The organism is Alicyclobacillus fructus, assembly GCF_017329605.1.
Lineage (GTDB): Bacteria > Bacillota > Bacilli > Alicyclobacillales > Alicyclobacillaceae > Alicyclobacillus > Alicyclobacillus fructus.
Window position 1 is genome coordinate 1 of record NZ_JAFMTY010000004.1, and the last position, 57,300, is coordinate 57,300.

56 protein-coding genes and 2 riboswitches (1 of these 58 only partly in view) are annotated in these 57,300 nt (G+C 64.8%); of the genes, 44 read left to right on the plus strand and 12 right to left on the minus strand.

The window, feature by feature from the left end:
• Positions 1–330: 330 nt before the first annotated feature.
• Together J3481_RS02605 and J3481_RS02610 are read left to right on the plus strand one after the other, a co-directional pair.
• Complete coding sequence (locus J3481_RS02605; RefSeq protein WP_206831351.1) at positions 331–1,758, plus strand: amidase family protein; 1,428 nt, start codon at positions 331–333, stop codon at positions 1,756–1,758.
• A gap of 12 nt (positions 1,759–1,770) precedes the next feature.
• Positions 1,771–2,133, plus strand: a complete 363-nt coding sequence (locus J3481_RS02610) for a DUF423 domain-containing protein (RefSeq protein WP_206831352.1) — start codon at positions 1,771–1,773, stop codon at positions 2,131–2,133.
• Here the strand turns inward: J3481_RS02610 and J3481_RS14915 are convergent.
• Entirely contained in the window at positions 2,032–2,979 is a 948-nt protein-coding gene (locus J3481_RS14915; protein ID WP_206831353.1) for a DMT family transporter, read from the minus strand. The two genes, J3481_RS02610 and J3481_RS14915, sit on opposite strands and share 102 nt — an antisense overlap.
• Complete coding sequence (locus J3481_RS02620; protein WP_206831446.1) at positions 2,976–4,778, minus strand: S9 family peptidase; 1,803 nt, start codon at positions 4,776–4,778, stop codon at positions 2,976–2,978. The genes J3481_RS14915 and J3481_RS02620 overlap by 4 nt, the downstream gene beginning before the upstream one ends.
• Positions 4,779–4,972: 194 nt before the next feature.
• On the opposite strand from J3481_RS02620, the gene J3481_RS02625 reads away from it, so the two are divergent.
• From J3481_RS02625 to J3481_RS02665, 9 genes are all read left to right on the plus strand, one after another.
• Positions 4,973–5,656: a YdeI/OmpD-associated family protein gene (locus J3481_RS02625; RefSeq protein WP_206831354.1), complete on the plus strand. Its 684-nt coding sequence runs from the start codon at positions 4,973–4,975 to the stop codon at positions 5,654–5,656.
• Positions 5,657–5,765: 109 nt separating this feature from the next.
• Complete coding sequence (locus J3481_RS02630) at positions 5,766–6,242, plus strand: SdpI family protein (protein WP_206831356.1); 477 nt, start codon at positions 5,766–5,768, stop codon at positions 6,240–6,242.
• 54 nt (positions 6,243–6,296) lie between these two features.
• Positions 6,297–8,108: an SWIM zinc finger family protein gene (locus tag J3481_RS02635; RefSeq protein WP_206831357.1), complete on the plus strand. Its 1,812-nt coding sequence runs from the start codon at positions 6,297–6,299 to the stop codon at positions 8,106–8,108.
• Between the two features lie 92 nt (positions 8,109–8,200).
• Complete coding sequence (locus J3481_RS02640) at positions 8,201–9,367, plus strand: trans-sulfuration enzyme family protein (RefSeq protein ID WP_206831358.1); 1,167 nt, start codon at positions 8,201–8,203, stop codon at positions 9,365–9,367.
• Positions 9,368–9,539: 172 nt separating this feature from the next.
• On the plus strand, positions 9,540–10,616 hold the full coding sequence (locus tag J3481_RS02645) for a class I SAM-dependent methyltransferase (protein ID WP_407929312.1): 1,077 nt from the start codon (positions 9,540–9,542) through the stop codon (positions 10,614–10,616).
• A 32-nt stretch (positions 10,617–10,648) separates the two neighbouring features.
• On the plus strand, positions 10,649–11,716 hold the full coding sequence (gene pdhA / locus J3481_RS02650) for a pyruvate dehydrogenase (acetyl-transferring) E1 component subunit alpha (RefSeq protein WP_206831359.1): 1,068 nt from the start codon (positions 10,649–10,651) through the stop codon (positions 11,714–11,716).
• 1 nt (position 11,717) lies between these two features.
• Positions 11,718–12,695: an alpha-ketoacid dehydrogenase subunit beta gene (locus J3481_RS02655; protein WP_206831360.1), complete on the plus strand. Its 978-nt coding sequence runs from the start codon at positions 11,718–11,720 to the stop codon at positions 12,693–12,695.
• A 30-nt stretch (positions 12,696–12,725) separates the two neighbouring features.
• A complete protein-coding gene (locus J3481_RS02660) occupies positions 12,726–14,405 on the plus strand; it encodes a long-chain fatty acid--CoA ligase (RefSeq protein ID WP_206831361.1) in 1,680 nt (559 codons plus the stop codon).
• A gap of 11 nt (positions 14,406–14,416) precedes the next feature.
• On the plus strand, positions 14,417–15,583 hold the full coding sequence (locus tag J3481_RS02665) for an alpha-hydroxy-acid oxidizing protein (RefSeq protein WP_206831362.1): 1,167 nt from the start codon (positions 14,417–14,419) through the stop codon (positions 15,581–15,583).
• A 6-nt stretch (positions 15,584–15,589) separates the two neighbouring features.
• Here the strand turns inward: J3481_RS02665 and J3481_RS02670 are convergent, their stop codons facing one another.
• Positions 15,590–16,189: a Maf family protein gene (locus J3481_RS02670; protein WP_206831448.1), complete on the minus strand. Its 600-nt coding sequence runs from the start codon at positions 16,187–16,189 to the stop codon at positions 15,590–15,592.
• A 94-nt stretch (positions 16,190–16,283) separates the two neighbouring features.
• On the opposite strand from J3481_RS02670, the gene J3481_RS02675 reads away from it, so the two are divergent.
• A complete protein-coding gene (locus J3481_RS02675; RefSeq protein WP_206831363.1) occupies positions 16,284–16,478 on the plus strand; it encodes a hypothetical protein in 195 nt (64 codons plus the stop codon).
• A 64-nt stretch (positions 16,479–16,542) separates the two neighbouring features.
• Here J3481_RS02675 and J3481_RS02680 read toward each other — a convergent pair whose 3' ends face one another.
• Both J3481_RS02680 and J3481_RS02685 read right to left on the minus strand, forming a co-directional pair.
• Entirely contained in the window at positions 16,543–17,820 is a 1,278-nt protein-coding gene (locus J3481_RS02680; RefSeq protein WP_206831364.1) for a BaiN/RdsA family NAD(P)/FAD-dependent oxidoreductase, read from the minus strand.
• A 56-nt stretch (positions 17,821–17,876) separates the two neighbouring features.
• Positions 17,877–18,785 (minus strand): DMT family transporter, encoded by a 909-nt coding sequence (locus J3481_RS02685; protein WP_206831365.1) that lies wholly within the window; start codon positions 18,783–18,785, stop codon positions 17,877–17,879.
• Between the two features lie 138 nt (positions 18,786–18,923).
• Between J3481_RS02685 and J3481_RS02690 the strand changes: the two genes are divergently transcribed.
• The 3 genes from J3481_RS02690 to J3481_RS02700 all read left to right on the plus strand — a co-directional run bounded on the left by J3481_RS02690 (position 18,924) and on the right by J3481_RS02700 (position 21,864).
• Positions 18,924–20,090, plus strand: coding sequence for an iron-containing alcohol dehydrogenase (locus J3481_RS02690; RefSeq protein WP_206831366.1), 1,167 nt, complete (start codon positions 18,924–18,926; stop codon positions 20,088–20,090).
• A gap of 236 nt (positions 20,091–20,326) precedes the next feature.
• A complete protein-coding gene (locus J3481_RS02695; RefSeq protein WP_206831367.1) occupies positions 20,327–21,325 on the plus strand; it encodes a LacI family DNA-binding transcriptional regulator in 999 nt (332 codons plus the stop codon).
• A 26-nt stretch (positions 21,326–21,351) separates the two neighbouring features.
• Positions 21,352–21,864 (plus strand): glycogen debranching N-terminal domain-containing protein, encoded by a 513-nt coding sequence (locus J3481_RS02700; RefSeq protein ID WP_236011050.1) that lies wholly within the window; start codon positions 21,352–21,354, stop codon positions 21,862–21,864.
• Here the strand turns inward: J3481_RS02700 and acnA are convergent.
• Positions 21,842–24,556 carry an aconitate hydratase AcnA gene (gene acnA / locus J3481_RS02705; protein WP_206831368.1) on the minus strand — a complete coding sequence of 905 codons (2,715 nt, stop codon included), beginning with the start codon at positions 24,554–24,556 and terminating at the stop codon, positions 21,842–21,844. The two genes, J3481_RS02700 and acnA, sit on opposite strands and share 23 nt — an antisense overlap.
• Positions 24,557–24,799: 243 nt before the next feature.
• The gene (locus tag J3481_RS02710) at positions 24,800–25,765 is read right to left on the minus strand and encodes an MraY family glycosyltransferase (protein ID WP_206831369.1); all 966 of its coding nucleotides are present in this window, start codon (positions 25,763–25,765) and stop codon (positions 24,800–24,802) included.
• A 224-nt stretch (positions 25,766–25,989) separates the two neighbouring features.
• Here J3481_RS02710 and cyoE point away from each other — a divergent pair, with 224 nt between their 5' ends.
• The 4 genes from cyoE to ispG all read left to right on the plus strand — a co-directional run bounded on the left by cyoE (position 25,990) and on the right by ispG (position 30,474).
• Positions 25,990–26,916: a heme o synthase gene (cyoE, locus tag J3481_RS02715; protein ID WP_206831370.1), complete on the plus strand. Its 927-nt coding sequence runs from the start codon at positions 25,990–25,992 to the stop codon at positions 26,914–26,916.
• A gap of 161 nt (positions 26,917–27,077) precedes the next feature.
• The gene (locus tag J3481_RS02720; protein ID WP_206831371.1) at positions 27,078–28,133 is read left to right on the plus strand and encodes a zinc-dependent alcohol dehydrogenase family protein; all 1,056 of its coding nucleotides are present in this window, start codon (positions 27,078–27,080) and stop codon (positions 28,131–28,133) included.
• Between the two features lie 41 nt (positions 28,134–28,174).
• Entirely contained in the window at positions 28,175–29,308 is a 1,134-nt protein-coding gene (locus J3481_RS02725; RefSeq protein WP_206831372.1) for a zinc-dependent alcohol dehydrogenase family protein, read from the plus strand.
• 80 nt (positions 29,309–29,388) lie between these two features.
• Positions 29,389–30,474 (plus strand): flavodoxin-dependent (E)-4-hydroxy-3-methylbut-2-enyl-diphosphate synthase, encoded by a 1,086-nt coding sequence (gene ispG / locus J3481_RS02730; RefSeq protein WP_206831374.1) that lies wholly within the window; start codon positions 29,389–29,391, stop codon positions 30,472–30,474.
• Between the two features lie 72 nt (positions 30,475–30,546).
• Here ispG and J3481_RS02735 read toward each other — a convergent pair whose 3' ends face one another.
• Positions 30,547–30,804: a LysM peptidoglycan-binding domain-containing protein gene (locus J3481_RS02735; protein WP_236011051.1), complete on the minus strand. Its 258-nt coding sequence runs from the start codon at positions 30,802–30,804 to the stop codon at positions 30,547–30,549.
• Between the two features lie 182 nt (positions 30,805–30,986).
• Between J3481_RS02735 and J3481_RS02740 the strand changes: the two genes are divergently transcribed.
• The 11 genes from J3481_RS02740 (at position 30,987) to J3481_RS02790 (ending at position 39,017) form a co-directional block, all read left to right on the plus strand.
• A complete protein-coding gene (locus J3481_RS02740; RefSeq protein ID WP_206831376.1) occupies positions 30,987–32,105 on the plus strand; it encodes an ATP phosphoribosyltransferase regulatory subunit in 1,119 nt (372 codons plus the stop codon).
• Positions 32,099–32,740, plus strand: coding sequence for an ATP phosphoribosyltransferase (hisG, locus tag J3481_RS02745; protein WP_206831378.1), 642 nt, complete (start codon positions 32,099–32,101; stop codon positions 32,738–32,740). Before J3481_RS02740 ends, hisG begins: the two co-directional genes overlap by 7 nt.
• Positions 32,730–34,010 (plus strand): histidinol dehydrogenase, encoded by a 1,281-nt coding sequence (gene hisD, locus J3481_RS02750; RefSeq protein WP_206831379.1) that lies wholly within the window; start codon positions 32,730–32,732, stop codon positions 34,008–34,010. The genes hisG and hisD overlap by 11 nt, the downstream gene beginning before the upstream one ends.
• Positions 34,007–34,612, plus strand: coding sequence for an imidazoleglycerol-phosphate dehydratase HisB (hisB, locus tag J3481_RS02755; protein ID WP_206831380.1), 606 nt, complete (start codon positions 34,007–34,009; stop codon positions 34,610–34,612). Before hisD ends, hisB begins: the two co-directional genes overlap by 4 nt.
• Positions 34,609–35,271 (plus strand): imidazole glycerol phosphate synthase subunit HisH, encoded by a 663-nt coding sequence (hisH, locus tag J3481_RS02760; protein ID WP_206831381.1) that lies wholly within the window; start codon positions 34,609–34,611, stop codon positions 35,269–35,271. The genes hisB and hisH overlap by 4 nt, the downstream gene beginning before the upstream one ends.
• The gene (locus J3481_RS02765; RefSeq protein WP_206831382.1) at positions 35,268–36,026 is read left to right on the plus strand and encodes a 1-(5-phosphoribosyl)-5-[(5-phosphoribosylamino)methylideneamino]imidazole-4-carboxamide isomerase; all 759 of its coding nucleotides are present in this window, start codon (positions 35,268–35,270) and stop codon (positions 36,024–36,026) included. The genes hisH and J3481_RS02765 overlap by 4 nt, the downstream gene beginning before the upstream one ends.
• Entirely contained in the window at positions 36,020–36,790 is a 771-nt protein-coding gene (hisF, locus tag J3481_RS02770; RefSeq protein ID WP_206831383.1) for an imidazole glycerol phosphate synthase subunit HisF, read from the plus strand. Before J3481_RS02765 ends, hisF begins: the two co-directional genes overlap by 7 nt.
• Positions 36,778–37,569 (plus strand): bifunctional phosphoribosyl-AMP cyclohydrolase/phosphoribosyl-ATP diphosphatase HisIE, encoded by a 792-nt coding sequence (hisIE, locus tag J3481_RS02775; protein WP_206831385.1) that lies wholly within the window; start codon positions 36,778–36,780, stop codon positions 37,567–37,569. The genes hisF and hisIE overlap by 13 nt, the downstream gene beginning before the upstream one ends.
• A 4-nt stretch (positions 37,570–37,573) precedes the next feature.
• Complete coding sequence (locus tag J3481_RS02780) at positions 37,574–37,714, plus strand: hypothetical protein (RefSeq protein ID WP_206831387.1); 141 nt, start codon at positions 37,574–37,576, stop codon at positions 37,712–37,714.
• Positions 37,715–37,780: 66 nt separating this feature from the next.
• Entirely contained in the window at positions 37,781–38,020 is a 240-nt protein-coding gene (locus J3481_RS02785; protein ID WP_206831389.1) for a hypothetical protein, read from the plus strand.
• A gap of 79 nt (positions 38,021–38,099) precedes the next feature.
• Positions 38,100–39,017, plus strand: coding sequence for a DMT family transporter (locus tag J3481_RS02790; RefSeq protein WP_206831449.1), 918 nt, complete (start codon positions 38,100–38,102; stop codon positions 39,015–39,017).
• Positions 39,018–39,250: 233 nt separating this feature from the next.
• Here the strand turns inward: J3481_RS02790 and J3481_RS02795 are convergent, their stop codons facing one another.
• A complete protein-coding gene (locus J3481_RS02795; RefSeq protein WP_206831450.1) occupies positions 39,251–40,282 on the minus strand; it encodes a zinc-binding alcohol dehydrogenase family protein in 1,032 nt (343 codons plus the stop codon).
• A 168-nt stretch (positions 40,283–40,450) separates the two neighbouring features.
• Here J3481_RS02795 and J3481_RS02800 point away from each other — a divergent pair, with 168 nt between their 5' ends.
• From J3481_RS02800 to tkt, 8 genes are all read left to right on the plus strand, one after another.
• Positions 40,451–41,833 carry an APC family permease gene (locus J3481_RS02800; RefSeq protein ID WP_206831390.1) on the plus strand — a complete coding sequence of 461 codons (1,383 nt, stop codon included), beginning with the start codon at positions 40,451–40,453 and terminating at the stop codon, positions 41,831–41,833.
• Positions 41,834–41,846: 13 nt separating this feature from the next.
• Positions 41,847–41,993: riboswitch (FMN riboswitch) on the plus strand.
• Between the two features lie 101 nt (positions 41,994–42,094).
• Complete coding sequence (gene ribD, locus J3481_RS02805; RefSeq protein WP_206831391.1) at positions 42,095–43,210, plus strand: bifunctional diaminohydroxyphosphoribosylaminopyrimidine deaminase/5-amino-6-(5-phosphoribosylamino)uracil reductase RibD; 1,116 nt, start codon at positions 42,095–42,097, stop codon at positions 43,208–43,210.
• A 2-nt stretch (positions 43,211–43,212) separates the two neighbouring features.
• Positions 43,213–43,866: a riboflavin synthase gene (locus J3481_RS02810; RefSeq protein ID WP_206831392.1), complete on the plus strand. Its 654-nt coding sequence runs from the start codon at positions 43,213–43,215 to the stop codon at positions 43,864–43,866.
• Between the two features lie 16 nt (positions 43,867–43,882).
• The gene (locus J3481_RS02815) at positions 43,883–45,073 is read left to right on the plus strand and encodes a bifunctional 3,4-dihydroxy-2-butanone-4-phosphate synthase/GTP cyclohydrolase II (RefSeq protein WP_206831393.1); all 1,191 of its coding nucleotides are present in this window, start codon (positions 43,883–43,885) and stop codon (positions 45,071–45,073) included.
• A 38-nt stretch (positions 45,074–45,111) separates the two neighbouring features.
• Entirely contained in the window at positions 45,112–45,579 is a 468-nt protein-coding gene (ribH, locus tag J3481_RS02820; protein ID WP_206831394.1) for a 6,7-dimethyl-8-ribityllumazine synthase, read from the plus strand.
• Between the two features lie 161 nt (positions 45,580–45,740).
• A riboswitch (TPP riboswitch) is annotated at positions 45,741–45,841 on the plus strand.
• A 93-nt stretch (positions 45,842–45,934) separates the two neighbouring features.
• Positions 45,935–46,504: an ECF transporter S component gene (locus J3481_RS02825; RefSeq protein ID WP_206831395.1), complete on the plus strand. Its 570-nt coding sequence runs from the start codon at positions 45,935–45,937 to the stop codon at positions 46,502–46,504.
• Positions 46,501–48,759, plus strand: a complete 2,259-nt coding sequence (locus tag J3481_RS02830; protein ID WP_206831396.1) for an ATP-binding cassette domain-containing protein — start codon at positions 46,501–46,503, stop codon at positions 48,757–48,759. Before J3481_RS02825 ends, J3481_RS02830 begins: the two co-directional genes overlap by 4 nt.
• Before the next feature lie 137 nt (positions 48,760–48,896).
• Positions 48,897–50,894 carry a transketolase gene (tkt, locus tag J3481_RS02835; RefSeq protein WP_407929313.1) on the plus strand — a complete coding sequence of 666 codons (1,998 nt, stop codon included), beginning with the start codon at positions 48,897–48,899 and terminating at the stop codon, positions 50,892–50,894.
• 148 nt (positions 50,895–51,042) lie between these two features.
• On the opposite strand, the gene J3481_RS02840 is transcribed toward tkt, so the two are convergent.
• A complete protein-coding gene (locus J3481_RS02840; RefSeq protein WP_407929314.1) occupies positions 51,043–51,924 on the minus strand; it encodes a LysR family transcriptional regulator in 882 nt (293 codons plus the stop codon).
• A gap of 3 nt (positions 51,925–51,927) precedes the next feature.
• Positions 51,928–53,025, minus strand: coding sequence for a tRNA 2-thiouridine(34) synthase MnmA (gene mnmA / locus J3481_RS02845; RefSeq protein WP_206831401.1), 1,098 nt, complete (start codon positions 53,023–53,025; stop codon positions 51,928–51,930).
• 95 nt (positions 53,026–53,120) lie between these two features.
• Between mnmA and J3481_RS02850 the strand changes: the two genes are divergently transcribed.
• A complete protein-coding gene (locus J3481_RS02850; protein WP_206831403.1) occupies positions 53,121–54,038 on the plus strand; it encodes a hypothetical protein in 918 nt (305 codons plus the stop codon).
• Between the two features lie 6 nt (positions 54,039–54,044).
• On the opposite strand, the gene J3481_RS02855 is transcribed toward J3481_RS02850, so the two are convergent.
• Positions 54,045–54,371, minus strand: coding sequence for a hypothetical protein (locus tag J3481_RS02855; protein WP_206831405.1), 327 nt, complete (start codon positions 54,369–54,371; stop codon positions 54,045–54,047).
• A gap of 107 nt (positions 54,372–54,478) precedes the next feature.
• On the opposite strand from J3481_RS02855, the gene J3481_RS02860 reads away from it, so the two are divergent.
• The 5 genes in view from J3481_RS02860 to J3481_RS02880 are tightly spaced (at most 17 nt apart) and all read left to right on the plus strand, a layout consistent with a single transcriptional unit that may run on beyond the window.
• Positions 54,479–55,264 carry an SDR family NAD(P)-dependent oxidoreductase gene (locus tag J3481_RS02860; RefSeq protein ID WP_206831407.1) on the plus strand — a complete coding sequence of 262 codons (786 nt, stop codon included), beginning with the start codon at positions 54,479–54,481 and terminating at the stop codon, positions 55,262–55,264.
• Entirely contained in the window at positions 55,261–56,115 is an 855-nt protein-coding gene (locus J3481_RS02865; protein WP_206831409.1) for a sulfurtransferase, read from the plus strand. Before J3481_RS02860 ends, J3481_RS02865 begins: the two co-directional genes overlap by 4 nt.
• Positions 56,112–56,435, plus strand: a complete 324-nt coding sequence (locus J3481_RS02870) for a DUF1806 family protein (protein WP_206831410.1) — start codon at positions 56,112–56,114, stop codon at positions 56,433–56,435. The genes J3481_RS02865 and J3481_RS02870 overlap by 4 nt, the downstream gene beginning before the upstream one ends.
• 4 nt (positions 56,436–56,439) lie before the next feature.
• Positions 56,440–57,135, plus strand: coding sequence for a PIG-L family deacetylase (locus J3481_RS02875; protein WP_206831411.1), 696 nt, complete (start codon positions 56,440–56,442; stop codon positions 57,133–57,135).
• A gap of 17 nt (positions 57,136–57,152) precedes the next feature.
• On the plus strand, positions 57,153–57,300 hold the beginning of the coding sequence (locus tag J3481_RS02880) for an acyl-CoA dehydrogenase family protein (RefSeq protein ID WP_206831412.1). Its footprint extends 1,064 nt past the window's final position; the window shows 148 of its 1,212 coding nt (coding positions 1–148); it begins with the start codon at positions 57,153–57,155; the stop codon falls past the right edge of the window.

Here is a 57,300-nt window from a genome sequence, read left to right on the forward strand (position 1 = left end):
GTATGGAAGGACGAGTCCTTGAGCACCCATGCGGAGCCGGGCGGATGCTCAGCCCCACGCCTGACACATGAGTCAAGGTGTAGTTCGGTTGACGTTTACGGTCATTCGCGCAAAGAGCGCGCGGAAGGGCAACCCGGAATGGCGATCGCGGCCAAATCGACGAGCCCGCCCGCGAGAAAGGTCCACGGGCCGTCGAACAGATCCCATTCGGGCCTTTTTCCTCTGCACGGAGGGCATCCCCCCGGCGCGCCTGCTTTCGAGACAAGCGGACAGGTGCTGTGGCACAATAGCCCTGAGACCGCGCGGCGCGTGGAAATGGGGGATGGACGCATGGAGACGATGACGCGTTCGCTTTCGGAATGGGCCGAGGGCATTAGGCGAGGGGAGTTCTCGTCGCAGGAGGCGGTGACGCTGCACCTCGAGCGCGTTGCCGAGCACAACGTCGATGGCATGGGGATTCGCGCCGTGATCGAGCTGAATCCCGAGGCGCTCCTGGAGGCAGAGGCGCGTGACCGCGAACGAAGAAGCGGGTTTTTCCGCGGGCCCCTGCACGGCGTGCCGATCCTCGTCAAGGATAACTTGGACACGGCGGATGTCATGCAGACGACAGCGGGATCGCTCGCGCTCGAGGGTCACCGCGCCAAGGAGGATGCCGAAGTCGTGCGCAGGTTGCGATCGGCGGGCGCCATCCTCATCGGCAAGGCCAATCTGACCGAATGGGCGAACTTCGTGAGCGATCATATGCCAAACGGGTATTCCTCCCGCGGCGGGCAGACGTTGAATCCGTACGGGCCCGGCAGGTTTGACGTCGGCGGCTCGAGCTCGGGCTCAGGCGCTGGGGTTGCGGCGGGCTTTGCCCCTGCGGCCATCGGCACGGAGACGAGTGGCTCCATTTTAAGTCCGGCGAGCGCCAACAGCCTTGTGGGACTCAAGCCGACGCTGGGGATGGTCAGCCGCCGGGGGATCATCCCCATCGCCATGAGTCAGGACACGGCCGGGCCGATGACGCGTACCGTCGCGGATGCGGCGCTTTTGATGTCCATCATCGCAGGGCCGGATCCGCGGGATGTGGCCACGCAAGGCGTGCGTTGGCCGTCGCCGCAAGATTGGACGAACCTCGAGCGCGGTGCGCTTCGTGGCGCGCGCATCGGTGTGCCGCACGGGTATCTCGAAGGCGCGGATGAGGACGAGCGCCGCGTGTTTGACCGCGCGCTGTCCGAACTTCGAGCGTTGGGCGCTGACGTCGTGGAGTGCCACCTCCCGAAGGACGAGATGGACTACGAGGTGCTCCTCGCCGAGTTTCCGGTGGCGCTGAACGCGTATTTGGCCAATGTGGAGCCCTGGCTTCCCGTTCACTCGCTCGCGGACGTGATGGCGTTCAACGCACAGCATGCCGATCGCGCCCTGCGCTACGGGCAGGCCATCTTCGAGCGGGCGCACAAGCAGAGCCACCTGCGACTGGCGGACGGATCGTACATACGCGCCAGGCTTCGGGACGTGCGCCGATCGCGGGAGGAGGGGATCGACCGCGCCCTCCGGGAACACCGGCTCGACGCCATCGCGTTTCTCAACCACTTCGGCTGCTCCATCGCGGCCAAGGCCGGCTATCCGTCCATCACGGTGCCGGCGGGATACACCGAGCAAGGCAAGCCGGTGGGATTGACGCTGACGGGGACCGCCTACAGCGACGTGACGCTGTGCCAGTTGGCGTACGACTACGAACAGGCGACGCGGCATCGGCGTCCGCCGAACATGTGAGGAGGAGACGGTATGGCATTTGCGGTTTGGGGCGGCGTGTTCGCCTTCCTCGCCGTGGCACTCGGCGCGTTCGGCGCCCATGTGCTTGGGGACAAACTCTCGCCCGAGATGATGTCCGTCTACCACACGGGCGACCAGTATCAGATGTATCATGCGCTCGCGCTCATCGCCGTAGGGATTTTGCTTCGGCTGCAGCCGGATTCCCGGCTGCTGTCAGCGGCGGGCTGGCTGTTTGTCGTTGGGATTTTGCTCTTCTCGGGCAGCCTCTACGCGCTAAGCATCTCCGGCATCAAGGTGCTCGGGGCCATCACGCCCATCGGGGGCCTGTGCTTTCTGGCCGGATGGATTTGTTTCATCGTCGCCCTTGCGCGTTGATCGCCAGAGGTAAAAGCCGACGCCCACGAGGCACACCGCGCCGCCCAGCGCCTCGAGCGGCGTGATGGACTGGTGCAAAAGCAAGGCGGCGAGAAGCGATCCGACCACGGGCTCGCCCACGACCGTCATGGCAATGGCCGTGGGCGGGACGCGGTGGAGAAGGGCGTTGAAGATGCCGTGCCCGAGGATGGTCGAGACGACGGCGAGGGCGAGAAACAGGAGCCAGTCGCGCAGGCTGTACCCTGTGAGCGGCACGCCCAAAAGGACGTTGGCGGCGGCGAGTACGGCGCCGCCGATGACGAAGGCACAGAGGTTGTAGGTCCAAGCCGGAACCTCGGCGCGTGCGCGCGCACCCACCAGCACGTAGCCGGACACGGCGAGTGTGCCCAAAAACGACATGAGGTCGCCCAAGGCGCCCGTGCGCACCTGTCCCGCGCTCGCGAGGGCGGCGATGGCGGCCCCGAAGATGGCGGCCGCCATGTTGGCGAGATCGCCCGGAGAAGCCGGGACGCGCCGCCAAACGCGCTCGCCCAGCCACACAAACACCGGCTCGAGCGCCAGGATGATGAGTGACGACGCGACGCTCGTCAACTTCAGCGATTCAATCCAGAAGAGAAAGTGCAGGCCGAGCAGCACGCCGCTCGCCGCCAAAAAGCCGCCCATCCGCCGGATGGAGGACAGGCGGGGCCGCTCCCGCCACACCCACGGCGAGAGCAGGAGGGCTGCCAGCCACAACCTGTACATGCCGATCACGCCCGCGGGCGCGCTCGACCAAGCGATGAAGATGGCCGAGAACGAGATGGAGATGAGCCCGAGCGCGAGAAGCGCGAGGGTTCCGAGCCTCACGGCTTCTCATCCTGGCGGTGCCGATCGAGGAACTCCACCGTCCGCCGATACGCCTCAATCTCATTTTCCAGCTTCATAAAACCATGTCCCTCGTCATCGAACACGATGTACTCCACGTCCCGGCCCTTGTCGCGCAGCGCCTGGACAATTTGGTCCGACTCGGCCTTCACGACGCGCGGATCGTTTGCCCCCTGAATGACGAGCATGGGCTTCGTCATGCCGTCCAGATAGGTGATGGGCGAGTCCTGGATGAGCCGCTCGCGGTCGGCGGGATCGTCCGGGTCGCCGAGCCAGCGCTTCATGATGGGCTTCCAGAAGTCCGGGACGGACTTCGCAAACGTGAGCAGGTTGCTTGGGCCGAAGATATCGACGCAGGCGCGGAAGTATTCGGCGTGCCGGCCGTGCAAGAGCAGCGTCATATAGCCTCCGTAGCTGCCGCCGACGAGAAACAGTTTCCCGCGCTCCGCCAACCCCTGCGAGAGGAGCCACTCGATGCTCGCGATCATGTCCTTGCGCGGCCCCTCGCCCCAGTCGCGCTCCACCATTTTCTCGAACCGGCTGCCATATCCGGTGCTGCCCCGGAAGTTCGGGGCGAAGACATGATAGCCGTGGAGCAACCAATACTGGAACAGCTTGCGAAACCCCTTGCGCTCGGCCGCCTGGGGTCCCCCGTGCGGCCAGACGATGGTGTAGCCGTTCGCCACCTCGGGTTTCGCCCGGAACGGGAGCGCCTCAAGTTCCAGACCGTCGAAGGATGGAAGATGAACCACTTCCGCCCGGACAAAGTCTTCGGGTGAGAATCCCATCGGCCGCACGTTCGTGAGCGCGCGCCACGTGCCGTCGAGATCGCGAAGCCATACGTTTCCCGGATGGACGTCGCTCGCGCCCAGCAGGTAGACGCGGCCGCTGTCTCCGACCTCAAGCTGGCCGATCACGTCGCAGGGCGCATCCAGCTTTTCGGCTCGGCCCGTCCTCAAGTCGACGCGGTACAATTCATCGATCACGCCGCGCATGACGACGGCGTACGCCGTCTCGCTGTCTCGGTGCACAGCCAGGTGCGCGACGCTGCCGTTCTCGGGCGCCCACACCCGTTCAAACGATCCCGTCTTCGGATGGAACGAGGCGACATAGAGTTCGTCTGCCAGGTAGTCGGTCGCGAAGACGACGTCGTCTCCCACAAAGGAGGCCGACGCGACGACATGCGGCGTGGACGGATCGGGCGTGAGGCTTGTTCGCGCGCCGTCGCGGTGGAGGTGCGCGATCTGGTACGTGTTGGCGAAGGCCGTGTAGGTCACCCAGGATGATTCGTCGTCGCTGACGGCGGCGAGCACCGTGGGGCCCCCTTCGCCCCGGTAGAGCACGCGCTCTTCACCCGTCTCGAGGTCGAACACGTAGCCGCACAGAAACTGCGGCTCGTCCTTGTCGGACGAGTAGTAGATCCGGTTGCCATCCTTCGAGACGGTGCTGAACATGAAGCGCCGGCCCGCGTGGGTCCTAAGGGGCTGTTTGGGTCCGCCCCGAGACGGCGCGAGGTAGAGCTGGGCGTTCTCGTCGCCGTCGCGATCGAACGCCACCAAGAAGTAACGGTTCTGCGGGTCGAAGTGCATCGCGTGCGGCACTTGGCCTTCGTTTGTCAGTCGATAGGGGAACGCGCAGTCGAGATCGATGCCCCAGGCGTCATAGCGGCCGGAAAAGTTTGTGGCCACTGCGATCCGGGATTCGTCTTTCGCGACGCAGAAGCCCAAAATGGACGGCGTGTGAAACAGTTCCTCAGGATGAGGCTGCGGGATGGAGATCAACACGCTCACGCTCCTTCTCGAGTGGATGCGAATGGGACGAAGGCCGTCTGAACATGGATATTTCACGAGGGTTGCGAAATTTCCTCCTTGAGAGCGGCGATGGCGGGGAAGGGTGCGGTGGGCGCCTGGGACCCGCGAGACGCCTGCACTTGGCGATCCGCCTCCCATGCGGTAGGCTGAGGAGGACAAGGGCGATGGAACGGGCCCACGGGGCGAGTTGTCCCAATCCATCTGGGGAGGCGCACGACGTGAAGATGAATCCCAAGGTGGACCTGTATCTTCAACAAGGCTGCATGCGCTGCCGATTTGGCGGGACGCCGGACTGCAAGGTTCACCGTTGGCAGGAGGTCCTGAAGGCGCTGCGGGTCATCCTGCAGAACTGTGGCCTGCAGGAGGACTTGAAGTGGTCTCAGCCTTGCTACACGCACGAAGGGCGAAACATCGTCATCCTGAGCGCCTTCAAGGAGTACTGTGCGCTCAACTTTCTCAAGGGCGGATGGATCGACGATCGATACGGGTGGCTGGAGAAGCCTGGGGAACACACCCGGGCGGGTCGTCAAATGCGGTTTCGGACTGTGGACGAAGTGGTCTCGCGCGAGGCGGTCATTCGCGAGTATGTTCAGCAGGCCATCGAGGTGGAGATGTCGGGCGAGAGAAATGCCGAGGCTCAGCCGGTTCAAGCGCCTTTGCCGGAAGAACTGGTTCAAAAGTTCAGCGAGATGCCCGAGCTGAAGCGGGCGTTCGAGGCGCTCACGCCCGGGCGGAGGCGGGCGTATCTCCTTTACTTTTCCGCGCCGAAACAGTCGAAGACCCGGTCGGCGCGCATTGAGAAATGCGTGCCGATGATCCTGGAGGGCAGGGGCCTCTACGATCGCTGAACACCGACTGCGGTCAGCCCGACCAGAGGGGCTGGCGCGCAGTTTTCTGCACGGGAGGCCCCGGTTCTTCGTTCCCCGTCTGTGGGCGGTCCTCTATGAGCCCACCCTCATGTTGGGAATCATCCTTCTCTGGTACGTGTTTTGGTGGTGGAGACGAAATCGGAGGCGCGATGCATCGTTTTGGGAGACGTATCGGTACATCGGCGGCGTGGTCGTCGTCTGTATGTCTCTCATCTATGCGACGGTTCTCGCTCATGGGTTGCATCTCGCAACCCTCCGATGGGCAGCCACCGCTTACGGCCTGATGTTCATTCTCGTCGCCAATGTGCTGCCGCGCCTGCGCCCGAATGGGTGGATCGGTGTTCGGACGCCATGGACGCTCGTGGACGAGCGTGTGTGGAATTGGACGCACCGCATGAGTGGGCAATTGGGGATACTCGCAGGCATCTTCATCATTTTGCTGGCGTGGCTTTTGCCTTCCCTTCCTCACGTGATGATGATTGGCGTTTTGGCTCCCGTATTCATTTGGCTTTTCGTCGTCCTGGTGGCGTCCTATCTTTACGCAAGGCGTTTACGCCGGGTATAACGGGCCTTCGCCCAAATCACACGTGTTCGTCGATTTGGAGGGAGGTTGCGAACGATGCCCGCTGCGGCAGCGTGGCGAAAAGCGCTCCGGGAACTGACGTCATCCAGCGGATGGGAGGACCTGCTCCCGGAATTCGTCTTTCATCGGGGCGTGGAATATGCAGAAGAGGGCCGCGTGGCGTCGTGGTCGCTCCAAGGCAGCGTGATCCACGCCGTTGTGCGCGGCGAGGCCGCCTACCAGGTGGATTTGCATCTCGAGGATCTCGCAAAGAGCCGCTGTTCGTGCCCTTACGGCGCCCCTTGCAAGCACATGGTCGCGGCCGCGCTGCATGCCGCGCGGGAAGTGCGCTTGTCTGGCCTGTGGCGCGAAGCACCTTTCGACCTTGAGGTCGAGCTGGCAAGCGGCGTGGAACATGATCTTCCGGCGCATGTGCAACGCGCCGTGTCGTGGCGGTCGGATGTCGCGACGCTCATCCGGACCCTGGCCTTCGTCCACGACGCTCCGGTTCGCTGGACGGAGTCCATCACGCTTGCGGACCTGGATCGGGAGGCGCGCCTCGTTCTGTTGGCTGCAGACCGGATCGCTCAGGGGGAGACCGCCGTCCGCGTCGAGGGCGATATGCCTTTGCCTGCCACGGTGACGTACAGCCCCGCGGGCTGGGACAGCGCGCGGAGGGTGGTGGAGCTGTTCGCGGATGTGCTCGCGGACGCTTCACCCCCATGCCTTGCCCCGTACGCCGTATACGGGTTTCGAAGTCTCGTGGCGGACTGGGGCGTCGACGTTCCGGATGACTACGAGTTGGAACATCGTGCGCTGCTTTTCTCTTTGCACCCGCAGCTCGCGCGGGCAGTGAAACGGTTGGCGGGTACCGGCGAGACCGCCATTGAGCACTGGCGCACGTGGTCGCTCGCCCGCCTGTCGGAGGCGGCTTGCGCCGAAGACGCGCTTGTCGCGCTCGCCTCGCTTCAGGGCGGCTTCGTCGATTCGCCTCACCTGGTCGCCGCCGCGAACACCGTGGCGGCCTTCGATGACTTCCCTCGCCCGGCGCATCTCGAGGGTTGCGTGCCGCACGTCCCATGGGTGCCCTTCACGATGGCGTCTTGGATCCAGGACAATTGGCGGCACATGATGGCCTCTGCGCTCGCGTTGGGCGATCTCGCCGCGGCGGACGCGCTCGCGCGTTTGTCGCCCGAAGTTGCTCCGGAGGCGGAGGAAGCGTTGGCGGAAGCCGCGATTTCCGCGCAAGCCTGGGACGTCGCGGAATCCAGCCTTGAGCGCCTGACGAGCCACTGGCCGACGGCCGAGCGGTGGGACAGGCTCGCGCACGCGTTTCGCCGCCAGGGCAAGGTCGAGCGCGCCGCGTCCTGTCTGCGCGAAGCGTTTCTCTGCGATCCGAACGACGACAGGCGCGACCGCTGGCTGACTCTGGTGCCGGAAGCCGCCCGCGCCACGGAGTTGATTCGGTGTGCCGGTCAGCTTATGAAAGCGCGGCGGCTCCCCCCAGCGTGCAGGTTGTTGCTCGATCACGGCCTGATCTCTGAAGCGTGGCGCATCCTGGAACTGGGGCTCGAGGGCGCGGAGATGTGGGAACCGAGTCCCGGAATGGACGCCGTGATCGCCCGCTTCGCCCAGGAGGACGCGCGCCGGGTTACCGAACACATCCTCCACGTCGCGCTCGCCGCCATTCGCCTTCGAAGCCGCGGCCCGTACCGCCGAGCCGTCAAGTGGCTCGTGGCGCTTCACGCGGGTCTTGTGGCTTCCGGTCGCGCGGCCGTGTGGGAGGAGGCGCGGACCGCGCTCGCCGCAGAGAGCCGGCGCCTGCCCGCGCTGCGCGACGAGCTTCGCGCATCCGGACTGGTCCCATGACGCCGGCGCTTTGCGCCTTGACGCTCGGCCCACGCCTCTGTACATTTTCTCTATCGCCTGTCATCTGAGCGGAGGAAGGGAGCCGACCCACGTTGAAAATTGAATCGAAACTGGCTCAGATTGGGAATCGCCAGGATCCCCAGACGGGAGCCGTGTCTGCTCCCATCTACCATTCGACGACCTATGCCCATCCGGCGCTTGGCCAAAGCACCGGGTTTGATTACACGCGAACGCTCAATCCGACGCGAAAGATCCTCGAGGACGCCATCGCGGAGCTCGAAGGGGGCGTGCGCGGATTCGCGTTTTCCTCCGGCATGGCCGCGGTCCACGCCGTGTTCTCGCTTCTGTCTCCGGGCGATCACGTCATCGTCTCCGCGGACCTCTACGGCGGCACGTACCGGGTGCTCGAGCACATCTTTCGCCCACTCGGGATTGAGGCGACCTATGTGCACACGGGCCATCTCGATGAGGTGGAGGCGGCCGCGCGGGACGCCACGCGCGCGATGTTCATCGAGACCCCGACCAATCCCACGATGCAGATCACCGATATCGCCGCGGCGAGCCTGTTCGCGAGGCGGCACGGATGGCTGACCATCGTGGATAACACGTTCATGACGCCGTACTTTCAGCGGCCCATCGAGTTGGGCGCCGACATCGTGGTTCACTCCGCCACGAAGTTCCTTGGGGGGCACAACGATGTGCTCGCCGGCTTGGTTGTGGCGAAGTCGGAGGACGTGGCCGAGCGGTTGTACTTCATTCAGAATTCCATTGGCGCGGTGCTCGGGCCGCAGGACGCATGGCTCCTCATGCGCGGCATGAAGACGCTCGCCATCCGCATGGAGCGATGCGCGATGAACGCGAGCGCCATCGCGGCTTGGCTCGACGCGCGCGACGACATCGTCAAGGTGTATTACCCGGGCCTGGACACGCATCCGGGCAAGTCCATCTGCGCGAAACAGGCGTCCGGCTTCGGCGGCATGGTCTCGTTCGAGGTGCTCGACGCGCGCATGGTGCCTTTTATCCTCGAACACCTCAAGCTGGTGACGTTCGCCGAGAGCCTGGGGGGCGTGGAGACGCTCATCACCTATCCCACGCGCCAGACGCACGCCGATATCCCGGAAGCCATTCGGGAAAAGGTGGGCGTTACGGACAGGCTGTTGCGGCTCTCCGTGGGCATCGAACACATCGGCGACCTGATCGACGATCTGAGTCAAGCGCTCGATCACGCCGCGGAGCAGGTCCTCTCTCGGAGGCGTTGAGCGAAAAGGGCCGATCCCGCGAAGGAACGGCGGGATCGGCCCTTCGTGCCCACGAGGTCTTCGTGCGGAAACGCGCGGAGGGCGCATAGGATTTCGTAGGCGGTGTGTCGAAGATCAAGGGACGTAAGCGTTCGAAATTCTGTTTCAACTCTGAAATGAGGGGGTGGTGAGCATGGAGGCGCCGTCGGGATCGCCGTCCAACGTCTCGGCGAAGGATGAACGCCGCGAGATGACGCCTCATCCCGTGCGCATCGGGGAGACAAAGCTTGGCCCGCATTTTCGCTACGATCTCCGCGCTCCGCGGATGGAGGAACTGGATCGCTTCATCGTGGAAAAGCCCATTCGCGACTGGTCCGTGGTGACGTGGAAGGAGGTCGGCAAACCGTTACGCGTTGAAAATTACGCGTCGGGCAAGCGCTTGTGGGAAGAGCAAAACGGCGACACCATGCCCGTGAAGACGAGCTGGGAGATGTTCAACCGGTCGTTTCACAGCTGGTTTGTGAAGGACGCACCCGAGGCGCAGCGGCAGGCCCTGCGCCGGATGGCAAGGAGTGTGGCCTCGTTGCGGCTAGACGAGATCGCGAGCGTCTTCCAGGAGCTGCAGCAGGTGACGCTCTGGAACCTCGCCCACCGCGTGACCGACACCATCTGGGATCCCAGGGGCAAGCGCGCGCTGTTCCGAGGGCTGGACGTCGAGCGGCCGCGCATCCTGTTCCTGGGCGCCGCGGAGGGGTACGAAGCGATGCAGTTGTACGCCATGTACCCAGGTGGAGAGGCGGTCATGGTGGATTACGATGCCTTCTGCCGGGATCACCGATTTGGCGATTTTCCCGAGGACTACCCTTTTTTGGGGTACGATCCGGCCACCGGATCGGCGCGGGCCTGGTACCGGGGCGAGATGCGGTTGACGTATCTGGTCGAGGACATCCGCAAGCTTCCCTTTGGGCGCGAGTTTGACATCGTGCTGAGCGTCGGACTGCTGGAGCACTTTCCGGACGAATACAAACCCGAGTGCATCGAGTGGCACCGGAAGTTCCTGCGGCCCGGCGGGTATGCCATCCTGACGACGCCCCGGCTCGGGTGGCGCACGAAGCTCTTCTACCACGTCATGGCGGAGGCCATGAACTACACGTATCGCGAGCTGATGACGGTCGATCAGATGGGCTTGTACCTCTATGAAAACGGATTCAACATTTTGCGCCACGGCTGGATCAAGACGCACAACGGCATTGTGGCGCGACCGCGGTGAGTGCGGCAAGCGGCGAAAACGAGGTGGAGGACGTGCACGTCTACCGATTCACGGAGGAGACAGCGCCGGATCAGGTGCTGAACGAGGCGGGGGAACGGGTCGGCGAGTTGCCCGAAAACGCGGCCGATCTCGCCCTGCAGTGGTACCCCTTCATGGTCTTCTGCCGCAAGTTTGACGAACGCGCGCAACTGTTGCAGCGGCAGGGAAGGCTTGGCACCTATGCGCCGTTTCGCGGACAGGAGGCGGCGCAGATCGGCAGCTTCGCCGCGCTCCGACCCGACGACTGGATCTTTCCAAGCTACCGGGAGCTTGCCGGCATGATGTATCACGGCCTCGAGCCGTGGCATGCCCTGCTCAAGAGCAGGGGACATCCGAATGCGGGGCACATGCCGGAAGGGTTAAACATGGCACCGGCGCAGATCGCCATCGCCGCGCAGGTCCTGCACGCGGTGGGTGCCGGGTGGGCGTGTAAGCTGCAGGGCACGGACCGCGTCTCGGTGGCGTACTTCGGCGACGGCGCGACATCGGAAGGCGACTTTCACGAGGGGATGAATTTCGCCTCCGTCATGCAGCTTCCGGTCGTGTTCTTCTGCCAAAACAACCAGTACGCCATCAGCGTGCCCGTCAAGCGGCAGACCGCCTCTCCGACCATCGCGCAGAAGGCCATCGCGTACGGCATGGAGGGGCTGCGCGTCGACGGAAACGACGTGTTTGCCGTCTACCAGGCGATGCGGTATGCGGTCGATCGCGCACGCCGAGGCGACGGGCCGACACTCATCGAGGCGGTCACGTACCGGCTGGGACCGCATACCACAGCGGACGATCCGACGAGATACCGGGACGCGGCGGACGTGGAGGCGTGGGCCCATAGGCGGGATCCGCTCGTGAGGTTGAGAGCGTGGCTCACGCGGCAGGGCCTGTGGGATGACGCGCGCCAGGCCGCCTGCGAGGCCGAAGCCGAAGCGCGCGTGCGCCGGGCCGTCGAGGAGATGGAATCCTGCCCGAACAAACCGCTTGAAGAAGCTGTCCTCCATGTGTACGCCGAAACGCCGGAATCGCTCGCGTCTCAACTTGGCGCGCGCCGAAAGGGGGCCACTTGACGTGCCGAAGATGACGATGATTGAGGCCATCCGGGATGCGCTTGCCATCGCTCTCCGCGAGGATCCGCGCGTGGTCGTCTTTGGGGAGGACGTCGGCCGCAACGGAGGCGTGTTCCGCGCGACGGACGGGTTGCAGGCCGAGTTCGGCGAAGCGCGGGTCGCGGACACCCCGCTCGCGGAGAAGGCCATCGTGGGCACCGCCGTGGGTCTCGCAATGGCGGGCATGAAACCTGTCGCGGAAATCCAGTTTCTCGGTTTCGCGTATGAGGCGATGGATCAGATCGCGGCGCAACTCGCGCGCATTCGCTTCCGCACGCAGGGAAGATTCACCGCGCCTGCCGTGATTCGCGCGCCCTACGGCGGAGGGGTGCGCACGCCTGAACTTCATTCCGACAGCCTCGAGGCCCTCTTTGCGCATACGCCGGGGCTCGTCGTGGCGACGCCAAGCCGCCCGTACGACGCCAAGGGGCTGCTCCTCGCCGCCATTCACGCCCAGGATCCCGTCATCTTTCTCGAGCCCATCCGGCTCTACCGCGCCTTTCGTGAAGAGGTGCCAAGCGACGCGTACGACGTTCCGCTTGGCCGCGCGGCCGTCCGCCGCGAAGGATCAGACGTCACCCTCATCGCCTGGGGGCCCACGGTGACGGTGGCGGAATCTGCCGCGGATCAGGTTTCAGCCCGAGGCATCGATTGCGAAGTGCTCGATCTGCGCACGCTTGCGCCGCTGGACCGATCTGCGATTCAGGCCTCGGTCGAGAAGACCGGTCGGGCCGTCATCGTGCACGAAGCCGTTCGGTGTGCCGGCCTAGGGGCCGAGATCGCCGCGACCATCATGGAGCTTGCGTTTTATCACCTGCGCGCACCCATCGAGCGGGTGACGGGGCTTGACACGCCGTATCCGCCGCCCGCCCTGGAGGACGCGTGGCTGCCGAGCGTGACGCGCGTGGTGGAGGCCATCGAACGCGTCATGGAAGACTGATGGACGGTTCAAACTCGAAGGAGGGGTTGGATGTTCACGCGTCACTTTCCCTATTGGCCGAAGCGGGTGCCGAAGACGCTCACGGTGCCCCGCACGCCCATTCACGATAACCTCGCGGTGTCCGCGCGCCGCTATCCTCACAAGACGGCCGTGTACTACTACGGCCGCGAGATTACCTATCGCGAACTGCACGCCGATGTGGAGGCGCTCGCGGGCTATCTCCAGCACGCGCTCTCCGTCAAGCGGGGCGATCGCGTCGCGCTCTACATGCAGAATTCGCCGCAATTCGTCGTGGCGTATTACGCGATTCTCCGCGCGGACGCCGTCGTCGTCCCCTTGAACCCCATGCTTGTGGCGAGCGAGCTCCCGTTCTACTTCGAGGACTCCGGCGCTCGCGTCGCGATCGTCGGGCAGGAACTGGTGGACCGCATCAAGCCGCTCGCGGAGTCCGGCGTCGTCGACAAGGTCATCGTCGCCACCTATCGCGACGCGCTGCCGCCGGAGCCCGCCCACCGCGTGCCGGACGTGGTGATGGCGCCACCGCAATCCCTAGACCATCCATCTTTCGTCCCATGGTCGCAAGCGCTTACATCCGGACACGCGCCGCGGCCCAGTGAAGCCACGGCGGACGATCTCGCCGTCATCCCGTACACCTCGGGAACGACGGGCGTGCCCAAGGGATGCATGCACACCCATGCGACGGTTCAGGCGAACATCGTCTGCGCGGTGGTTTGGAACGGCGTGACGCCGGACGGGGTGGGCCTGTCCACGCTCCCCTTCTTCCACGTCACGGGAATGGAGCACAGCATGAACGCGCCCATCTACTGCGGCAACACGTTTGCCATTCTGACCCGCTGGGATCGGGAGACGGCCGCGGAACTGATTCAGAAGCTTCGTGTGACGCACTGGACCAACATCGCCACCATGGTCGTCGACTTCCTGGCCAACCCGCGCATCGAGTCGTACGACCTGTCTTCGCTCATGGTGGTGGGCGGTGGAGGCGCCGCCCTGCCGAAGGCGGTGGGCGAGCGGCTCAAGGCACTCACGGGCCTGGATTACGTCGAGGGCTACGGCCTGTCCGAGACCATCGCGCAGACGCACACCAATCCGCCGGATCGCGCCAAGCTGCAGTGTGCTGGCGTGCCGCTCTTCGATGTGGATGCCCGCATCGTCGATCCCGAGACGCTCGCGGAGCTCGGGCCTGGCGAGGAGGGCGAGATCGTCGTCTCCGGGCCGCAAGTGTTTCTCGGCTATTGGAATCGCCCGGAGGAAAACGAGAAGGCGTTCGTCGAGATCGACGGAAAGCGCTTCTTCCGCACGGGCGATCTCGGCCGCTATGACGAAGAAGGGTACTTCTTCATCGTCGATCGCATCAAGCGGATGATCAACGCGTCCGGCTTCAAGGTCTGGCCGACGGAGGTGGAGTCCATCCTCTACAAGCACCCGGCCGTGGAGCAGGCGTGCGTCGTGGGCGTTCCAGATCCGCGCCGCGGCGAGACCGTCAAGGCGTTCATCATCCTGAAGCAGGATCACAAGGACGCCGTCAGCGCGGAGGACATCATCTCCTGGGCGCATGAGCAGATGGCCGCGTACAAGTGTCCGAGGGAGATCGAGTTTGTCGACAGCCTTCCGATGTCTGGGAGTGGCAAGATCCTGTGGCGCGTATTGCAGGAAGAGGAGCGCAAGAAGCGGCAGGCTGCCGCGACCTGAGGAGTGAGCGCATGAACGTGGGCAATGAGGCTCAGTTTCAGATTTACCAAATGCGCCTCACGGGCCAGTATCGCGGCGAGCCGTTGACCATTTCCTTTGAGGACTGGGTGAAACGGGCTAAGGAGGTGCTCTCGCCGGAGGCGTTCTGGTACCTCGCCGGGGGATCCGGGCGGGGCGAGACGATGCGGGCGAACGAAGAGGCGTTCGCGAGGTGGCGGATCGTCCCTCGGGTATTTCAAGACGTGTCCGAGCGCGACTTCTCCGTCGATCTCTTCGGCGCCCGCCTTCCGTATCCCGTGCTGCTTGCGCCCATCGGCGTGCAGTCCATTCTGGACGCCGACGGGGAACTGGCGGCGGCGCGAGGCGCCGCGAAGTTAGGGCTGCCTTACGTGGTGAGTTCAGCCGCCACACATCCGCTGGAGGCGATTGCGCAGGCGGCCCCTGGCGCGACGCTCTGGTTTCAGCTGTACTGGTCGCGCCGGCGCGAGATTGCGGAGAGCTTTGTGCGCCGGGCCGAGGCCGCGGGGTGCAAGGCCATCGTCGTGACGCTCGACACACCGATGATGGCATGGCGCGAGCGGGATCTCGAGCGCGCGTACCTGCCGTTTCTGCTCGGCGAAGGACTGGGCAATTATCTGTCGGATCCCGCATTTCGCGCCATGCTGCGCCGATCCCCGGAGGACGATCCCGCGAGCGCCATTCTCCTCTGGACGCAGATCTTTGGCAACCCGGCGCTCACGTGGGCCGACTTCGACTGGCTCCGGAAGACGACGCGCCTCCCGCTGGTTCTCAAGGGCATCCTCCACCCCGACGACGCCGAGGAGGCGTTCCGCCGGGGAGCAGACGGGATTGTCGTGTCCAACCACGGCGGGAGGCAGGTGGATGGCGCGGTGGCGTCGCTGGATGCGCTCGCGGCTATCCGGGAGCGCGTCGGCCGAGATCGGCCGGTGCTGATGGACGGCGGGATTCGGCGCGGATCGGATGTGGTGAAGGCGCTCGCGCTCGGTGCGAGCGCCGTGCTGGTGGGGCGAGTATACGCCTACGGTCTCGCGGTCGAGGGGGAACAAGGCGTGGTGACGACCCTGCGGCATCTGCTCGCCGACTTCGATCTGACCATGGCCCTCGCAGGTCACCGATCGCTTGCGACGCTCGATCGGAACGCGCTCACGCCTGCGTGACCGGAATCAATCGAGCGCGCCCAGGGCGGTCAGCGCTTGTCCGATCCGGCCGAACAACTCGTCGAGAAGTCCGAGCGGCAGGCCGACGACGTTGTAGTAGTCGCCCGCGATGGATTCCACGAGCAGGCTTCCGAAGCCCTGGATGGCATACGCGCCGGCCTTGTCCATCGGTTCGCCTGTCTCCACGTATCGCCTGAGCCACGCGTCGTCGCGAGGGCGCATGCGCACTTCGGTTTCGGCAAACGCAGTCTGTTCCGCCGAAGCCGTCCGCACGCAAACGCCTGTGTAGACCCGATGGGTACGGCCGCGGAGGCGTCTCAGCATGGCGAGGGCGTCATCGGCGTCGCGCGGCTTGCCGAGAATGTCGCCGTCAATGACCACAACCGTGTCGGCCGCCACGACGATGCTCTCGCCCCTCGCATGGCCGTCCAGTCGCGTCCACACGGCTTCGGCCTTGCGCCGCGCCAGTTCGCATACGGCGTCCTGCGGCCGAGCGCCGGGCGGGATGGTCTCGTCCGCTTCGCTCGGCATGACGGAAAACGGCACGCCGAGCATGCTCAGCAGTTCCTTCCTTCTTGGCGATCCCGATGCTAGAATGATGCGCATCTTGGACATGTCCCCTTCCTGAATTTGCACGCATGCACGGCCGCGCGAGGCGCACACTCCTGTTAGCTCCGAGCGGCAAGGAGGCGAAGGTGGCATGACATCGCGGCGAAAGTCGATTGGCCGGGGCGACGAAGCGTCCGGCCCGGTGATGAGCGTCGAAGCGAGCCGCGCGATGCGCCGCGGCGAAAAAGTCGGCAGTGCCTCTCGCCATGGCAATCCGTCCTACGGACGTTATGCCCGGGCGCTCGACGGAGAATACGGCGCCTCGGTGCGCGACGAACAACTCTGATTCCTGAAGCTCGGAGCGACGAGGCAGGGCACAGGCTGGGCCTGTGCCCTGCAATCCGTGTGGGCTAAGGCGCCAGAGCGCCTTGCATCAGGGCGTATCGCGCCGCCTCGGTTCCCGCCGTGTGCCCGGTGGAAAACGCGATGGTGATGTTGTAACCGCCGGTATGGGCGTGAACGTCCATCACCTCGCCGGCGAAGAACAGGCCGGCACAGAGCTTGGATTGCATGGTCTTCGGGTCGATCTCCCTCACATTCACTCCGCCGCCCGTGACGGTGGCTTTCTCGAGGGGAAGTGTCCCGGTCACCGGGAGGCGCAGGTGCTTCAGGGCTTGCGCCACGGCCAAAAGTGCGCTTTGCGGCGCTTGAGCCAGCTGTACGTCCCCTTCCACGGCTGCCTCGTGCAGAACGAAGGCAGCTAGGCGATCCGGCACATGCGATTCGAGCTCCGTGCGTAGTTGTCTCCGCGGATGGCGCCTCTTTGCGTCGTTGAAAAGGGACGTCCATGCCTCCACGCTCGTGTCTGGCCTCACGTCGATGGTCGCGGTCAACTTGGCAGCGGGCTTTTCCCGCAGAGATACGGACACGTAGTGGCTCGCGCGCAGCGCCGCAGGGCCGCTCAGGCCGAAGTGGGTGAAGACGAGATCGCCCGGCTCGACGGTGAGCCGTTTGTCGCCGCGCCACAGCGAAAGTTCAATGTCGTAGAGCGACAACCCCTGCAATCGCCGCTCGCGGATCCACGGGTGATCGGACGTCAGCGGCACGGCGGTGGGGTAAGGGGGTACGAGGGTATGGCCCACCGACGCGGCGAACCGATAGCCGTCGCCTGTGGAACCGGTCTGAGGCACGCTCGCCCCGCCCGTCGCGATGATGCACGCGGCACCCGGGATCGCCTCGCCGCGTTCCGTTCTGACGCCGACAAATCGACCGTGCCGCGCCAGGATTTCCGACACCGGCGTGTTCAAGCGGACGTGCACGCCGAGTTGCTCCATGAATTGCACCACGGCGCGAACCACGGTGCGGGCGTCGTCGGAGACGGGAAACATGCGGCCGCGATCTTCTTCCTTGAGCCTGACCCCCAAGCCTTCGAAGAACCGAATGATGTCTTCGTTGGAGAAGCGATGGAACGACGAATAGAGGAACTTGGGATTGCCCAGGACGTTTTGCATCAGCTCGGGAAGCGGCTTGGCGTTGGTCACGTTACAGCGGCCACCCCCAGAGATGGCCAACTTGCGCCCAAGCCGATGGCCTTTTTCGAGGAGCATGACTTGGGCGCCGGCTTCGCGGGCCGCGATAGCCGCCATGAGCCCTGCGGGCCCTCCACCAATCACCAGAACATCTGCCATGTCAAAACCGCCCCATTCCTGTCCTGAAGTGTACGGGACGGGGCGGCGATCAGCAACTATGGCGCGTGCGAGAGGAGCATCGTGGCGAGGCCGACCAGACAGGCGGCGGAGGCGCTGTAGAGGCTCGGTCGCTCCAATTGGGGGAAGAACATCCAGGACAGGAGCGCGACAAACACGGGTTCCGAGGCGGCAAGCGTCGCCACGGTGCCCACGGGGATGAACTTTGCGCTGATAAAGAACAGCATAACGCCGCCCGCGCTCGCTGCGCCCGCCGCGACGAGCCAGGGCGAGAGGTGCCTGCGGTAGTGGCACAAAATCGCCGTGAGCCTGCCCTCGAGGGCGAAGTTGGTGACGCAGGCGAGCGTGGCGACCGCGACGTCGACCAGCGCGGCGCCTATCGGTTCGGCGCCCGTGGACAAGGCCATCCGGCGGAACACGTGTCCCACGCCCTGCAGGCATGCTGCCGAGATGCCGATGAAAGCTCCGGAAGAGAACACGGCGCGATCCCGCATGGAACCTCTGCGGTTCTCGAGTGCCAGGAGGGCGATGGCGCCAAGCACGCCCGCGAGGCTCGCGGTGACGCGCCACGAGACGCGATCGCCCAAGAGCGCATAGGCCAAGAGGACGGTGATGATGGGGCTCAGCCCTTTGAGGACGGCGCCGCGCACCGCTCCCAGGCGATGGACGGCCAGGTAGAGCAGGCGTCGACCAAAAAAGGTGCCGATGATACCCGACAGGCAGGAGAAGGCAAGGGCGCGGCCGCGCAGGGCGAGTTCGAGGTGTCCGCGCTGGGACACGAGTCCCAGCGGGGCGAGGACCACGAGCACGATGAGGCTGGTCGTCAGCACAGGGAGGAGGCCGCTGTCGGGAGGAGAAGCGTCGGCCTGTCCTTTTCTGAGGCACACATACGACAGAGCATAGGCGGCTGCGCTCGCGATGGCGGTCAGAAGTCCCGGGGACGTCACGATTTCACCTCCCGTCGCGGACAACCCATGTGTATGCGGGGCGAGAGGTGGCCAGAACGGAGGGCCTTTGGAAATCGGCGTCGAAGTTGTTACAATGAATGAGCTACTGAAAATTTGTATGCGATGCGAGGGATCGGCATGGAACCTTTTCGCTTTCACAATCCGACGACGCTCTACTACGGCAAGGGGCAGATCGAGAAACACCTGGCGAGCGAGGTCCTGAAAATCGGACGACGCGTGCTTCTGTTGTACGGTGGAGGCAGCATCAAGCGGTTTGGACTCTACGACAAGGTCATGCGAATTCTGAAGGACGCGGGCGTCACTGTCTTTGAGCTCGGCGGCGTCGAGCCAAATCCGCGCCTGACGACGGTGTACAAGGGCATCGAGATCTGCCGTCAGAACGACATCGACCTGATTCTCGCGGTGGGAGGCGGATCGGTCCTCGACTGCGGCAAGGCCATCGCCATGGGCGTGAAATTCGACGGAGACGTCTGGGATATCTACCAGCGCAAGGCGCAGGCGACAGGCGCGCTTCCCCTCGGCACGATCCTCACCCTCGCAGCCACCGGATCGGAGATGAACGCGGGCGGCGTGATCACCAATTGGGAGACGAAGGAAAAGCTCGGCGCCAGCTCACCTTATACGTACCCGGTGTTTTCCTTCTGCGATCCCGAGAACACGTTCACGGTGCCGCGCGACCAGACGGTGTACGGGATCTGCGACATGCTCGCGCACTGCTTTGAACACTACTTCCATTCCACGCGCCATGCGCCGCTGCAGCGTCACCTCATCGAGGGCGTGATGCGGACCATCGTGGAATACGCGAAGCGCGTCGTCGACAACCCGACGGACTACGACGCGCGCGAAACCATCATGTACTGCAGCACGATGGCGCTGAACGGCATGATCTCGATGGGCATCGTGGGCGATTGGGCTTGCCATGCCATGGAGCACGAGGTGAGCGCCATCTACGACATCCCACACGGAGGCGGCTTGGCCATTCTGTTCCCGCATTGGATGGACTACGTGAAGAGCACCGACCCGAGCCGGTTTGCGTCGCTGGCCAAGAATGTGTTCCTGGTCGATGGCACGGGCAAGTCGGACGAGGAGTTGGCCGACATCGCCATCGAGAAGGTGCGCGAGTTCTATCGCGAGATTGGCGCACCCCAGCGCCTGGCGGATTACGGCATCGGCGACGATCAGCTCGAGCGCATGGCGTCGCAGGCGGTGCGGTTCGGCGAGATCGGCCATTTCCGCAAACTCGGCAAGGAGGACGTGTTGAACATCTTGCGCGCCAGCCTGTGACTTGCCTGTCCATCTGCGTTCAAATTCTTCCGTTTGCAGCCTTGCGGCGAGAGGTTTGCGTTTTGCGTGGAAGCGCCTCTCGCCGTAGTGCCTCGTGCGGAAGCCTTGAGCATCGACCTTCCCTCTTGCGTTTCCAAAACGTTTTCGGGTATATTGTTGCTGACTCGCGAGTGATAGGTTTGTGCGGCCGAAAACGTTTCGGATACGCGGGAGGCTCGCGAAAGGGGTTTACTGCGATGAGAGTCACCATCCGCGATGTCGCGCGTGCGGCAGGTGTTTCGGTCACCACGGTGTCGAGAGCGCTGAACGGCGCCGCGGACGTCGGGGAAGAGACGCGCCAGCGTGTGATTGAGGTCGCCAAGCAACTGAACTATCGGCCGAGCCACGTGGCGCGAAGCCTTGTGCTCCGGAAGAGTCAGAACATCGGGCTTTTGGTGTCCGACTTTCGCAAAGGCGGCCATCATTTTCTCTACGACGTCTTGGTCGGCGTGCACGATACGCTCGCGGAATATGGCTACGATGTCACGCTGGTCAGCACGGATACCGCTCGGCAGCAACTCATCGGCTATGTGGACTTCTGCCGGGCGCGGGGATTGGACGGCGTGATCGTCATGGGCATTCGACTGGACGACCCGTACGTGGAGGAGGTCGTCGAATCCACGCTGCCGAGCGTCGTGATCGATCTGCCGCTTTTGAGCCGCCACTGCGGCTACGTGATGACCGACAATGTCAACGGCGCGCGCTACGCGGTGAGACATCTTGTGTCGCGCGGGTGCAGGCGCATCGGGTTCGTGAACGGCGCCGCGCACGCGGCGGTCAGCCGCGAGCGGCTGAGAGGATTTGAGGAAGCCGTGCGCCAGTACGTGGGGGAGTTCGACGAGCGCCTGGTGGTCTATGGCGATTTTACGCTCGAGGGAGGACAGCGGGCGCTGGCGGAGCTTCTCGCTCGAGCACCGGATGTGGATGGCGTCTTCTTCGCGAGCGACCTGATGGCCATCGGCGGCATTCAACACTGCAAGGCGGCAGGTCTCCGCATTCCGGACGATCTCGCCCTTGTCGGGTTTGACGACATCGATCTCGCCCGCTTTGTCACGCCTGCGCTGACCACGGTCGCGCAGCCGCGGTACGAGATGGGATGCGAGGCGGCCCGGATGCTCGTCAACATGCTGCAGAAGGGCGAGATGCCGTCGGGCACGCTTTTGCCGCCGCAACTCGTCGTGCGCGAGACGGCCTGAGCGATTCCAACTGGGGGAGAGGCATCATGAACGGATGGGTCATCAAGGAAGACGACCTGTTTTGGTACGGAGACGGAGAGGGTCTGAGCGCGCACGGAATTGAAAACGTTTCCGGCCAGCGCGTGGATGGGCGTTGCTTTCAAGAAAGCGGTATCGTGCGCAACTTTGGCGATCGCGCCGTTCGCCTCGAGATGGTGTACGAGGTGGCCGCTGACTTCGCGGACATGTTCGAGGTTCGGGGGTTTCAGGTCGAGTCGCCGGTTCGCTCACCCCGCTTGTCGGTGTCCGGAAACGTTTGCGCGTTCTCCTATGACGCGGAGGATGGGCGCGCATGGGAGACGCGCATCGAACTTCGCGTGAGGGAGTGTAACACCCAGATTCGGTGGGTTGAGTCGGCTGGCATCGCCCGTGCGGTGTGTGCGTTCACCGTCGAACCAGGCCGTGCGGACACACCTGGCTGCCGGTTGTTGCCCAACAAACAAGGGGCCCCATTTGGGAGCCCCTTGTTTGTTGGGATTACGCGTGCTGCTCGCGCATGAAGTTGCGGAGCACCGTCTGCAGGATGCCGCCGTTCCGGTAGTAGTCCACCTCGATGTCGCTGTCGAGGCGAACGAGCGCCTGGAACGTGAACGACGATCCGTCCTCGCGCGTGACTTCGACCGTGACGGTCTGGCGCGGCTTCAGGTCGTTCGACAGCCCCTTGATGGTGTACGTCTCGCGGCCCGTCAAGCCGAGCGTCTCGGCGTTCTGACCGTCGATGAACTCGAGCGGAAGCACGCCCATGCCGACGAGGTTGCTGCGGTGGATGCGCTCGAAGCTCTCCGCGATGACCGCCTTGACGCCGAGCAGATAGGTGCCCTTCGCCGCCCAGTCGCGGGAGGACCCTGTTCCATACTCCTTGCCGGCGATGACCACGAGCGGCGTGCCGTCCGCCTTGTACTTCATCGCCGCGTCATAAATCGGCATGACCTCTCCGGTCGGGAAGTAGGTCGTATAACCGCCCTCGGTACCCGGAGCCACCTTGTTGCGAATGCGGATGTTGGCAAACGTGCCGCGCATCATGACCTCGTGGTTGCCGCGGCGGGAACCGTACGAGTTGAACTCATGCGGCTTGACGCCCTTCTGCTGCAGGTACTGGCCCGCAGGGCTCGACGGGGCAATGCTGCCGGCGGGCGAGATGTGGTCGGTCGTCACGGAGTCGCCCAAGTACGCCAGCACGCGGGCGCCGCGAATCTCCTCGATGTCCGGCACGTTCTCCGACAGGCCCTCGAAGAACGGCGGCTCCTGGATGTACGTGGAGTTTGGATCCCACTCGTACAGTTCGCCTTTCGGCACGTCGAGCTTGTTCCACCGCTCGTTCCGGTTGAACACGCTCTCGTATTCCTTCTTGAACATCTCCGGATTGATGATCTGTCGAATGACAGCCTGAATCTCCTCGTTCGACGGCCAGATGTCCTTCAGATAGACATCGTTGCCATTCGCGTCCTTGCCAATCGGCTCGTTGACGAGATCGATGTCGACCGTGCCAGCAATCGCGTACGCGACGACGAGCGGAGGCGACGCGAGGTAGTTGGCGCGCACGAGCGAGTGGATGCGGCCTTCAAAGTTGCGGTTGCCGGACAGCACGGCGGACACCAGGAGGTCGTTCTCCTGAATCGCCTTGGCCACCTCTTCCGGCAGCGGACCGCTGTTTCCGATACACGTGGTGCAGCCGTAGCCGACGACGTCAAAGCCGAGCTTGGACAGCGGCTCAAGCAGCCCTGCGCGCTCCAGATAATCGGTCACGACGCGGGATCCGGGCGCGAGCGACGTCTTCACGTAGCGCGGCGTTTTGAGCCCTTTCTCCACGGCCTTTTTCGCCAGAAGCCCAGCGCCAATCATCACGGACGGGTTGGACGTGTTGGTGCAGCTCGTAATGGCGGCGATCACGACCGCGCCATGATGGAGCTCCGCTTCCTGACCGTCGGCGTATTTGACGACGGCCTTCTTGTCGCGCTGGTCCGCGAGGCCAAAGCCGCCTTCGGAGACGGGCTTCTCGAGGGCCGCTTCAAAGTTCTTCTTCATGTCGGAGAGGAAGATCTTATCCTGCGGCCGCTTCGGACCAGCCATCGTCGGCTGAACCGAGCCGAGATCCAGCTCCAGCGTGTCGGTGAAGACGGGATCCGGCATGTCGTCCGTGCGGAACATGCCCTGCGCCTTGGCGTAAGCCTCGACGAGCTGAATGAGCGACTCGTCGCGACCCGTGAGGCGGAGATAGTCGAGCGTCGCCTGGTCAATGGGGAAGAAGCCCATCGTCGCGCCGTACTCGGGCGCCATATTCGCGATGGTCGCGCGGTCCGCGACGCTAATGTTCGAGAGGCCGGCGCCGTAGAACTCGACGAACTTGCCGACCACGCCTTTCTTGCGCAACATGTTCACGACGGTCAGGGCGAGATCGGTCGCGGTAGCGCCCTCGGGCAGCTTGCCCGTCAGCTTGAATCCGATCACTTCGGGCTGCACGAAGTACAGCGGCTGACCGAGCATGCACGCCTCGGCCTCAATGCCGCCGACGCCCCAGCCCAGCACGCCGACGCCGTTGATCATCGTGGTGTGCGAGTCGGTGCCGACCAGGCTGTCCGGGAAGATGACCTGTTCGCCGTCGACGGTGCGCTCCTGTACCACGCGGGCGAGATATTCCAGGTTGACCTGATGCACGATGCCCATGCCCGGCGGCACCGCGCGGAAGTTGTCGAACGCGGTCTGTGCCCAGCGGAGGAAGCGATAGCGCTCTTCGTTGCGCTCAAACTCCTTGGCGATGTTGAATTCGAGCGCTTCTTTCGATCCGAACGCGTCCACCTGAACGGAGTGGTCAATGACGAGATCGACCGGAATCAGCGGATTGATCCGCTTTGGATTGCCGCCCAACTTGTGCATGGCCGTGCGCATCGCGGCCAAATCCACGACGACGGGAACGCCGGTAAAATCCTGCAACAGGATGCGCGCCGGCTTAAAGGGGACCTCGGATTTCGCCGGGTTGGCGGCATTCCAATTCGCGAGCTCTCGCACGTGCTCTTCGGTGATCACACGGCCGTCGTACTGGCGGAGCACCGATTCGAGCAGAATTTTGATGGAAATGGGGAGGCGGGAGATGTCGGCCACGCCCTGCTCCTGAAGAGCGTCGAGGCGGTAGTAGGTATAGGACTTCCCGCCAACGGTGAGGGTCTGTTTGGATTGGAACAGATTGGCGCCCACCTTGACTCACTCCTTCTCTCTGGTTTCTGTCTCTATTTTGCGACGCAACCCTCGAGTCTGTCGAATCCTCATCCAGATCGCCGATACCGATATCGAAAACCTGCGAGAGGCGAGGGCTTGGAAGCGTTCGCACGAGACGAATCCTCTGTCACTCTACTACCATGGAGGAATTTACGCAAGGCGAGGGGACGGGGTGTCCTGTGCGAAGAAAAACCCGGCCGCAAGGGCCGGGCGGGCCATCCATCATCCTCTGTTCAAGAGCAGGACCAGCATCGACACCAGGGAGAAACAAGCGCTGATGAGGTAGACGACGGTCACCGTCTGAACCTGCGTGAGTCCCAGGCGCAAGAGCCAGTGGTGCACGTGGTTCTGGTCTGGCTTGTACACCGGGCGGCCAGCCCGAGCCCGCAGGAAAACGACGCGAACCGCGTCGAAGATGGGTACACCCAACGCGAGAATCGGCACACCGATGGACACGACGGTCGCGGATTTGAATGCGCCGACCGACGCAATCGACGCGAGCAGATAGCCCAAAACGGTCGATCCCGCGTCGCCCATGATGATTCGCGCAGGATAGAAGTTGTGGCGCAGGAAACCCACGGCGGCTCCTGTCACCGCAATTGCAAACCAAGCCGACGCGCTGTCGCCCTTGATGAGCGCAACAAAGAACAGCGTCGTCGCGGAGATGGCCGCGATGCCTGCGGCGAGGCCGTCGACGCCGTCGAGAAAGTTGAAGACGTTCGTCACGCCGACAATCCACAACAGCGTGAGGAAGAGCGAAAGGTACGGGGGAATGGCCACGAAATGGTGGCCTCCGAAGGGGGACGTGAATCCCTGGATCGCTCCGCCGAAGAGCGGCACCATGAGCGCCGCGAGGATTTGAACCACGAAGCGAATGCCGACGGAGAAATCTTTGCCCCGCGTCTTATAGTAGTCGTCCAGAAGGCCTATCACGAACAGCATCGCGGCGCCGATCATGACGCCGATGTATGGCGTTTTCAGCCAGTCCCTCCAGAAGGCACCTGCGAGACATGCCCCGAGCACGCCTGCGAAGATGGCGGCTCCGCCGAGCAGAGGGAGCGGATCCCGATGAATCTTTCGCTCGTTCGGAAGATCGACAAAACGGTACCGTAGCGCGAGTTTTCGCATGTGCGGCGCCAGCATGTAGGCCAGCGCGAAAGCGACGATTCCCGACAGCCAAAGGGGCATACGTTTCTCTCCCTAGCTCGTGTCATTCCACGGCAATTATACTAAACCGGACCCTGCCGGGCTATACTGCAATCTGTGTCTTTTCAGGGGCCAAAGTATGTCGGTTGGATGACAAATCAGGCGCAGCCATTGAGTTTCGGCCTTCGCTTTGCAACGATAGTGAACGGAAAGATGGGTCAACGCGGGGACATTTGTGGCCTCAAGGCGAAGGATGTGATGATCCGTTGCAAGCAAACGGCGTTGTGTACCAGGAACCTCCGAAGGGCGTTGAATCCGCGCGGGCCACGCTTCGCGATTATCTATCCATTATGAAGTGGGGCATTACCATCGCCAATCTCATGGCCACATTCGCAGGGCTTTGGGTGGCGTCGGGCGGCCACCCGCCGCTTGGGACCATGTTGCTCACACTTCTCGGAACGATGTTCGTGGTTGCGGGCGGCGCGGCGCTCAACAATTTTTACGATCGCGACATTGATCAGCGCATGCCCCGGACCAAGATGCGGGCCGTGGCAAGGGGCAAGGTGTCGCCCGTCGCGGCGCTCGCGATTGGACTGACGATGAGCGCCGTCGGGCTCGCGGTGTTGCTTGTGGGTGTGAATTGGCAGGCCGCGCTCTGCGCGTTCGTCGGTCTTTTCGTGTATTCGTACCTGTACACCGTGTGGTTTAAGCGGCATACGACGCTGAACACCGTGCTCGGCGGCATCTCCGGCGCCATGCCGCCGCTCATCGGGTGGGCGGCCGGCAGCGGCGGTTCGCTGTCTCTCGCGGCATGGTGCCTGTTTTTCACGTTCTTCCTGTGGCAGCCTCCGCACTTCTTGCCGCTCGCCATGAAGAAGACAGAGGATTACCGGGCCGCCGGTATTCCCATGCTGCCCGTGGTGCGAGGCTTTCGCGAGACCAAGCGGCAGATCGTGTTCTACACGGCCGCCATGGTGCCGGTCTCGCTGATGCTCACGGTGCTGGGGGCGGAAGGATGGCTGTACTTCGTCGTGATGGGCGGGCTGGGACTCTGGTTCCTGTTCCTCGCGGTGAAGGGACTTTTCATTCCGCCGGAAAAGGATATGGACTGGGCGAACCAGGTCTTTCGCTTTTCGCTCATCTACCTCACAGCGCTCTGTATTGTGTCGGTCCTCTCGGTTTCCATTCTCTGAACGAAAACGCCCCTGTGGCGCGTCGAGCGGCGCGTCACAGGGGCTCTCGCGTTCCTATTGACATTGAAGCGAGAGTCCGGTTTGCTAGGGATGTGGATGTAAACGATTTCGTCCGTCTGCACGCATGTCTCAGATTTCATCCATGAAAGGATGTTGCACAAGTGAAAGCTGCTCGCCTGCTGTCGTTTCGCACGCCGTTTTCCATCGAGACGGTGCCGGATCCCGAGCCGGGGCCAGAGGATGCCATCGTCCGCGTGCGCGCGGCCGGCGTCTGCCGAAGCGATCTCCACATCTGGCAGGGAGAACTCGCGTGGGTGGGGATTCGGCCCCAGTTGCCCATCACGCTGGGACATGAGTTCGGGGGCGAAGTGGTTGCCGTCGGGCGCAACGTCAAGCGCTTCAGCGCGGGCGATCGCGTCACGGTGCCCTTTCACAACGGGTGCGGCCGTTGTCCACAGTGCCAGTCGGGCAGGTCCAACCTGTGCGACGAGTTCGGATTTTACGGCGCCACCTACGACGGTTGCTTTGCTGAATATGTGCGCGTCCCCAACGCGGACTTCAACCTGATCCGGTTGCCCGACGAGGTCGATTTTGTGACCGCCGCGGCCATGGGCTGCCGATACATGACGGGGTTCCACGCCGTGATGCGCGGGCGCGTGCAGCCGGGTGAGTGGGTGGCTGTGCACGGAGCGGGCGGGGTCGGGCTGTCCGCGATTCAGACGGCGCACGCCATCGGCGCTCAGGTGATCGCCGTCGACATCGACGACGAAAAACTGGCCAAGGCCAAGGCGGAAGGCGCAGCGGTGACCATCAACAGCCGCCGTGAGGAGCGCGTGTTCAAGGCCATCAAGCAGGTCACGCGCGGCGGTGCGCATGTGAGCATCGATGCGCTCGGACTGGCCGAGACGGTGTTCAACTCCGTGCGGTGCCTTCGCAAAGGCGGGCGCCATGTCCAGGTCGGCCTCACGTCTTCGGCGGAGCAAGGCATGGTGGCGCTGCCGGTCGACATCATGACGACCGGGGAAATCGAGTTCATCGGCAGTTTTGGCAACCCACACGTGGCGTTCGATGGGCTGATGCGCTTGGTCGCCGCGGGGAGGCTGCGGCCCAAGGCGCTCGTGGAGCGCGAGGTGAGTCTCGCTGAGGTGAACGACGTGTTTGAGCGCATGCTTCGCTTCGAGACGAAGGGTTTCAACGTCATCACCTCGTTTGCGTAAAACCACGGCGTCACGCGGAGACGAGAATGGGGGAATCGAGTGTGCGGACACGAGCCGCGGTGCTTATGGAGATGGGAGCCAAGCCGCCGTATGCATCCACGCGGCCGCTTCGCTTGGAGACATTGGAACTCGACCCACCGGGACCGGGCGAGGTTCTGATCCGCGTCCGCGCGGCAGGGCTGTGTCACTCCGATCTCTCCGTCATTCAAGGGGCCCGTCCGCGTCCGATGCCGATGGCGCTCGGGCACGAGGCGGCCGGCGAAGTGATGGAGCTTGGGGAGGGCGTGCACGACCTCGCACCTGGCGATCACGTCGTGTGCGCCTTCGTGCCGAGTTGCGGCCACTGCGGCCCATGCCAAGAGGGCCGGCCGGCTCTTTGTGAACCGGGTGCTGAGGCGAACGGCCGCGGCACGCTGTTATCCGGCGCGCGCAGGCTGCGCCTTCACGGCAAGCCCGTGAACCACCACCTCGGCGTGTCGGCGTTCAGCGAATACGCCGTCGTGTCTCGCCGATCGCTGGTCAAGATCGATCCGTCGCTCCCCTTCGAGCACGCGGCGCTCTTCGGCTGCGCCGTCATGACGGGCGTCGGCGCCGTGGTCAACACGGCGCGCGTTCCCGTGGGGGCGTCCGTGGGCATCGTCGGGCTTGGCGGAGTCGGGCTCGCCGCACTGCTCGGGGCCGTGGCGTCTTCCGCGCGGCACGTTGCGGCCATCGACGTGAATCCGCAGAAGCTCGCCTTCGCGCGCGATCTCGGGGCCACGCACGTTTACGATGCGCGCGATCCCGACGTGATCGACAAGGTGCGCGCGGATTCTTCGGGTGGCCTGGAGTACGTGTTTGAGACGGCGGGCGCCGTCGCCGCCATGACGACGGCGTTCAGGGTGACGCGTCGCGGGGGAACGACGGTGACCACCGGACTGCCTGATCCTCGCCACGAATGGAGCGTGCCGCAGGTGCTTTTGGCGGCGGAGGAGCGCACGATTCGCGGTTCGTACGTCGGCAGCTGCATCCCTTCCCGCGACATCCCTCGCTTCATTGCCTTGTTCCAGCAAGGCAAGCTCCCTGTTGATCGGCTGGTTTCGGACGTGATCGATCTCGACGACATCAACGAAGGATTCGATCGGCTGGCAGCGGGTGAGGCTGTGCGCATTGTGGTGCGCATGAGCGCGCCGTAAAGCGCGTATTGGTTGAAGGACGGCCCTTCGTTCGGTAAGATCCGTCATGAGACCTCATCACGTAGCGGGGAGACGAGAGTATGTATCGTCGCTGGGAGACGAAGCCGGTTCGCGTCGGCGACGTCGTGATCGGCGGAAGTAATCAGGTCATTGTGCAGAGCATGACGACGACCAAGACGGCCGACGTCAAGGCGACGGTGGAGCAGATTCACCGTTTGGAAGACGCGGGCTGCCAGGTCGTGCGCGTGACGGTGAACAACCGCGAAGCTGCTGAGGCTATTAAGGAAATCAAGCGGCAAATCCATATTCCGCTTGTGGCAGATATCCACTTCGACCATCGCCTCGCCTTGGAGGCCATCAAGAACGGCGTGGACAAGGTGAGGATCAATCCCGGCAACATCGGCAAGCGCGAGAAGGTCGAGGAAGTCGTCAAAGCGTGCAAGGAGCGCGGAATTCCCATCCGCATCGGCGTGAACGCCGGATCGCTCGAGAAGCACATCCTGGAGAAATACGGCTATCCTACGGCCGAGGGGATGTTGGAGAGCGCGGAGCATCACGTCAAGATCTTGGAGGATCTCGACTTCGACGACATCGTCATTTCGATGAAAGCGTCGGATGTGCCGCTCGCCATTGAAGCGTATCGGCTGGCCGCGGAGCGATTCCGGTATCCGCTCCACCTCGGCATCACGGAGTCGGGAACCTTGTTTGGAGGCACCATCAAGAGCGCGGCGGGGCTTGGCACGCTGCTGCACATGGGCATCGGGAACACCATCCGCGTGTCCCTTTCGGCGGATCCAGTGGAAGAGGTCAAGGTCGCGCGCGAGCTGCTCAAGGTGTTCCACATCGTGTCGGATGCAGTGACCATCGTGTCGTGCCCGACGTGTGGCCGGATCGACATCGACCTCATCAGCATCGTCAACGAGCTCGAGGATTACGTGCAGAACATCCGCGCGCCCATCAAGGTATCGGTGCTGGGTTGCGCGGTCAACGGCCCGGGCGAGGCGAGAGAGGCCGATATCGGCATCGCGGGAGCGCGGGGCGAGGGGCTTCTCTTCCGCAAGGGTCAGGTCGTGCGCAAGATCCCAGAGGCGGATCTTCTGACGGAACTGAAAAAGGAAATCGATACGATGGCGAAGCGGTACGCGGAGACAGGTTCCATTTGGTGAGCGCACAGGCGCGCCCGACTGTCGGGAGATCGACAGGCGGGCGCGCTTTTTTTGTGTCGGGACGATCGCCCTTCAGTACCAGCTCTTGTGGTGCGTGTGCATGTCGTGATGCGCGTGGTGATGTCCGTCGTGGTGCATGTCGTGCGCGTGGGAGCTCCACTTGACGTCCTCGTAGTGTTTGCTCGGAATCTTCAGTACCTGGCCGGGATAAATCATGTTGGGGTTCTTGATGCCGTTGGCCCGGACGATGGCGGACACGGTCGTGTCGTACTTGACCGCGATGTTTCCGAGCGTGTCACCGGGTTGGACGATGTACTTGACCACTGTCATTCCTCCCTTGTGCGTGGTTCGATCCACCGTATGCGAATGCGGGCGGACTCGCCGAGGATGGACGCCTACATTTGGCCAGTTGCAATGTGGGCTCCCGTCCGATATGCTTGCTTTAGCATATTAGCGAAGTAAAGAGCGCCGTCTGGATGAAGGCGCGCAGAAGGCGTGGAGGCTGGAGAGGCATGGATGCCACGAGGAGCGGAAGCGGATGGGGCGCCAGCCCTTGGCAGGCTGTTCGCGGATTTGCGGATCGGCCCCCAGGGATGCAGGACGGTTACCCCGACTTCGCGAAGCGCCGCAGGTCGGTGGAGACCCGCCTGCTCTCGTTTGTGGAGGATGCGGGATACGAGCCTGTCACGAGCGGACTGTTTGAATACGTGGACACGCTGCTTCGGGCGCGATCGCCCGAGTCGAGCCGCGATTGGATCCGGCTCTTTGACGGCGGCGGGGACGCCGTGGCCCTTCGCCCGGAGATGACCCCGTCCATCGCGCGCATGGCGGCGCCGCGCGTCGCCGCGGGGCGGACGCCCATTCGCTGGTGTTACTGCGAACGCGTGTACCGGCGCACGGACGATCCGGCCTCCCTGTCGTGGGCGAGCGGCAAGGCCGCGGAGTCGACGCAGGTCGGCATCGAGCGGATAGGGGAAGAGGCGAGCGTCGAAGTCGACATGGACGTGTTGCGCCTCCTGCACGAGGCGAGCGCGGCGGCGGGTGTGAAACATCACCGCATCGTGGTGAGCCACGCGCGATTGGTGCCGCGGCTGCTCGACGCGATGGGCGTATCCGCGGGGCTCGCGCGGGCGCTTCTCTCGTGCTTGACGAGTGGGAATTACGTGCAGTTCCGGGAGCTTTGGCAGCGGCACGCGTGCACGGAGGTCGACCTGCTCGCGAATCTGCTCGCTTGGTCGCCCGCGGATCGCGATACGGCGAAGCGCGCCCGCGAGGTGTCGGGGCGCGAGATCGAGGGGCTGTTGGCGGAAGCCGCGGACGCTCGCGCGGCAGCCGACGTGCGGGAGGCGTGGCGATACCTCTGCCGCCTGGCCGATGCGCTGGAGGCGTCGGGCCTGGCGTCGGACGTCATCACGTTCGATCTCGCCCTTCACCGCGAGCTCGACTACTACACCGGACTGGTGTTCGAGATGTTTGCGCCCGGCGTGGGCGCGCCCATCGCGCAGGGCGGGCGCTACGACGAGCTTCTGGCCCAATTTGGCGCCGATGCGCCGGCCGTCGGCTTCGCGTTCGAAGTCGAGCGCGTGATGGCCGTCCTCGAGGCGCAGGAGGAGGGGGAGAGCGCATGCTGACTGTGGCAATGGCCAAAGGGCGCACGCTGGAGGATGTCGTGCCGCTTTGGGAAGAGGCCGGCATCTCCTATCCGCGCGACTGGGATGAGAGCCGCGCGCTGGTGTTCGAGGTGCCTTGGCGAGGCTCTGCCCTGCGCTATCTCCTCGCGAAGCCCGCGGACGTGCCGACGTACGTCGCCTATGGCGTGGCGGATCTGGGCGTTGTCGGCAACGACATTCTGCTCGAGCAGGAGCGGGAGATGTACGAACTGATCGACCTCGGCGTCGCCCGGTGCAAGCTGTGCGTGGCCGGTCCGGAGGACGAACGCCACCACGCGCCGCGGCGCGTGGCGACGAAATACCCGAAGCTCGCGGACCGGTATTTTCGCAGCCAGGGGCATCAGGTGGAGATTGTGCCGCTCGCCGGGTCGATCGAGTTGGCGAGCGTGATCGGCTTGACGGATCGCATTTTCGACCTTGTCCAGACCGGGGAGACACTCAGGGCCAACGGGCTCGTCGTCTTTGACGAGGTGCTCGACATCTCGGCGCGGCTTGTCGCGAATCGATCGAGCTACCGGATGAAACACGGCGAAATCTCCGCCTTGGTGGAGCGGCTGGAGGCGGTCATCGCGAGGAGGAACGCTTATGCGCCTTGATCGGGTGGACGTGATCGAACAGGCTTCGTTTTCATGGGAGCGAACGACCGGCCGTGACGCCGGCGTGTGGGAAACGGTGGCGCGCATCCTGGAGGAGGTGCGCGCGGGAGGCGACGAAGCGCTGCGCAGCCTGACGAGGGCGCTGGACGGTGTGGACGCGCCGCTCACTGTGCCCGCGGAGGCGATGGAAGCCGCGTTTCACGCCTTGCGTCCAGAGGTGCGGGAGGCGCTCGCGCGCGCGGCAGCGCGTATTCGGCGGTTTCACGAGGCGCAGCTGCCGACCGATCTCGTCGTCCAAGGTGACGACGGGGAGACCCTGGAGATGCTCTGGCGGCCGCTGGAGCGCGTGGGGGTGTACGCGCCGGGGGGACGAGCGGCCTATCCGTCGACCGTATTGATGGACGTCATCCCGGCGCAGGTGGCTGGCGTCCGGTCCATCGCGCTGGTCTCGCCGCCGGGGCCGGACGGCCTTCCTCATCCGGCGGTCTTGGCGGCGGCCCATCTGGTCGGCGTGCGGGAGATGTACGCGGTCGGCGGCGCGCAGGCGGTGGCGGCGCTCGCGTACGGGACGGAGACCATCGCGAGGGTGGACAAGATCGTCGGGCCGGGCAATGTGTACGTCGCGACGGCCAAACGGATGGTGATGGGCGACGTCGGGATCGACAGCATCGCCGGGCCGACCGAGGTGGTGGTGATTGCCGATGACTCGGCCAATCCGGCGTACGTGGCGGCCGACATGCTCGCCCAGGCGGAACACGACGTCGAGGCAGGGGCCGTGTGCCTGAGTCCGGCGCGCGATGTGCTGGAGAGGGTGCACGCCGAGATCGTGCGGCAGCTGTCCACGTTGCCGCGGACGGAGATCGCGCGCGAAGCGCTGGAGCGCCACGGGGCGCTCGTGCTCGTGGAAAGCTTGGACGACGCGGTCGATCTCGCCAACCGGATGGCGCCGGAACACGTGGAGATCATCACGCGGGACCCGCGCCGTCTCCTGGATGGGCTTCGCACGGCCGGTGCGGTGTTCCTCGGCCCGTACACGCCCGAACCGGTGGGGGACTACTTCGCCGGGACGAATCACGTGCTGCCCACCCACGGGAGCGCGCGCTTTTCGAGCGGACTGGGCACGCTCGACTTCATGCGGCGGATGACCGCAGCCACGTACACGGCTGAGACCCTCGCCCGCCATGCGCGGTACATCGAGGCGCTCGCAGACGCAGAATCGCTCACGGCGCACCGGGAAGCGGTGCGAATCCGCAGGGAGGAGTTGCGATGAGCACGAACCTGGGAACTCCCACTTTTGTCGCGGCGTTGGAGCGCGAGACGGGCGAGACGTCGGTGCGCCTGTCGCTCAACCTGCGCGGAGAGGGCCGGGCATTGATGGACTTCCCTGTCCCATTTTTGCGCCACATGCTGCATCTCTTCACAGTGCACGGGTCTTTCGACCTCACCGTCTCGGCGACGGGCGACGTCGACGTCGATGATCATCACCTCGTCGAGGACATCGGGCTTTGCCTGGGCCGCGCCATCCGGGAGGCGCTTGGCAATAAGGCCGGCATTCGCCGCTATGGGGAGCGGCACGTGCCCATGGACGAGGCGCTCGCGCGGGCTGTGATCGATCTGTCCGGCCGGCCGGCGTTCGTGCTGCAGGCCAGGTTCACGGACACGCGCATCGGCACGTTTCCGACGGAACTCGTGCACGAATTTTTCAAGTCGGTCGCGAACGAGGCCCGGATGGCGCTGCACCTCGCGGTGCTCTATGGGGAGAACAATCACCACATGGTGGAAGCCCTGTTCAAGGCGTTCGGCCAGGCGTTGCGCGAGGCGGTCGAGGAGACGGGAGGCGGCGTGCGCAGCAGCAAGGGGGTGCTCGAATGATCATCGTGCTCGATCCCGGCATTGGCAACCTTCACAGCGTGCTCGGCGGACTCCGCCGCGTGGGCTGCGAAGGCCGCGTGGTGGCGACGCGCGACGAGTGGGCGCATGGACTGGCCGAGGGGACGCGCGTCCAAGGCGTCGTCCTGCCCGGCGTGGGGGCGTTCGGCGACGCCATGAGCCAGATGCGCGTCCGCGGGTTGTGCGACGTGGTGCAGGACGCCGTGGAGCGGTCCATCCCGCTCCTCGGCATCTGCCTCGGCATGCAGCTTTTGTTCACCAGTTCGGAAGAACACGGCGTGTTTCGCGGGTTGGATCTCATCCCGGGCCACGTCGTCCGCTTTCCGGACGGGGCCAAGGTTCCGCACATGGGTTGGAACGGCCTCGATGTGCGCGCGCCTCATCATCCGCTGTTGCGCGATGTCCGGCAGGGGGACTACGTCTACTTTGTCCATTCCTACTATGCTGTGGCGGAACGAGGTGAGGACGTGATCGCGAGTACCGAATACGCGGGGGTCGACGTGCCCGCCGTGGTGGCGCGCGGCCGCGTCATGGGCACGCAGTTTCACCCGGAGAAGAGCGGTGCGGTCGGCGAGCGCATTCTCGCAAATTTCGTGCGCCTCGCCGCGTATCCGGCGCTGTTCGAGGAGGTGAGCCCATGAGCGGCCTTCCGTTCACGGTCTATCCTGCCATTGACATCCTCGGCGGAGAAGTGGTGCGCCTCCGCCAGGGGGATTATCAGCAGGTCACGCGCTACGGCGGCCATCCCGAGGCGGTGGCCGGCCGCCTGTGCGAGGCGGGTGCCCGCTTTCTGCACGTGGTCGATCTCGACGCCGCCCGCTCCGGCCAAAGTGACAACGAGCCGGCGGTGCGCGCCATTGTCGCGACGGCCACGTCATACGGGGCGCTGGTGCAGGTGGGCGGCGGCATCCGCACCCGGGACGCCATCGCCAGGTGGCTGGACGCGGGCGTGGCGCGCGTCGTGATCGGCACGGCGGTGCAGCACGTGGAGCTCGTCGCCGACTGGGCGTCGGAGTTCGGCGGCGATCGGCTTATCGCGGGGCTTGACGGCCGCAGAGGGCGTCTTGCGGTGTCCGGGTGGGTGGAGCAGACGGAGCGTTCCATCTTCGATCTCGCCCGCGAGCTGGCCAAGGTCGGCCTGGTGCAGGCCCTCGTCACCGATGTGGAACGCGACGGCACCGGCGCCGGGCCGAATCTCGATCTCGCGCTCGGCGTGCAGCAGTCGGGGCTCTTTGCCATCGTGTCGGGAGGCGTGGGTTCCATCGACGACGTGGTGGCGGCGCGCCGCGCAGGCCTCGCGGGTGTCGTGATCGGCAAGGCGCTGCACGACGGGCGGATCGATCTCGCCGAGCTTTTCCGCCGGCTCGCGCAGGAAGGGGAGGGTAGCCCGTGCTGACCAAGCGCATTATCCCGTGTTTCGACGTGCTGGACGGCCGCGTGGTCAAGCACGTCAGCTTCTTGGACCATCGCCGCGACGCCGGCGATCCGGTGGCGTTGGCGGAGGCTTACTGCCGCGAAGGCGCCGACGAACTCGTACTCCTCGACATCTCCGCCTCCAGCGAAGGGCGCTTGGCCATGTTGCGTGTGGTGGAACAGGTGGCCGCTCGGGTCAATGTTCCGCTCACCGTGGGTGGCGGCGTGTCCACGGTGGAGGACGTGCGCAGGCTTTTGCTCTCCGGCGCGGACAAGGTGTCGATGAACACCGGGGCGTACCGCAATCATCGGCTCATCGAGGAGTCCGCGTGGCGCTTTGGCGAGCAGTGCGTCGTCGTGGCCATCGACGCGCGTTGGAGCGATTCGCTCGGACGGTACGAGGTCATGCTGCAGGGAGGCAAGCTCGGCACCGGCACGGACGCCGTGGAGTGGGCCAAGCGCGCGGCACAGCTCGGCGCGGGCGAGATCCTTTTGACGAGCTTTCGCCAGGATGGGACCAAATCCGGCTACGATCTCGACCTCACCCGCCGCGTGGCGGATGCGGTCCGCGTGCCGGTCATCGCGAGCGGGGGAGCCGGAACGATGGATCACTTCGCCGAAGTCCTGACGGCGGGAGGCGCTGATGCTGCGCTCGCGGCGAGCGTCTTTCACTTTGGGGAAATCTCCATCCCGGCGCTGAAGGCCTATCTGCATGAAAAGGGGGTGCCGGTGCGATGGCCGCTGTGAAAGGAGACGTGGAGCTCGCTCGCGTCCGCTATGATGCTGCGACAGGCCTCGTGCCTGTGGTGGCGCAGGATGCGGAGACGGGCGACGTGCTGATGCTCGCCTACGCGGACCGCGAAGCGCTGAAGCGGACGCTTGCGACGGGCTACGCCTGGTATTACAGCCGATCCCGCCAAGCGTACTGGCGCAAGGGCGCGACGTCTGGCAACGTGCAGCGCGTGGTGGAAGTGCGTTTGGACTGCGACTGCGACGCCGTGCTGTATAGGGTAAAACCTGAGGGACCGGCGTGCCACACGGGCGAGCAGGTGTGCTTCCATCGCCGCCTGGTGCCGGACGGATCAGGTGCAGATCGCGGCTTGGAGGCGTCAGCCGCTGTCGGCGGGAACGCTGGACCGGCGGGCGGGCCGGGTGCCGCCGCCGAGGAGGCTGCGGATGGCAACCGGACACCTTCAAACAAACGCCCCGCCGTCGCAGCGGCGGACCCGTGGGACGCGTCTTCTCTGGCGCGGCTGTGGGGCGTGATCGACAGCCGGTACCGCGAGCGGCCGGACGGAAGTTATACGACGTATCTGTTCACGCAGGGCGCGGAACGCATCGGCAAGAAAATCGGGGAGGAGGCTGTCGAGGTGGCGCTCAGCGGGCTGAAGGCGGAGCGGGATGCGTCGGCGCGCGCCGAGGTGGCCTCGGAATCCGCGGACCTGTTGTACCACCTCCTCGTGCTTTGGCGCCACGTGGGGATCGATCCGGCCGAGGTCTGGCGCACGCTCGAGAAGCGCGCATAGCCCGGTGCGCATGGCACACGCTACGGCCATCCGGCGCCATGCGGGATGGGGGGATGGCGTGTTGCAGCTTATCTTGGACATGGGGATGGGCGTGCTCATCGACGCCCTGCAGTGGATCATCCTGTGGCTCGTGGCGCTGCCCTGAGTCGCTGCGCCGCGGGAGGGACACCACCGACCCTTCATGCATTCGATACAGCATGGAGGTGGAACTATGGTGGTCATTCTGCATCCGCTGGTGACCGGCAGCGCCGAAATCGTGGTCAACGCCGGGAGCAGTTCCGACGAGAGCGTCGTGATCGCTGATTATCTCGGGATGACGGTCGGCGATGTGATTCGGAAGCTGGAACGGCACGGCTATCGGCTGACCTACGTGACCGACCACTATCTGGTGCTTGAGCGCCGCGATCGGTCGCGGCCGCGCACGGGGCGCAGACCCACGATGTTCAGGTAGGCGTGGGATTCTGGAAGATGTGGCGGCTTGAGTTGGGCCGGTCACTCGGCGTAGATTAGCTACGGAGGGGGCCGGCTTGTTGCGTATTCCGAAATGGGGATTGTTTGTGCTGCTCATCTTAGCCAATCTGATCTGGTCCGCGAGTTTCACGGCGACGGGACTCGCCGCGGTCAGCTTTTCACCGCCCGTCATCGTGATGGCGCGGATGATCATTGGCGGCCTGGTGCTCTTGCCCTTCGTCGTGCGCGATTTGCGCCAGGGCGTGTGGACGTGGAAGAAGGTGCTGCGCGTTGCGCTGCTCGGTCTTCTCGGCTTCACCGTGCCGGTGACCATGGAGACGGAGGGCATTCGTGTGTCTTCGCCGGCGCTTGGCGCCGTGTCGATTGCGCTTGAACCTCTCCTCACGCTCGTGGTGTCGGCCTTCGCGTTTCGCACGCCTCTGGGTCCGCGGCGCTGGCTGGCCATGTTGCTCGCGGCCGCAGGCGCCTGGGTCGTCGCCGGCTGTCCGCGGCCCGGGTTTACCGGTTACCTGCTGGGCGATCTCCTCATGCTCGGCGCGGTGGCCTGCTACGCCATCTACAATGCCATCTCCGGCCGGCTCACGGCCGACGTGTCTGCGGCCGGCGCAACGAGCATCATGCTGCTTGCGGCCGGGATCGGCTGCGTGCCCATCGACGCCTGGACGGGCTTCGCTTGGCCGCGCCACGTGACGCCGGCAAGCCTCTGGAGCCTCGTCTTTCTCGCGTTTTTTGCCACAGCCTTGGCGTATCTCATCTGGATCCTCGTGCTGCAAGACCATGATGTGGCGAGCGCGGCCATCACGCTGTATCTGCAGCCGGTGTTCGGCGTGCTGATTTCCATTGCTGTCACTGGCGAACGTCCGTCCGCGTTGTTTTACGTCGGCGGCGCGATGATCCTCGTGGCGCTCTTCCTTGGCCAGCACCGGAGCAAGGAAAAGCCGGTGACCGTGTCGGAAATGGAGCGGGCGTCCATGTGATGGCTTCGCTCGCCTTCTACGCGCTGATCGGCGCCGGCCTGATCATCGAAAACCATGCGGGGCAAGCGTTGCGCGTTTCGTACACAGTAGGAATGACAACGGGAGATCTCGAGGATGTCCGACACCTTCATGTCCATCATCTCGACGGCGAGTTCGGTCGCCTCCCGCAGCCGATCCGCCCTCCGCGCCGTGAAAAGGAGCGAGCGCTAAGCCGCTCGCTCCCGGTTCCTCTTTCAGAATCCCGAGAGTACAATTTTGCCGATGGTTCTGCCGGACTCGAGCTTCGCATGCGCCTTACGCAGATTCTCCGCGTTGATGGGCGACAAGTGCTCCGTCATGGTGGTTTGAATCTCGCCCGCGTCGACGAGACGAGCCACCCGATTCAGGATGTCACGCTGCCTGGCCATGTCCGCCGTCTGGTACCGCGGCCGCGTGAACATGAGCTCCCACGCGAATGTCACGCTCTTGCCAAACAGCAGTTCCAGATTCAGTAAGGTGCTCGTCTCCACGATGGAGCAAATCTTGCCCTGCGGCGCAATGACGTCCGCCATCGATTCCCAGTGTTTGTCGGTGGCGTTGAGGCACAGGATGGCATGGACGTCGTGGAAGCCGAGCCCTTCGAGCTGTGGCCGGAACGGGCGCGTGTGATCGATGACGTGGTCCGCGCCGTGCCGCAACGCCCATTCCCGCGTCTCGGGCCTCGACGCCGTGCCGATGACCGTGAACCCAGCGCGCTTGGCCAACTGGGTTGCGATGGAACCCACGCCCCCAGCCGCACCGATGATGAGGAGCGCCGTGCCGCGATTCGCACCTGGCTCGAGCGAGAAACGGAGTCGGTCCTCGAGCGCCTCCCACGCTGTCAGGCTTGTGAGCGGCAGCGCGGCAGCTTCGGCAAAGTCGAGCGCCTTCGGCTTGCGGCCTACGATGCGCTCGTCCACGAGGTGGTATTCCGCGTTTGTGCCTTGCCGCACGTTGCTGCCGGCGTAGAACACTTCGTCGCCTGGCTTGTACCACTCGCAATCCGGTCCTGTTTCGACGACGATCCCGGCGGCGTCAAAGCCGAGGATTTTGGGCGTGGACTCCACTTTGTCTTTCGGCGCGCGGATCTTCGTATCGACGGGATTGACGGACACGGCATGAACCTTAACCAACAGATCGCGGCCATGCGGGCGAGGCCGCTCCACCTCCAGGTCCAACAGGCTCTCCGGATCCGAGATGGGCAGGTATCGGTACAGACCCACCGCTTTCATCTTCGCCACAGGCATCGCCTCCTCGTGAGCCAGAATCAAACCATACGACTCACAAAGGGTTATACACTTCCCTTTCGTGCTATGCAATTCCTGCAAAATCGTCCGTGGATTCTGTATACTCAAGCTGTGAGTAGGCTGAAGCGCGTCGCGCGCGCACGCGCCGCTTCGTGGGGAGGAGATGTCGTGCAGCGTTCGGAAGGTGGGGGATTTCGCCGATCGCTCGGTTTGCGCCAAGTGCTCGCCATCGCCATCGCCGCCATTTCGCCAACCACGTCCGTGTTTCTCGTGTACAACACGGCCTTGTTCCAGGCGGGCACCGGCGTGTTCTGGGCGTTCGTCATCGGCGCATGCATCGCGCTGTCTATGGCATTTTGCTACGCGGAACTCGGGTCCGCGTATCCTGGCGCGGGCGGCGCGTACCGCATCGTGCAACGGGTGCTGGGCGAGCCGTTTGGCTTCATCGCCGTCTTTCTCTTTCTCGTGCTCGGCGTCGTGATCACCGCCAGCATCCTCGTGTCCGCCGCCTCGTACCTGCATTCGCTCATACCGGCGCTCCCTGTCAACTGGACGGCGGTCGCGATGATGGCCATCGTCACCTGGCTTTCGCTGGAGCGCATCGGCGCGACGAGCGCCGTGGCGACGGCGATGCTCGTGCTGGAGCTCGTGGTCATCCTCGCATTCACGGCGCTGGCGTTTGCGCACGCGCAACATCCGCTCGCGTACCTCGGGCGCCTCACGTATCCTATCGTGGTCGATCACGCCCCGCAGACCGTCGGCTGGCAGGACCTCCTGGCCGCGGTGGTCCCGGCGCTGTTTGCGTTTAACGGCTACGATTGGCCCCTCTATTTTGCGGAAGAGACCGTGGAGACTCGGCGCGTCCTGCCCCGCGCCGTCCTCTTGGCCGCATTCCTCAGCGTGGTGGTGGAGGTTCTCGCCGTGATGGCGGCGACGCTCGCCGTGCCACACGCCTCGTTCACCGCCGTGCCGTCGTCCTACTTGCCTCTCGTGTCCATCGCGCAATCGGCCGCAGGCCAGGCGGGGGCGACCGTCTTGCTTGTCGGCGTCGTGATCGCCATGTTCGATACCGGCCTCACGGGCAACCTCGCCTACGCGCGCATCTATCTGGACGCCGCGCGGAATGGGAGTTGGCCAGGACCTGTCAACCAGTTCTTTGCCAGCATGAATCGCCGCGGCGTGCCAAAGTGGGGGTTCGTGCTGCTCGGGGTGGGCAACGCGATACTCTGCTATTTCACGTCGCTCAACAACCTCATCACCTTCACCGGCGTGATCATCGTGATCATCTACCTGCTCGTGGCGGTGTCGGCCGTCGTGCACCGCCTGCGGCGCGGCTCGGCCGAGGCGCCGTTTCGCATGCCGCTCTGGCCCCTGCCGCCTTTCATTGCGCTCTGCGGCGTTGGGCTGTCGCTCGTCGAACAGGCGTCAGGGGATCTCATCACAGCGGCCGTCATCGTCGCCATCGCGCTCGTGTACGCGCTGGCATACCTGCAGCGGCGCCGGGACTTGCGATCCGGCCTCGATTCGTCCATGATGGAAGACAACAACTGAATCCGTGAGACGCGCAATCCTTCGGGGCAGGGTGAGGCCGAGAGGCCAATTCCCGATCGGTGGTGATCCGAGCGCACGACTCGGTCAGTCCACGAGCCGCAAGGCACGAACTGGTGAGATTCCAGTACCGACGGTATAGTCCGGATGAAAGAAGGATGGCGGCGTGTGAGCGCACCATGCGCTTGTTCAACGTGCCGACATTCTGCCTTTATGCCCCTGGATGCCAGGGGCTTTTTTCATGGCGCGGAAGGGGGAGGGACCTTGACCGAAGACGAGCGATATATGCGCATGGCCCTCGACGTGGCGCGCCTGGGCGAAGGACAGACGTCGCCAAACCCCATGGTCGGCTGCGTCGTGGTGCATGACGGCCTCATCGTGGGGCAGGGCGCACATCTCGAGGCGGGAACGCCGCACGCGGAGGTGCACGCGCTGCGCATGGCCGGCGAGCGCGCGCGAGGCGCGACACTCTACGTCACGCTCGAGCCGTGTAATCACCATGGGCGTACTCCGCCCTGTACGGATGCCATCCTCGCCGCGGGCGTGCGGCGCGTGGTGGTGGCTGCGCTCGATGTCGATCCCCGCACAGCCGGGCTCGGCGTCAACCGTCTGCGCGACGCCGGGATCGAGGTCGAGGTGGGCGTGCTCGAAAAAGAAGCGCGCGATCTGAACCGCCACTTCTTTCACCGCGTCCGCACCGGCCGACCGTATGTGATCTACAAGGTCGCCATGACCCTGAGCGGTCACGTCGCCGCGTCGAGCGGGCACAGCCAGTATGTGACCGGTCCCGCAGCGCGGGTCGACGTGCATCGGCTGCGACAGATCATCCCCGCCATTGGCGTCGGCGTCGGGACGGTCCTCGCGGACAATCCTGAGTTGACCGCTCGCGATCTCGCCGCGGGAACAAGGCGGGATCGCCAGCCACTTCGCGTGGTGTTTGACACGCACCTTCGCACCCCGCCCACCGCACGGCTGCTCGCTGCGCCCGGGCGGACGCTGATTCTGACATCCCATCGCGCCGCGCGGACCGAGGCTGCGGCCCGCCTCATCGATCGCGGCGGCGTCCGCGTCGTTCCCGTATCGGAACGCGATGGACGCCTCCATCTCGATGAGGCCCTGCGCGCCGTGGCGGAGGAAGGCGCCAATGCCCTTCTCCTCGAAGGAGGCCCGACGCTCGCGTCGGCACTGCTTCAGATGCGGCTGATCGACGAGGTTCGCGTGTACCTGGCGCCGAAGCTCCTCGCAGGGGGACTGTCCGCGCTGCAAGGCGCTGTCACGCAGTCGATGTCGGAAGCGGCGGAACTTCACGATGTGAGCATCGAGTGGCTGGACGACGATCTCGTCCTCACAGGGCGGGTTCGCTATCGTGAGGAGGTGTGAGCATGTTCACAGGTATTGTGGAAGGGACGGCGCGCCTCGCTGCGGTCTCGCGTCACACGGGAGGGGCGACGTTCACCTTCGAGGCGCCGTTTCTGATGGACGATCTTCACGTCGGCGACAGCGTCGCCGTGAACGGAGTCTGTCTCACGGTGGAGAGCCTGAGCGGTGGAACGTTTACCGCCACGGCGGTTCCCGAGACCCTGCGGCGGACCAACCTCGGTGGGCTCCAGCCGGGAGGCCGCGTGCACGTGGAGCGCGCCATGCGCGCGGACGGGCGGTTCGGCGGGCATATCGTGTCAGGACACGTCGACGGCACGGGTCACGTCGCGGAGGTGCGCCCGGATGGCGACGCGCGCGTGTTGGTCATTCGCGTCGATCCCGCCCTCGCGCGCTACATGGTCGACAAGGGATCCGTGGCCGTCGACGGCGTCAGCCTCACCATCATGCGTGCGGAAAAGGATCGATTCTCCGTATCCATCATTCCGCACACCCAGGCGGTCACCCGGTTCGGCGAGATCCGATCGGGCGAGACGGTCAACATCGAGTGCGACGTGATCGCCAAGTATGTGGAGCGCCTCCTGGCGTACCGGGGGGATACCGGGGCACCGGGCGGAATCCGTGCGGAGTTTCTGGCGCGGCACGGGTTTTTGAGATAAGAGGGGGAATGGGGTCATGAACACCATCGAAGAGGCGCTCGAGGACCTGCGCCAAGGCCGCGTCGTGATTGTCGTCGACGATGAGGACCGGGAGAACGAGGGGGACTTCGTCGCGCTCGGCAGCCGCGCCACGCCGGACGTCGTGAACTTCATGATCACGCACGGCCGCGGGCTCTTGTGCGTGCCCATCACCGAGGAGCGCGCCAGGCGCCTCGGCCTCGAGGCGATGTACGAGCGCAACACGGACAACTACGGCACGGCCTTCACGGTGTCGGTCGATCTCGCCACCACCCACACGGGCATTTCCGCATACGAGCGCGCGGAGACCATCGCAGCCATCGTGTCGGAGGACACGGGTCCGGACGACTTTCGCAAGCCTGGCCATGTGTTTCCGCTCGTCGCGAAGCCTGGCGGCGTGCTCCGCCGCGCCGGCCACACGGAGGCGGCGGTCGATCTCGCCCGGCTCTGCGGCGAGCCCGAGGTGGGCGTCATCTGCGAGATCTTGAACGAGGACGGCACCATGGCGCGCCTGCCTCAGCTCGAGCAGGTGGCAGAGCGATTTGGCCTGAGGCTCATCACCATCGCCGACCTCATCGCGTACCGCAAGCGCACCGAAAAGCTCGTCCGAAGGGCGGCCGAAGCGGAGTTGCCCACGGCGTATGGACACTTTCGGGCGGTGGTGTACGAGAGCGAGATCGACGACAAGGAGCACATCGCCCTCGTGATGGGCGACGTGTCGGACGGAGAGCCGACGCTCGTGCGGGTCCATTCCGAATGCCTGACCGGCGACGCGTTCGGATCGCTGCGCTGCGATTGCGGGCCCCAACTTCACGCCGCGCTGCGCCAAATTGCGAGGGAAGGCAAGGGCGTGCTGCTGTACCTGCGCCAGGAAGGGCGCGGGATCGGCCTATTGAATAAAATCCGCGCCTATGCGCTTCAGGATCAGGGCCTGGACACGGTGGAGGCGAACCACCGGCTCGGCTTCGCCGACGATCTCCGCGACTACGGCATCGGGGCGCAGATCTTGCGCGATCTCGGCATTCGGAAAATGCGCCTTCTGACGAACAACGTGCGCAAGCTAAAGGGCATTGCGGGGCACGGGCTCGAAGTCGTGGAACGGGTGCCGCTCGAGGTGGACCGCAATCCATACAACGAGGCGTACCTGCGCACCAAGCGGGACAAGTTGGGGCATCTGCTCAATCTGTAACGTCAGGGAGACGCATCTCATGGAGAGGAGCATGACACGTGCGCGTGTATGAAGGGAATTTGCTCGGACAGGGCTTGCACATCGGCATCGTGGCGTCTCGGTTCAACGATTTCATCACAAGCAAGCTGGTGGAAGGCGCTCTGGACGCGCTCCGGCGTCACGGCGTGCCCGAGGAACACATCGAGCTCGCGTGGGCGCCTGGCGCATACGAGATTCCGGTGGTGGCGCGCTGGATGGCCGAATCCGGGCGCTACGACGCGGTGGTGGCGCTCGGCTGCGTAATTCGCGGCGCGACCGCACACTTCGACTACGTGGCGGGGGAGGCGGCGAAAGGCATCGCGCAGGTCAGCCGCGACACGGGCGTTCCCGTGCTGTTTGGCGTCTTGACCACCGATACCCTCGAGCAGGCCATCGAGCGCGCCGGCACCAAGGCGGGCAACAAAGGCGCGGAGGCCGCGCTTGGCGCGATTGAGATGGCGAATCTGCGGCGCGCGTTTCGCAACTGAGGCGCACCGCGCCATGGCATTCGGACAGGCGCGGCGGGCTTCTGGATCATGTCCAACGTGTTGCTCATTTTGAACGCCGCCATCCTCATTCGAGAGCGGTTCTAGCGAGCTTGTGCCGCCTGCGTCGCAATGCTACACTAAAGTCAAACAATTTCATCGTGAGAAGGGCCTAGGGGTGCCGAAAGGCTGAGAGGCGGATATCCGCCAACCCTGTGGACTCGATCTGGGTAATACCAGCGTGAGGAAGTGCCCGTCATGGTCCATGTGCGCCCTTTTCCCCGCGTGGTGAAAAGGGCGTTTTCGTTGTGGCGGCGGTTCTCCCAAGGTCCCTTTCACGAAAAAGGGGAGAGGTTGCGTGGCCAAGTGGAAGTTGCGCGAAGTCATCTTGATGGTGGTCCTCGCCATCGTGTGCGGCGGGATTTATCGGGTGTGGGACGTGCTCTACGCGCTCATTCCCGCGACCGCGTACGCGCTTCAGGGCGTGATGACGGGGCTCTGGATGATCGCCGGCGTGATGGTGCCCTACATCGTGCGGCGGCCGGGAGCGGCGCTCATCGCGGAGTTGGTGGCGGCCGCGGTGGAGCTCTTGCTCGGCGAGCAGTGGGGGCTGTCCAATATGATCTCCGGCCTCATTCAGGGGGTCGGTTCGGAGATCGCCTTTCTGCTCTTTGGTTATCGCGTGTGGAACGCGGGCACGTGCACGTTGTCCGGCGTGCTGGCGTCCGCGGCCTTCATGTTCCAATGGTACTTCCAATATGGCGGAGACAAGCTGCATCTCGGCACGCAGATCGCCTTTGTCCTCATCTCGCTCGTGAGCGGCGCGGTGCTCGGGGGGCTGTTGCCGAAGGCGCTCGCCGACGCGCTCGCGCGCACCGGGGCGCTGCGCAATTACGAGATCGCAAAGCGGTCGGTGAAATCGGCATGACGACGGCGTCTCCAGAGGTCAAGAAGGCCGTCGCCATCGAGGTGCGCGATTTGGCCGTGACGTACGAAGAGGCGGCGGAACCTGCGCTCGCCGGCGTATCGTTTTCCATCTCAAAGGGCGAATGCCTGCTCCTCATCGGACCGAGCGGCTGTGGCAAAAGCACGCTCGCCATGGCCATCGCGGGCATTATTCCGCGTTCCATTGAGGCGCGGGTGGAGGGCGAAATTCGGCTCGCCCGCGAGCTTCAGGCGCCGGGCAAGATCGGCTACGTGTTTCAGGACCCGGATCTCCAGTTCTGCATGCATCGAGTGGATGACGAGATCGCGTTCGGGCTGGAGAACCTGCGACTGCCGAGGGACGATATGAAACCCCGCATGCGGAGCGCCTTGGAGGCGGTGGGGCTCGATGTGGGGCTTGAGGCGCGCCACACCGTGTTCTCGGGTGGCATGAAGCAAAAGCTCGCCGTCGCATCGGCGCTTGCGATGGACGCCGATCTCGTCATTCTCGACGAGCCGACGGCGAATCTGGATCCGGACTCGCGCCGCCACGTCTACGATGTCATTCGCCGCCTCAAGGAGGCGGGGAAGACGGTGCTCGTCATCGAGCACCGGTACGAACTGCTCCTCGATGTGGCGGACGCGGTGGTGGAGCTCGGGCCGGGCGGCCGGGCGACGGTGCACCGCCGACCGGAGGAGATCACGCGCCGGGCGCCGAGGCCGCGGCGCCGAGGGGCGACGGTCCGCGCGGGAGAAGCGCCGGTCCTCGAAGCGAGGGGCCTTGCGCTGGCCTATGGTCATCGCGAAGTGTGGCGCAACGTCGACGTGGCCGTCCGACCCGGCGAGTGGCTGGCGATTGTCGGAGCGAACGGAGCCGGCAAGTCGTCGCTGCTCGAAGTGCTCGCGGGACTCCGCCGGCCCACGCAGGGCGAGGTGAGGTTTCGCGGCGAGCGGCTTGACCGGATGTCTGCGAAGGCCCGCCACGGCCGCATCGCGTACGCGTTTCAGAATCCTGAGTATCAGTTTCTGTACGAGCGCGTGGCGGACGAGATGGCCGGGCGCGTGCTCGGGGACGAGGTGCCGGACGAGATCGAGCGGGAGCTCAAGGCGTTCGGACTCGCGGGCTGTGCCCATCAGTCGCCGTTTGGGATCAGCCAAGGGCAGAAACGGCGCCTCGCCATGGCCGTGATGATGCGCCAAGGCGCCGACGTGTGGCTTGTCGACGAGCCGACCTATGGGCAGGACGAGGCGTCGGAGCGGATGATCCTCGACCGGCTCGACGCGCTCTGCGAAGAGGGCAAGGCCGTGATCGCCGTGACGCACGATCTCGACCTTGTAGCGGCGCACGCGGACCGGGTTGTGGTGCTTGCGGAAGGCGAGGTGGCGTACGACGGATCGCCGGATGGGCTGCTGCGGGATCGCGAGCTTTTGCGGCGGGCGCGCCTGGACGAGACGGCGCCTTTGGAGCGAAGACATTCGCGCGACGCGGGGCTCGAACCCGGGCGCAAGCCCTCGCTCGTCGGATCTCCCCTTCGGCGCTGGCACCCGGACGTGAAGGCCACGGCGCTTTTGTGCGTGGCGGCGATTGCGCTTTGCGCTCGCACGTTCCGGGCCGAGGGATGGCTCTGGGCGCTGGTCGGTGTCCTGGCCTTTGCGATGGGCTGGCTTTCGCCGTGGAAGCTCATCAGGCGCCTGTCGCCTCTGTTGCTCATCTATGCGGTGTACCTGTGGACGTTTGCGGCGAACGCCGCGGTCCCTCCCGGGACGCCGGTGGCGCACTGGCTCTGGTTTCGGCTGAGTTGGTACGGCGTGTGGCAGGGGCTTCTCGTCGTGCTGCGCACGTCTGCCACGGTCGTGCTCGCGTACGTGCTCGTCGCCACGACGGACGGCACCGATTTCATGGTCGGCCTGTCTGAGTCGTTTCACCTGCCGCCCAAGCTGTCGTACGGGGCGATGGCCGGAACGGGGTTTCTCGGCCGCTTCACGCGCGATCTCGAGATCTTTCGGATGGCGCGCCGGGTGCGCGGCCGCGAGGGTTGGTGGCTTCTGCGCCCGGTCCGCTATGCGCTTCCGCTGCTCGCCCAGTCCATCCGCGTTAGCGAGCGGCTGGCCATCGCGATGGAAGCGCGCGGATTTTTCGGACCGCCGGCGGAGCGGTGGAACGCGCGGACGTATTGGCGCGTGATTCGGCTGAAGGCGGCGGACGTGATCGCCGGCATGGTCCTCGTCGCGCTCGCGCTGGCCTGCCTGTTCATATGATGTCATTCGGCCCTGGTTTCCGCGCCGCCGCGCGGGGATCAGGGCCTTGTGCCGGGAACGTGACGATTGCCACAGGTGGACGAACCAATTGTGGTATCATAGGCATGTCGGCTCAAAATACGGAGTGGGAGTGGGACATGATGCCCTACACAGAGATCGATCAATTGGCTGTCAACACGATTCGCACGCTGTCGATCGACGCCGTGGAGCGGGCGAATTCCGGCCATCCCGGCTTGCCGATGGGCGCCGCGCCGATGGCGTACGTGCTGTGGACAAGGTTTCTGAAGCACAATCCTGCAAATCCCAAGTGGGTGGATCGGGACCGGTTCGTCCTGTCGGCGGGACACGGCTCGATGCTGCTCTATTCGTTGCTTCACCTGTCGGGCTATGATGTCACGTTGGACGACCTGAAGCAGTTCCGCCAGTGGGGTTCGAAGACACCCGGTCATCCGGAGTACGGTCACACGCCGGGCGTCGAGGCGACCACAGGTCCGCTCGGCCAAGGCATTGCGATGGCTGTGGGCATGGCCATGGCGGAGCGGTTCCTGGCGGCGAAGTTCAACCGCGACGGGCACAACGTGATCGATCACTATACATACGTCCTGTGCGGGGACGGCGACCTGATGGAAGGCATCAGCGCCGAGGCGAGCTCGCTCGCGGGGCATTTGAAGCTGAACCGCCTCATCGTGTTGTACGACTCCAACAACATCTCCCTTGATGGCCCCACCGATTGGGCGTTCACGGAGGACGTGAAGAAGCGGTACGAGGCGTACGGCTGGAACGTGCTGCGCGTGGAGGACGGCAACAACCTCGAGGAGATCGAGGCGGCCATCGCCAAGGCGAGGTCGTTCACCAACGCGCCGACGCTCATCGAGGTGCGGACCATCATCGGATATGGCGCGCCGAAGAAGCAGGGCACGGCCAACGCGCACGGCAGCCCGCTCGGCAAGGAAGAGGCGCAGGCCGCGAAGGCGACCTACGGCTGGCACTACGAAGAGGAGTTCTACGTGCCGGACGAGGTGCGCAAGCTGTTCGCCGAGGTGAAGGAGAAGGGCGCGAAGGCGGAGGCGGCGTGGAACGAGGCGTTCCAGGCGTACGCCAGGGCGCATGCCGATCTCGCCCGGACGTTCGAGCAGGCGTTCGCGGGCAAGGTGGATGTCGACTTCGACAAGGTCCTGCCTGAGTTCACCGATGCCATTGCGACGCGCGAGGCGTTCGGCAAGGTCATCAACAGCGTCGCGCCGCACATCCCGACCCTGCTCGGCGGATCGGCCGACCTGTCCAAGTCGAACAACACGATGATCAAGGACGAGGATCACTTCAAGGCGCCCGATTACGCGGGCAAGAACGTGTTCTACGGCGTGCGCGAACACGCCATGGGCGCGATGATGAACGGCATTTGCCTGCACGGCGGGGTGTTCCCGTATGCCGGCACGTTCCTCGTGTTCGTCGACTATCTGCGCCCGGCGGTTCGCCTCGCGGCGCTCATGCAGCAGCCGTCGCTGTTCGTGCTGACGCACGACTCCATCGCCGTGGGCGAGGACGGCCCGACGCACGAGCCCATCGAACAACTGCCGTCGCTGCGCGCCATCCCCGGGTTGCGGGTGTTCCGCCCTGCGGACGGCACAGAGACGGCGCTCGCGGTGAAATATGCGCTCACGCACCGCGACAAGCCGGTGGCGCTCGCGCTGACTCGCCAGAAGGTGCCCACGCTCGCCGAAGTGAAGGCGCACAAGGGCGACTTCGATCGCGGCGGCTATATCGTCTTCCAGCATGAGGACGGCTCCGATCTCGCCCTCATGGCTTCCGGTTCCGAGGTCCAGCTCGTGCTGGAGGCGGGCAAGCGCCTGGCCCAGGAAGGCGTCAAGGTGCGGGTCATCTCGTTCCCGTCCATCGACGTGTTCCTGGAGCAGGATGCCGCATATCGCGAGTCCGTGCTGCCGAGCGCGCTGCGCAAGCGCCTTGCGGTGGAGATGGCGCACCCGATGAGCTGGTACGAGTTCGTCGGCCTCGACGGCAAGGTGCTCGGCATCGATCGCTTCGGCGCTTCGGCGCCCGGCGACATCGTCGTCCGCGAGTACGGGTTCACGGTCGATCACGTCTACGAATTGGCCCAAGAGCTCATCCGGCGTTGAGAAACGCCCCATCAAACACCAGGCCGCCTGGCTCTGCGCGAGCAGGCGGCCTGGTGTTTGCTTTTCAGGGTCTACGGGGATGGTCCCGCGGGCGCAAAACGAGGGGGCGCCTGTGGCAGTCGTGGCGCCCCCTCGTGCCCTGCCTCCATTACTTTTCGCTGTAGTGCTGCGTCACAATCGCGATGAACGCCTTCGTCAGCTCTTCGTGCTCGATGGCGTCCGGATACGCCAAAAAGGTGGGGCGGCAAAATTGCGGATCCGACAGCGGGATGGCGACGACCCCCTTCGCATCGGCGTCGTGCAGCGTCCTCCGGGGCAGGAGCGAGATGCCGAGCCCCTGCGCCACCATGGCCTTGATGCCGTCGATCGAATCCAGCTCCATGCGCACGTCCGGGTACACGTTGTACTTGGCAAGCAGCATCGCGATGCGCCGTCGGAACGGCGCGGTCGTGTCCGCGAAGGCGATGAACGGCTCTTCCGCGAGCGCGCCGATGGACGGAAGATCGTGCACGAAACGATGTCCCCGCGGGACGACGAGGTCGATCGCGTCCGGCGGATACTCGATCAGCCGCACGCGCGGGTGGTGGATGGGTTCGCCCAGGAAGCAGAAGTCCACCTGGTTGCCGATGAGCGCCTCCACCATGTCCTCGTACATCCCCATGCGGACCTGCAGGCGCACCTCCGCGATCTGCAGAATTTGGTGCAGGCACTTCGGCACGTCCGTGGAGACGAAGGCGCGGCCGCTCATCACGCGAAGCGTTCTCACGGCCCGCTTCGACGGCTCGAGCATGCGCCGCTCGAGGTCCACCATCCGCTCGGCGAGCGGATAAATGCGCTTGCCTTCTTCGGTCAGCTGCACCCCGCCCGGCGTGCGCGTGAACAGCTGACAGCCGAGATCGCGCTCGAGCCGCTGCAAGCGGTTCGTCACGGTGGATTGGGACATGTAGAGTTGATCCGCCGTGCGCGAGATGGACCGGTTGCGCGCCACGGCGAGAAACAGTTCCAGGTCTTTTGTCTCCAAGCGCTCCACTCCTCACTCGTCCGCCGGTTCCCGCGATGCGATGATCCCGCCGCCGAGACACACGTCGCCGTCGTAGAACACCACCGACTGACCGGGCGTGATGGCACGTTGGGGTTCGTCGAAGACGACGCGGCACGTGTCTTCGCCTGTCATCTCCACTTCCACGGGCTGGTCGTCCTGGCGGTAGCGGAATTTCGCCGTGCAGCGGAACCGATGGGCCGGTGGGCGCTCCGCGATGAAGCTCACCGTGTCCGCCGCGAGCGCCCGGCTGTACAGGCGCGGATGATCGTGGCCCTGCGCCACGACGAGAACATTTCGCGCGAGGTCCTTGTCCACCACGAACCACGGGGCCGGATCGCGCCCAGGAAGCCCCCCGAGCCCCAGGCCCTTGCGCTGGCCGATGGTGTAATACATGAGTCCGTCGTGCCTGCCGAGCACGTTTCCGTCCACGTCCTCGATGGCGCCCGGCTGCGCGGGCAGGTACTGCTTAAGGAATGCGCGAAAGTTGCGCTCGCCGATGAAGCAGATGCCCGTCGAATCCTTCTTCTGGGCCACGTGCAGGCCGTGATCGCGCGCAATCTGCCGCACCTCGGCCTTCGTCAGATGGCCAATGGGGAACATGGCGCGTTTGAGCGGGGCCTGCGTCAACATGTGCAGGAAATAGGTCTGATCTTTATTTCGATCTCGCCCCCGCAAAAGCGCCACGGATCCGTCGGCGAGCCGCTCGACTCGGGCGTAATGGCCCGTGGCGAGGTAGTCGGCGCCGAGATCCAGCGCACAGTCGAGCAGCTCCTTGAACTTGATTTCCCGGTTGCACAGCACGTCCGGGTTCGGCGTGCGTCCGCGCTTAAACTCCTCCAGGAAGTGCTGAAACACGCGCTCCTCGTATTCGCGCTCGAAGTTGACGCCGTAGTATGGAATTCCGATCTGCTCGCAGACCCGGCGCACGTCCTCGAAGTCCTGTTCCGCCGTGCAGGCGCCGTTCTCGTCCGTCTCATCCCAGTTTTTCATGAACACGCCGATCACGTCGTAGCCCGCTTGCTTGAGGAGAAGCGCCGTCACGGACGAATCCACGCCGCCCGACATGCCCACGACCACGCGCGTCGCCATGTGCGTCCCTCCCTTCTCCGCGCTTTCGGGCGATCTTTGATACAATGATCACCGGCATTCGTTTCACCCTCACAGGGAAAGGCGGGTGATGCGCGGTGTTCGAACTCGATCGATCCGCCATCCTGGAACATCCACGACTTCGGTTTCTCACCGATCTCGTTCCCGTCCACGAACATCTGGACAACATTGAAAAGTTTATTCGCATCTGTTTCGAAGAGCAAGGATGGCGCGTGGCGCAGGCGGGCCGCGTGGTGGCGCTGCGCGCGACCGATCAGGACAGGCTGTCCAGCGCCTTCAAGGCGAGCCTGTACCTCGGCAAGTACAACGACATGGCCAACCGCGACAGGTTTTTGCGCAGCATGGTGGCTGCGGGTCATTCCTACGAGCCCATCCGCGGCGAGACCGTGCTGTTTCTGTACATCGGCGTGGCCAAGCCGGTCTACGATCACCTCATCACCTACACGGTCGGGCGGCCGACGCGAATCGCCGGCGGACAGCGGGCGAACGTCCCCTGGGGCTTCGAGTTGCCGGTGGAGGCTCGCCATCCCGAGGAATATGAGGAGGAACTCGAGAGGATTCGCGAGGTCATTCGGCTCGCGAAACAGGAGCGCACCGAGCAAATGCAGGCGGCACGGGCGAAACTGCCCGTCGGCTACATCATGCCGCCGTTTTTGCTCGAGTTCTCGGAGGAGGCCCTGATCAAGCACGTCTTTCGCCAGCGCCTGTTTGAGCGCGGCGCACAGGGCGCCACGGTCGAAGTGGTGTCCGACATGCTCAAGGCGTGCCTTTCCATCGATGAGGAGAAGTGGATGTTCCTCATCGACTACCATGGTCCGCACGTCCAGCAGTGGCAGAAGGCGATGCGGACGCTTCGCAAAGAACGCCTGACCCTTCGCCAGCTCGCGGAGCGGGAGAATCTGTCGCCGGAAGAAGCGCTCGACGCGGATCTCTACGAGCTTCTCATGGAGACGGTCGGCAAACTGCCGCCGTCGATGTGGGACCGGATGCGGTGAGTGTGGTCAGGTGATCTCGACGACCGACTCCACCACCCAAATGCCGCCTGGACCTTGCTTGACCGGTTGGTAGAGGCGAACCAGGTAGACGCAGTCGCGGTGCTTGACCCGGACGATGGCGTACATGAGTCCGCTGTCGGCGTCGCGGTACTGTTCGACCAGGGTGTAGATGTCGTTCATTCGAAACCCCAGGTGGCGCGTCCCGACTTCCTGCGCGGTGCGGACAGGGCTTAGGCGCCACAGGTTTTGCCCGCGATCGACGGCCTCCTGAATGCGGAGGAAATCTTCGCCAGGAATCGCGACGTGGCCGGTGACGACTTCGGGGCAAGGCATGACGAGCATCCTCCTTCGCACGAGGCAACTGTACAGTTCAACGTATGGCGTGCTGGCGAACGCCGACACGACGGCCGCCCAAAGGGTTGGAAAGGGAGTGAAGCCATATGGCAATCGATGGACGCGGCAGAGTCGCGGTGGTGACCGGCGCTTCGAGCGGCATCGGCCGGCAGACGGCCCTGGCGCTTGCGCGCGCCGGCTTTGAAGTGGCCGTGGGGGCGCGGCGCAAGGAGCGCCTCGCCGATCTGGTCGACGAGATCGCGCGGGAGACGGGCAAGGCGGCCTTCGCGGTCGAACTGGACGTGACGAGCGTGCAGAGCATCGACACGTTTGTGCAAGGCGTCATCGGGCACTTTGGCAAAGTGCATGTGCTCGTGAACAACGCGGGCAAGGCCTTGGGGCGCGATCCGGTGGAGACGGCGGATGAGGCCGACTGGCAGGAGATGCTCGACACGAACGTCATGGGCCTCATGCGCATGACCAAGCGCTTTCTGCCTCACATCGTGGCCTCGGGCGACGGCCACATCGTCAACCTTGGCTCCATCGCGGGGCACGAGTCGTACGCCGGGGGCAGCGTCTACTGTGCGACGAAGTTCGCGGTCCGCGCCATCACGGAGGCGCTCCGCCACGAGCTGTTGGGCAAGCCCGTGCGGGTGACGTCGATCGACCCGGGCATGGTGGAGACGGAATTCAGCCTCATCCGATTCCACGGCGACGCTTCGGAAGCGGCGAAGGTGTACGAGGGCGTGCGGCCCCTCACGGCAGACGACATCGCAGACTGCATCGTGTTCGCGGTGACTCGCCCGGCGCATGTGAACATCGATGAGATGATCGTGACCTCCATCGATCAGGCGGGCGCCCGCGTCTTCCATCGAAGGGGGACTTCTTCATGACGGCGCGCTTGATCCAGCCGGGCGATCTCGCCGCGAGGCTCACGTCGGACGAAGTCGTGATCTTCGACTGCCGGTTCCAGTTGTCGGACCCGGAGGCCGGGGAGCGCGCGTATCGGGAAGGCCACATTCCGGGGGCGTACTACCTCCACTTGGAACGCGACCTGTCATCGCCGAGAGCGCAGCACGGCGGCCGCCATCCGTTGCCCGACTGGAATCGGTTCGCCGCGCGGCTGTCCGCGTGCGGCGTGCGACCTCACGCCACGGTGGTGGTCTACGACGCGGGGGAGGGGATGGCGGCCCGGGCCTGGTGGCTGATGCGCCACATCGGACTCGAGGACGTGCGCATGCTCGATGGCGGATGGAAACGATGGACGCGTGAGGGCAGGCCGGTGACGTCGGAGGTGCCCGCGCCCCGACCTGGCGCCGTCGAGATTCGCCTGCGCGAGGGCGAGATCGCAGACATGCGCGAGGTCCGCCAAGGCGCGCAGGAGGGCCGTCTGGTGCTCGTCGACGCGCGCAGCCCCGAGCGGTACCGCGGGGACGTGGAGCCCATCGACCCCAAGGCCGGGCACATCCCGGGCGCCATCAATCACCCCTGGGAGCAGGGGCTCGGGGAGGACGGCACGTGGCGTTCGCCCGAGGAGCAGCGCGCCCGCTTCGGGGAACTGGCGGCGTGCGGAAAGCCGATTGTCGTGTACTGCGGCTCGGGTGTGACGGCCTGCTCGACCCTGTTCGCGATGGAACTTGCGGGGATTTCCGCGAAGCTCTATCCGGGCAGCTGGAGCGACTGGGTTTCGTATCCCGACAATCCCGTGGCGACGGGCGACGAGCCGGGGGACTTTGCGCCATGAGGACGCTCGGCATCGCAGAGGCGAAGGCCATGCTCGAGGCTTGGCGCGGCACGCGGGTCTATGTTCACCTCGAGGTCAATCCAGAGGCGTATCTGCGCAACGCGAGTGCAACGCTCGCGGACGCGGGGCTCTTCGGCGACGGGCTGTATCGCGTGCACCTTCGTTTCCGCGACCCGGACGGCCTGCTTTACATTCAGGACGTCACCGAATTCGTCGAAGACGGATCGGCATTGGTGATGATGGGGCTCGACGGTCAGAATCGCGTTCGCCAGACCGCGACCGTGAGCAAAATACCGCTCGACGTGGGAAAGGTGGAATGAGTCGATGGCCACCGTCATGGGCGTCTTCGCCCATCCCGACGACGAGACCTTCATCGCCGGGGGCACCTTCGCGAAGCTCGCGGCCGAGGGGCACCGCGTCGTGATCGTCTGCGCCACGCGCGGCGAGATGGGGAGAAGGCTCGGCGTGCCGCTCCGGGCGACGCGCGAGTCGCTCGGCGCGCTCCGCGAACAGGAGCTGCGGGAGGCGTGCGCCGCGCTCGGCGTAAGCCGCTTGGTGCTTCTGGGCTATCGCGACAAAGAGGTTGAGATGGTGCCGGAGGGCGAGGCGACGGCCCGGATCGAATCCCTCCTCGCCGAAGAGCGGCCGGCGAGCGTCGTGACATTTCACGATCCGCTCGGCGGCCACCCGGATCACGCGGCGGTGGGCCGTTTTGCCACCCTCGCTTTCGAGCGGTACCGCAGGGTGGCCGATCACGCCCGCCTGTTCTACGTGGCCTGGGGCGACGATCTCGCCGCCTTCAGGCGATATCCGCAGCCGGCGAAGGCGCTCGTCGAGGTGGACGTGCGGGCGCATCGGCGCCAGAAGCTGATGGCCTTTCGAGCCCACCGCACGCAGTCGGAGCTGGATCGCGCCATTTGGGGGAACGACGAAAAGGCCGTCCATCGCATGCGCGATCGCGAATATTTTGTGTTGACCCAGGGGCCGAATCTGAAGCGCCCGGGAACGTTGATGGACTGAAAGCGGGGCGAAACGACATGTACGACGTCTATGGAGAATCCGCGCTGCCCGAGGACGTGCGCGAACGCCTGCGCGTCACGCGGGACCTCGCGCGCCGCTTTCACGAGCGTGCGCCTGCGCACGATCGGGCCGGGGACTTTCCGTTCGAGAATATTGAGGATCTGA

Coding starts and splice junctions, on each gene's coding strand:
- J3481_RS02605 (WP_206831351.1), top strand. CDS start 331: ATGGAGACGATGACGCGTTCGCTTTCGGAATGGGCCGAGGGCATTAGG.
- J3481_RS02610 (WP_206831352.1), top strand. CDS start 1,771: ATGGCATTTGCGGTTTGGGGCGGCGTGTTCGCCTTCCTCGCCGTGGCA.
- J3481_RS02625 (WP_206831354.1), top strand. CDS start 4,973: ATGGAACGGGCCCACGGGGCGAGTTGTCCCAATCCATCTGGGGAGGCG.
- J3481_RS02630 (WP_206831356.1), top strand. CDS start 5,766: ATGTTGGGAATCATCCTTCTCTGGTACGTGTTTTGGTGGTGGAGACGA.
- J3481_RS02635 (WP_206831357.1), top strand. CDS start 6,297: ATGCCCGCTGCGGCAGCGTGGCGAAAAGCGCTCCGGGAACTGACGTCA.
- J3481_RS02645 (WP_407929312.1), top strand. CDS start 9,540: ATGGAGGCGCCGTCGGGATCGCCGTCCAACGTCTCGGCGAAGGATGAA.
- J3481_RS02660 (WP_206831361.1), top strand. CDS start 12,726: ATGTTCACGCGTCACTTTCCCTATTGGCCGAAGCGGGTGCCGAAGACG.
- J3481_RS02665 (WP_206831362.1), top strand. CDS start 14,417: ATGAACGTGGGCAATGAGGCTCAGTTTCAGATTTACCAAATGCGCCTC.
- J3481_RS02670 (WP_206831448.1), bottom strand. CDS start 16,189: ATGCGCATCATTCTAGCATCGGGATCGCCAAGAAGGAAGGAACTGCTG.
- J3481_RS02675 (WP_206831363.1), top strand. CDS start 16,284: ATGACATCGCGGCGAAAGTCGATTGGCCGGGGCGACGAAGCGTCCGGC.
- J3481_RS02680 (WP_206831364.1), bottom strand. CDS start 17,820: ATGGCAGATGTTCTGGTGATTGGTGGAGGGCCCGCAGGGCTCATGGCG.
- J3481_RS02690 (WP_206831366.1), top strand. CDS start 18,924: ATGGAACCTTTTCGCTTTCACAATCCGACGACGCTCTACTACGGCAAG.
- J3481_RS02695 (WP_206831367.1), top strand. CDS start 20,327: ATGAGAGTCACCATCCGCGATGTCGCGCGTGCGGCAGGTGTTTCGGTC.
- J3481_RS02700 (WP_236011050.1), top strand. CDS start 21,352: ATGAACGGATGGGTCATCAAGGAAGACGACCTGTTTTGGTACGGAGAC.
- J3481_RS02710 (WP_206831369.1), bottom strand. CDS start 25,765: ATGCCCCTTTGGCTGTCGGGAATCGTCGCTTTCGCGCTGGCCTACATG.
- ispG (WP_206831374.1), top strand. CDS start 29,389: ATGTATCGTCGCTGGGAGACGAAGCCGGTTCGCGTCGGCGACGTCGTG.
- J3481_RS02735 (WP_236011051.1), bottom strand. CDS start 30,804: ATGACAGTGGTCAAGTACATCGTCCAACCCGGTGACACGCTCGGAAAC.
- J3481_RS02740 (WP_206831376.1), top strand. CDS start 30,987: ATGGATGCCACGAGGAGCGGAAGCGGATGGGGCGCCAGCCCTTGGCAG.
- hisG (WP_206831378.1), top strand. CDS start 32,099: ATGCTGACTGTGGCAATGGCCAAAGGGCGCACGCTGGAGGATGTCGTG.
- hisD (WP_206831379.1), top strand. CDS start 32,730: ATGCGCCTTGATCGGGTGGACGTGATCGAACAGGCTTCGTTTTCATGG.
- hisB (WP_206831380.1), top strand. CDS start 34,007: ATGAGCACGAACCTGGGAACTCCCACTTTTGTCGCGGCGTTGGAGCGC.
- hisH (WP_206831381.1), top strand. CDS start 34,609: ATGATCATCGTGCTCGATCCCGGCATTGGCAACCTTCACAGCGTGCTC.
- J3481_RS02765 (WP_206831382.1), top strand. CDS start 35,268: ATGAGCGGCCTTCCGTTCACGGTCTATCCTGCCATTGACATCCTCGGC.
- hisIE (WP_206831385.1), top strand. CDS start 36,778: ATGGCCGCTGTGAAAGGAGACGTGGAGCTCGCTCGCGTCCGCTATGAT.
- J3481_RS02785 (WP_206831389.1), top strand. CDS start 37,781: ATGGTGGTCATTCTGCATCCGCTGGTGACCGGCAGCGCCGAAATCGTG.
- J3481_RS02795 (WP_206831450.1), bottom strand. CDS start 40,282: ATGCCTGTGGCGAAGATGAAAGCGGTGGGTCTGTACCGATACCTGCCC.
- J3481_RS02810 (WP_206831392.1), top strand. CDS start 43,213: ATGTTCACAGGTATTGTGGAAGGGACGGCGCGCCTCGCTGCGGTCTCG.
- J3481_RS02815 (WP_206831393.1), top strand. CDS start 43,883: ATGAACACCATCGAAGAGGCGCTCGAGGACCTGCGCCAAGGCCGCGTC.
- J3481_RS02830 (WP_206831396.1), top strand. CDS start 46,501: ATGACGACGGCGTCTCCAGAGGTCAAGAAGGCCGTCGCCATCGAGGTG.
- tkt (WP_407929313.1), top strand. CDS start 48,897: ATGATGCCCTACACAGAGATCGATCAATTGGCTGTCAACACGATTCGC.
- mnmA (WP_206831401.1), bottom strand. CDS start 53,025: ATGGCGACGCGCGTGGTCGTGGGCATGTCGGGCGGCGTGGATTCGTCC.
- J3481_RS02855 (WP_206831405.1), bottom strand. CDS start 54,371: ATGCCTTGCCCCGAAGTCGTCACCGGCCACGTCGCGATTCCTGGCGAA.
- J3481_RS02860 (WP_206831407.1), top strand. CDS start 54,479: ATGGCAATCGATGGACGCGGCAGAGTCGCGGTGGTGACCGGCGCTTCG.
- J3481_RS02865 (WP_206831409.1), top strand. CDS start 55,261: ATGACGGCGCGCTTGATCCAGCCGGGCGATCTCGCCGCGAGGCTCACG.
- J3481_RS02870 (WP_206831410.1), top strand. CDS start 56,112: ATGAGGACGCTCGGCATCGCAGAGGCGAAGGCCATGCTCGAGGCTTGG.
- J3481_RS02875 (WP_206831411.1), top strand. CDS start 56,440: ATGGCCACCGTCATGGGCGTCTTCGCCCATCCCGACGACGAGACCTTC.